52 protein-coding genes (1 of these 52 running past the window's edge) are annotated in these 57,671 nt (G+C 59.4%); 4 read left to right on the forward strand and 48 right to left on the reverse strand.

What is annotated here, in order from left to right; genetic code table 11:
- From ACLBWT_RS17455 to cymR, 14 genes are all read right to left on the reverse strand, one after another.
- The coding region (locus tag ACLBWT_RS17455) for a HAMP domain-containing protein (protein ID WP_447664415.1) at positions 1–1,501 on the reverse strand (1,501 nt) is incomplete at its 3' end.
- A gap of 482 nt (positions 1,502–1,983) precedes the next feature.
- Positions 1,984–3,237 (reverse strand): peptidase U32 family protein, encoded by a 1,254-nt coding sequence (locus tag ACLBWT_RS17460; RefSeq protein ID WP_447664416.1) that lies wholly within the window; start codon positions 3,235–3,237, stop codon positions 1,984–1,986.
- 27 nt (positions 3,238–3,264) lie between these two features.
- Complete coding sequence (locus ACLBWT_RS17465) at positions 3,265–4,203, reverse strand: peptidase U32 family protein (protein ID WP_447664417.1); 939 nt, start codon at positions 4,201–4,203, stop codon at positions 3,265–3,267.
- A 21-nt stretch (positions 4,204–4,224) separates the two neighbouring features.
- Positions 4,225–5,322 (reverse strand): endolytic transglycosylase MltG, encoded by a 1,098-nt coding sequence (gene mltG / locus ACLBWT_RS17470; protein WP_447664418.1) that lies wholly within the window; start codon positions 5,320–5,322, stop codon positions 4,225–4,227.
- 107 nt (positions 5,323–5,429) lie between these two features.
- Positions 5,430–5,738 (reverse strand): DUF1292 domain-containing protein, encoded by a 309-nt coding sequence (locus tag ACLBWT_RS17475; RefSeq protein ID WP_447664419.1) that lies wholly within the window; start codon positions 5,736–5,738, stop codon positions 5,430–5,432.
- The gene (locus ACLBWT_RS17480; RefSeq protein WP_048745156.1) at positions 5,738–6,046 is read right to left on the reverse strand and encodes a DUF1292 domain-containing protein; all 309 of its coding nucleotides are present in this window, start codon (positions 6,044–6,046) and stop codon (positions 5,738–5,740) included. The genes ACLBWT_RS17475 and ACLBWT_RS17480 overlap by 1 nt, the downstream gene beginning before the upstream one ends.
- Before the next feature lie 8 nt (positions 6,047–6,054).
- Entirely contained in the window at positions 6,055–6,468 is a 414-nt protein-coding gene (gene ruvX, locus ACLBWT_RS17485) for a Holliday junction resolvase RuvX (protein WP_021878637.1), read from the reverse strand.
- A 38-nt stretch (positions 6,469–6,506) separates the two neighbouring features.
- Positions 6,507–6,767 (reverse strand): IreB family regulatory phosphoprotein, encoded by a 261-nt coding sequence (locus tag ACLBWT_RS17490; protein ID WP_048745194.1) that lies wholly within the window; start codon positions 6,765–6,767, stop codon positions 6,507–6,509.
- 150 nt (positions 6,768–6,917) lie between these two features.
- Complete coding sequence (alaS, locus tag ACLBWT_RS17495; RefSeq protein ID WP_447664420.1) at positions 6,918–9,554, reverse strand: alanine--tRNA ligase; 2,637 nt, start codon at positions 9,552–9,554, stop codon at positions 6,918–6,920.
- A 419-nt stretch (positions 9,555–9,973) separates the two neighbouring features.
- Complete coding sequence (locus ACLBWT_RS17500; protein ID WP_447664421.1) at positions 9,974–11,044, reverse strand: AI-2E family transporter; 1,071 nt, start codon at positions 11,042–11,044, stop codon at positions 9,974–9,976.
- Between the two features lie 336 nt (positions 11,045–11,380).
- Positions 11,381–11,581 (reverse strand): hypothetical protein, encoded by a 201-nt coding sequence (locus tag ACLBWT_RS17505; RefSeq protein ID WP_076356814.1) that lies wholly within the window; start codon positions 11,579–11,581, stop codon positions 11,381–11,383.
- 19 nt (positions 11,582–11,600) lie between these two features.
- Complete coding sequence (locus ACLBWT_RS17510) at positions 11,601–12,158, reverse strand: PRC-barrel domain-containing protein (protein ID WP_447664422.1); 558 nt, start codon at positions 12,156–12,158, stop codon at positions 11,601–11,603.
- A gap of 14 nt (positions 12,159–12,172) precedes the next feature.
- Positions 12,173–13,324: a cysteine desulfurase family protein gene (locus ACLBWT_RS17515; RefSeq protein ID WP_447664423.1), complete on the reverse strand. Its 1,152-nt coding sequence runs from the start codon at positions 13,322–13,324 to the stop codon at positions 12,173–12,175.
- Between the two features lie 15 nt (positions 13,325–13,339).
- Positions 13,340–13,759, reverse strand: a complete 420-nt coding sequence (gene cymR / locus ACLBWT_RS17520) for a cysteine metabolism transcriptional regulator CymR (RefSeq protein ID WP_048745159.1) — start codon at positions 13,757–13,759, stop codon at positions 13,340–13,342.
- Positions 13,760–14,150: 391 nt separating this feature from the next.
- On the opposite strand from cymR, the gene mnmA reads away from it, so the two are divergent.
- On the forward strand, positions 14,151–15,287 hold the full coding sequence (mnmA, locus tag ACLBWT_RS17525; RefSeq protein WP_447664424.1) for a tRNA 2-thiouridine(34) synthase MnmA: 1,137 nt from the start codon (positions 14,151–14,153) through the stop codon (positions 15,285–15,287).
- Positions 15,288–15,364: 77 nt separating this feature from the next.
- Here mnmA and ACLBWT_RS17530 read toward each other — a convergent pair whose 3' ends face one another.
- The 16 genes from ACLBWT_RS17530 to ACLBWT_RS17605 form a co-directional block, all read right to left on the reverse strand.
- Positions 15,365–16,753 carry a hemolysin family protein gene (locus tag ACLBWT_RS17530; RefSeq protein ID WP_447664425.1) on the reverse strand — a complete coding sequence of 463 codons (1,389 nt, stop codon included), beginning with the start codon at positions 16,751–16,753 and terminating at the stop codon, positions 15,365–15,367.
- Between the two features lie 298 nt (positions 16,754–17,051).
- Positions 17,052–18,407: an Nramp family divalent metal transporter gene (locus ACLBWT_RS17535; protein WP_447664426.1), complete on the reverse strand. Its 1,356-nt coding sequence runs from the start codon at positions 18,405–18,407 to the stop codon at positions 17,052–17,054.
- 413 nt (positions 18,408–18,820) lie between these two features.
- Entirely contained in the window at positions 18,821–20,128 is a 1,308-nt protein-coding gene (locus tag ACLBWT_RS17540; protein ID WP_447664427.1) for a replication-associated recombination protein A, read from the reverse strand.
- A 355-nt stretch (positions 20,129–20,483) separates the two neighbouring features.
- Positions 20,484–21,527 (reverse strand): adenosine deaminase, encoded by a 1,044-nt coding sequence (gene add, locus ACLBWT_RS17545; RefSeq protein ID WP_447664428.1) that lies wholly within the window; start codon positions 21,525–21,527, stop codon positions 20,484–20,486.
- A gap of 197 nt (positions 21,528–21,724) precedes the next feature.
- Positions 21,725–22,480 carry a tRNA threonylcarbamoyladenosine dehydratase gene (locus ACLBWT_RS17550; protein ID WP_447664429.1) on the reverse strand — a complete coding sequence of 252 codons (756 nt, stop codon included), beginning with the start codon at positions 22,478–22,480 and terminating at the stop codon, positions 21,725–21,727.
- A 106-nt stretch (positions 22,481–22,586) separates the two neighbouring features.
- Positions 22,587–24,407, reverse strand: a complete 1,821-nt coding sequence (aspS, locus tag ACLBWT_RS17555) for an aspartate--tRNA ligase (protein WP_447664430.1) — start codon at positions 24,405–24,407, stop codon at positions 22,587–22,589.
- Between the two features lie 59 nt (positions 24,408–24,466).
- Complete coding sequence (hisS, locus tag ACLBWT_RS17560) at positions 24,467–25,714, reverse strand: histidine--tRNA ligase (RefSeq protein ID WP_447664431.1); 1,248 nt, start codon at positions 25,712–25,714, stop codon at positions 24,467–24,469.
- A gap of 568 nt (positions 25,715–26,282) precedes the next feature.
- Positions 26,283–26,453, reverse strand: a complete 171-nt coding sequence (locus ACLBWT_RS17565; RefSeq protein ID WP_447664432.1) for a hypothetical protein — start codon at positions 26,451–26,453, stop codon at positions 26,283–26,285.
- A gap of 105 nt (positions 26,454–26,558) precedes the next feature.
- Positions 26,559–27,002 (reverse strand): D-aminoacyl-tRNA deacylase, encoded by a 444-nt coding sequence (dtd, locus tag ACLBWT_RS17570; protein WP_447664433.1) that lies wholly within the window; start codon positions 27,000–27,002, stop codon positions 26,559–26,561.
- Positions 27,003–27,023: 21 nt separating this feature from the next.
- The gene (locus tag ACLBWT_RS17575) at positions 27,024–29,204 is read right to left on the reverse strand and encodes a RelA/SpoT family protein (protein ID WP_447664434.1); all 2,181 of its coding nucleotides are present in this window, start codon (positions 29,202–29,204) and stop codon (positions 27,024–27,026) included.
- A 284-nt stretch (positions 29,205–29,488) separates the two neighbouring features.
- A complete protein-coding gene (locus tag ACLBWT_RS17580; RefSeq protein WP_447664435.1) occupies positions 29,489–30,001 on the reverse strand; it encodes an adenine phosphoribosyltransferase in 513 nt (170 codons plus the stop codon).
- 23 nt (positions 30,002–30,024) lie between these two features.
- On the reverse strand, positions 30,025–32,445 hold the full coding sequence (recJ, locus tag ACLBWT_RS17585; RefSeq protein ID WP_447664436.1) for a single-stranded-DNA-specific exonuclease RecJ: 2,421 nt from the start codon (positions 32,443–32,445) through the stop codon (positions 30,025–30,027).
- A gap of 194 nt (positions 32,446–32,639) precedes the next feature.
- The gene (locus tag ACLBWT_RS17590) at positions 32,640–33,545 is read right to left on the reverse strand and encodes a cation diffusion facilitator family transporter (RefSeq protein ID WP_447664437.1); all 906 of its coding nucleotides are present in this window, start codon (positions 33,543–33,545) and stop codon (positions 32,640–32,642) included.
- 15 nt (positions 33,546–33,560) lie between these two features.
- Entirely contained in the window at positions 33,561–34,481 is a 921-nt protein-coding gene (secF, locus tag ACLBWT_RS17595) for a protein translocase subunit SecF (protein ID WP_447664438.1), read from the reverse strand.
- Entirely contained in the window at positions 34,471–35,745 is a 1,275-nt protein-coding gene (gene secD, locus ACLBWT_RS17600; protein ID WP_447664439.1) for a protein translocase subunit SecD, read from the reverse strand. The genes secF and secD overlap by 11 nt, the downstream gene beginning before the upstream one ends.
- A gap of 89 nt (positions 35,746–35,834) precedes the next feature.
- Positions 35,835–36,068, reverse strand: a complete 234-nt coding sequence (locus ACLBWT_RS17605) for a post-transcriptional regulator (RefSeq protein WP_447664440.1) — start codon at positions 36,066–36,068, stop codon at positions 35,835–35,837.
- A gap of 214 nt (positions 36,069–36,282) precedes the next feature.
- On the opposite strand from ACLBWT_RS17605, the gene spoVB reads away from it, so the two are divergent.
- Entirely contained in the window at positions 36,283–37,884 is a 1,602-nt protein-coding gene (spoVB, locus tag ACLBWT_RS17610; RefSeq protein WP_447664441.1) for a stage V sporulation protein B, read from the forward strand.
- A 59-nt stretch (positions 37,885–37,943) separates the two neighbouring features.
- Here spoVB and ACLBWT_RS17615 read toward each other — a convergent pair whose 3' ends face one another.
- Positions 37,944–38,774, reverse strand: coding sequence for a DUF421 domain-containing protein (locus tag ACLBWT_RS17615; protein WP_447664442.1), 831 nt, complete (start codon positions 38,772–38,774; stop codon positions 37,944–37,946).
- Between the two features lie 206 nt (positions 38,775–38,980).
- Here ACLBWT_RS17615 and ACLBWT_RS17620 point away from each other — a divergent pair, with 206 nt between their 5' ends.
- Both ACLBWT_RS17620 and ACLBWT_RS17625 read left to right on the forward strand, forming a co-directional pair.
- Complete coding sequence (locus ACLBWT_RS17620; protein ID WP_447664443.1) at positions 38,981–39,370, forward strand: TIGR04086 family membrane protein; 390 nt, start codon at positions 38,981–38,983, stop codon at positions 39,368–39,370.
- A gap of 114 nt (positions 39,371–39,484) precedes the next feature.
- Complete coding sequence (locus ACLBWT_RS17625; RefSeq protein WP_447664444.1) at positions 39,485–40,312, forward strand: phosphatase PAP2 family protein; 828 nt, start codon at positions 39,485–39,487, stop codon at positions 40,310–40,312.
- A gap of 127 nt (positions 40,313–40,439) precedes the next feature.
- Here ACLBWT_RS17625 and ACLBWT_RS17630 read toward each other — a convergent pair whose 3' ends face one another.
- From ACLBWT_RS17630 to obgE, 17 genes are all read right to left on the reverse strand, one after another.
- Positions 40,440–40,877 (reverse strand): hypothetical protein, encoded by a 438-nt coding sequence (locus ACLBWT_RS17630; protein ID WP_447664445.1) that lies wholly within the window; start codon positions 40,875–40,877, stop codon positions 40,440–40,442.
- 221 nt (positions 40,878–41,098) lie between these two features.
- Positions 41,099–41,464, reverse strand: a complete 366-nt coding sequence (gene yajC, locus ACLBWT_RS17635; RefSeq protein ID WP_076354334.1) for a preprotein translocase subunit YajC — start codon at positions 41,462–41,464, stop codon at positions 41,099–41,101.
- Positions 41,465–41,502: 38 nt separating this feature from the next.
- Positions 41,503–42,636, reverse strand: a complete 1,134-nt coding sequence (gene tgt, locus ACLBWT_RS17640; protein ID WP_447664446.1) for a tRNA guanosine(34) transglycosylase Tgt — start codon at positions 42,634–42,636, stop codon at positions 41,503–41,505.
- Between the two features lie 17 nt (positions 42,637–42,653).
- Positions 42,654–43,697 (reverse strand): tRNA preQ1(34) S-adenosylmethionine ribosyltransferase-isomerase QueA, encoded by a 1,044-nt coding sequence (queA, locus tag ACLBWT_RS17645; RefSeq protein WP_447664447.1) that lies wholly within the window; start codon positions 43,695–43,697, stop codon positions 42,654–42,656.
- A 4-nt stretch (positions 43,698–43,701) separates the two neighbouring features.
- A complete protein-coding gene (locus tag ACLBWT_RS17650; protein ID WP_447664448.1) occupies positions 43,702–45,807 on the reverse strand; it encodes a SpoIID/LytB domain-containing protein in 2,106 nt (701 codons plus the stop codon).
- 62 nt (positions 45,808–45,869) lie between these two features.
- Positions 45,870–46,331: a thiol-disulfide oxidoreductase DCC family protein gene (locus ACLBWT_RS17655; protein ID WP_447664449.1), complete on the reverse strand. Its 462-nt coding sequence runs from the start codon at positions 46,329–46,331 to the stop codon at positions 45,870–45,872.
- A 45-nt stretch (positions 46,332–46,376) separates the two neighbouring features.
- The gene (ruvB, locus tag ACLBWT_RS17660) at positions 46,377–47,378 is read right to left on the reverse strand and encodes a Holliday junction branch migration DNA helicase RuvB (protein ID WP_076354327.1); all 1,002 of its coding nucleotides are present in this window, start codon (positions 47,376–47,378) and stop codon (positions 46,377–46,379) included.
- 18 nt (positions 47,379–47,396) lie between these two features.
- Positions 47,397–48,020 (reverse strand): Holliday junction branch migration protein RuvA, encoded by a 624-nt coding sequence (gene ruvA, locus ACLBWT_RS17665; protein WP_447664450.1) that lies wholly within the window; start codon positions 48,018–48,020, stop codon positions 47,397–47,399.
- The gene (ruvC, locus tag ACLBWT_RS17670) at positions 48,017–48,520 is read right to left on the reverse strand and encodes a crossover junction endodeoxyribonuclease RuvC (RefSeq protein ID WP_076354323.1); all 504 of its coding nucleotides are present in this window, start codon (positions 48,518–48,520) and stop codon (positions 48,017–48,019) included. Before ruvC ends, ruvA begins: the two co-directional genes overlap by 4 nt.
- Before the next feature lie 228 nt (positions 48,521–48,748).
- Positions 48,749–49,390, reverse strand: coding sequence for a BofC C-terminal domain-containing protein (locus ACLBWT_RS17675; RefSeq protein WP_447664451.1), 642 nt, complete (start codon positions 49,388–49,390; stop codon positions 48,749–48,751).
- 128 nt (positions 49,391–49,518) lie between these two features.
- Positions 49,519–51,492 carry a LysM peptidoglycan-binding domain-containing protein gene (locus ACLBWT_RS17680; protein ID WP_447664452.1) on the reverse strand — a complete coding sequence of 658 codons (1,974 nt, stop codon included), beginning with the start codon at positions 51,490–51,492 and terminating at the stop codon, positions 49,519–49,521.
- Between the two features lie 303 nt (positions 51,493–51,795).
- The gene (pheA, locus tag ACLBWT_RS17685; RefSeq protein WP_447664453.1) at positions 51,796–52,662 is read right to left on the reverse strand and encodes a prephenate dehydratase; all 867 of its coding nucleotides are present in this window, start codon (positions 52,660–52,662) and stop codon (positions 51,796–51,798) included.
- Positions 52,659–53,630, reverse strand: coding sequence for a homoserine kinase (gene thrB, locus ACLBWT_RS17690; protein WP_447664454.1), 972 nt, complete (start codon positions 53,628–53,630; stop codon positions 52,659–52,661). Before thrB ends, pheA begins: the two co-directional genes overlap by 4 nt.
- On the reverse strand, positions 53,630–54,916 hold the full coding sequence (locus ACLBWT_RS17695; protein WP_447664455.1) for a homoserine dehydrogenase: 1,287 nt from the start codon (positions 54,914–54,916) through the stop codon (positions 53,630–53,632). Before ACLBWT_RS17695 ends, thrB begins: the two co-directional genes overlap by 1 nt.
- A gap of 80 nt (positions 54,917–54,996) precedes the next feature.
- A complete protein-coding gene (locus ACLBWT_RS17700) occupies positions 54,997–55,437 on the reverse strand; it encodes an ACT domain-containing protein (protein ID WP_447664456.1) in 441 nt (146 codons plus the stop codon).
- Between the two features lie 229 nt (positions 55,438–55,666).
- The gene (locus tag ACLBWT_RS17705; RefSeq protein WP_447664457.1) at positions 55,667–56,341 is read right to left on the reverse strand and encodes a class I SAM-dependent methyltransferase; all 675 of its coding nucleotides are present in this window, start codon (positions 56,339–56,341) and stop codon (positions 55,667–55,669) included.
- Positions 56,342–56,491: 150 nt separating this feature from the next.
- On the reverse strand, positions 56,492–57,671 hold the 3' portion of the coding sequence (obgE, locus tag ACLBWT_RS17710) for a GTPase ObgE (RefSeq protein WP_447664458.1). The gene runs 146 nt beyond the window's last position; only the last 1,180 of its 1,326 coding nucleotides appear in the window; the start codon falls outside the window, past its right edge — the gene reads right to left on this strand; the stop codon is at positions 56,492–56,494.

A 57,671-nucleotide genomic window follows, 5' to 3' on the forward strand; every position in this document is an offset into this window, starting at 1 on the left:
CGATCAGCGCCGCCATATGGCCGGTCCCCTGCGCCCCAGCCGCTTCCATCTCGCCTGCCGCCGCAATCATGCCGTCATTGGACAGCTTCACCCGGCGCATGCTCTCGTCCATGCCGGTCGTCAGGTCGCTGCCCTTCTCCGCTTCCATCGCCAGGCTGGTCGCTCCGCCCGCGATCTCCTCCGTGGCGGCCGCGATTTCCCGCGCCGCTCCGGCTGTCCTCCGGGACGACTGCCCGACCTCTCCCGCGGTAGACAGCACCTGCTCCGCGCTTCCTCTCGCCTGCTGCACGAGGCCTGTGATCTGCTCCATCATCTCGTTGAAGCTCGACGACAGCTGCCCGATCTCGTCCTGCGAGCGGTGGTCCGAGCGGATGGTCAGATTGCCTTTTTTCCCTTCGTTCATCAGGTTGCGGAGACGGCGGAGCGGAATTCCGACCATCCTCATCACGACGAACCCGAGCAGAATGGCCACCACAACCGCGCCGATAGAAACATATACCGTCAGAATGTAGATTTTCCGCGCGTCCTTCACCAGCTCGCCCACCGGTATCGTTCCCGCTGCCATCCATGGGTTGGCGTTGAATCGTTTATAGATCGCAAGCGACTTCGTTCCGCTCTCGTCTGTGACGAACATTCCCGAATCGCTGTCCTTGGCTTGAGCGCTGAAAGCTACCGCTGACTTCCCTCCGATCGAATCCCTGCCGGAAGCATCCAGCAGAATCCCGTCCTGGCGGTCGAGAATCGATACCGTTCCGCCGTCGCCAAGCTGTGCGCCCTGAAGCTGGTCTTGGATGGCCCGGTCCTGGATCTCGATGAGCACGACATAGATCGGATCCGTCCCGCCCGGCTCTCTAAGCGCACGCGCCAATCCCAGCGTCGGATTTCCCCCATCCTGGAATCCCTTCGGCTGCGTCGGGATCCAGACGCCTTCATTGATGTCTTTCAGCGCTTCCTGATACCAGGAAGCCTGCTGGACCTTCTCCAGCTCCAGCTTGCCTGTTCCAAGAACCCGCTTGCTCAGCTTGGAGCTGACCGGAATCAGATTGAGGTTCTCCACCCCCGATGTGCCGAGAAGCATGCTCTGAAGCTTGTTGTTGAGCTCCCGCTCCGCATTGGTCCGGGCGCTGTCATCCGAGGCGTACATCGTGGAGCCGATCATGTTCTGGAGCGTAACGTCCGCGACGAACTGCAGCGAGAAATCATTGAATTTGTCGAATACGAGATCAAGCTTGTCCGACAGCTGCTTGAGCGTTGCCTGCGAGGAATCCGACACCTTGCTCTGGATGACGCTCTTTGAAATCTGGTAGGAGAAGTAACCCATAAGCAGCACGCATGCCAAAATGCCTGCAAAAAAAGTAAGGAAGAGCTTCAATCCGACCGATCGTCCGATGTTCAAGGAGAGCTTGACGGCGCTGCCGGCCTCTGCTGCGGCCTGCTCACCGCCTGTATCGCCGCTGTTGATGTTGTTCTTGTTTTTCCGCTTTTCTATCCATTCTGTCAATCGATTCCTCATCACCGTTCACCATCCTGTTCCGACCGCCGACACGTCGATGTGCGATCGCTATCTCTTTCTTATCCTTATCGGAATGCTGGACACGGGTCTTTAGCCTCATGTCAGATAAATATTTTCTTTACCATGCTTATCGAGAGAGTCGATTCATTTATACAGCTCATGAATATTAAAAATTCGAGATCTACTAGAAGGTTTATGGAAGATAGCAGGATCGCAATGGAAAGGAATGACGTTTTGTCAAAAAAAAATAAAAAAAAACAATATGAAACTAAAATTGCCTTTTCAGTTTTCTTTAGCCTCTCCTTTATCCTTTTCATGCGCAATCTCTCATGATTCGAGCCGATTCCGTTGCCATCCGCAAGGATGTCTTGGATCAGCCTCTGCAGCTGAGCATGACCGCCCCCGTCTCCTCGATAAGCCGCGAAAAAAAGCCTTCCATGAATGCTCATGGAAGGCTTTTGCCGATTGCTTTAGCGGATGCGCTTGCGCATCATATCCATCGGATGAACAGGCTGAGCCGTCCGGATCCGTACATGCTGCAGCGGATGCCGAGCGGCATCGAGCAGCTGTCCTTCCAAGTCGCGGATCTCCTCCACGGCCTGCTTGAAGAAGGTTCCTTCCGGCCCGAAGAACTCCACCTCGGTGCCAGGCTTGAAATGATTGCGCTGCTGAATGACCGCTTCGCCTGTCGCCTCGTCATAGGAGAGGACAACGCCGGCGAAGTCATACGGAGCGGCTTTTTGCTCCGGCTCGTAAATATGGTCTTCCTTGCCCGGCGTATCGAAGAAGAAGCCCGTATTGAGCGGCCGGTTGGCGGACTTGTTGATTTCATCCACCCATTCCGGCTTCAGCTCGTACCCGTCGGGATCGGCAAAGTATGCATCGATGGCCTGGCGGTAAGCGTTGACGACGGTAGCCACGTAATGAAGGCTTTTCATTCGACCCTCGATCTTGAAGCTGTCCACTCCGACCTCGATCAGCTCCGGCAGATGCGAGATCATGCACAGATCCTTGGAGCCCATCGTGAACTGGCTGTCCTGCCCGCTGTTCACGGAATCTCCGTCCACGTACAGATCGTACTTCCAGCGGCAGGATTGGCAGCAGCCGCCGCGGTTGGAATCCCGGTCGGTGAAGTGGTTGGAGAGCACGCAGCGGCCGGAGAACGAGGAGCACATCGCGCCGTGGATGAACGCCTCGATCTCGATGTCGACATGGGCTTTCATCTCCGCGATTTCCTCGAGGCTCGTCTCCCGCGCAAGCACGACGCGCGGCAGCCCTTCATCCTTCCAGAACTTGACCGTGCGCCAGTTGAGCACCGACTGCTGGGTGCTGAGATGGACCTCCAAGCCGGGAGCAACCCGCTGGGCCGTCTCTACGATGGCGGGATCAGCCGCGATGATCGCGGCTATGCCGGCCGCTTCGAGGCCGCGCAGATAGTCCTCCAGGCCTTCGATGTCTTCGTTGTGGGCATAGATGTTGGTCGCGACGAAAACCTTCGCTCCATAACGGGCAGCGAACTCGACGCCTTCGCGCATTTCCTCGAAGCTGAAGTTGTCCGCTCCCGATCGGAGCCCGTACTTCTGCCCGCCGATATAGACGGCGTCAGCACCGTAATGGACGGCGAACTTGAGCTTCTCCAGGTTGCCGGCCGGAGCCAGCAGCTCGGGCTTGTCCAGGCGATGGCGCTTTCCTTTGAGAAGGGGTTTATTTGCAGTCATAGACATGATGTATTCACCTCTGCTAGCTTGGGATCAATAGACTTGCTCTTTGAAGAAGAAGCCGTAGCTCAGCTCCCGGCTCGGGTCCTGAAGCTCGCGGATGGCGTCCAGCCATTCTTCCTTGAACTCATAGTTTTGCGGATCGGCGGCATAAGCGTCGATTGCTGCGCGATAGGCGCGGATGACGGTCTCGTTGTACGCCGTCGTTTTCATCAAGCCTTCTACCCGCAGGCTGTCGATTCCCGCTTCCATCAGCTCATGCAGGTTCTCGATCATGCAGACGTCATCGGAGCTCATCATATAGGTCCCGTGGGCATCCTGGTAGATCGGATAGCGCTCGTCCTTGCGCTCCTCCTCCATCAGATAGAGCCCTTGGCCGAGACGGCTGTCAAGATCCGATGCTTCCTTGCCGAGATGGCCCATATAGCTGTCTACAAGAGAGCGCTTGGAATGGTAGATGTTCGTCATTCCGTGCACCTGGACCTGAACCTCCAGGCTGGTCCGCTGCTTGATCTCGATGATCTGCTCCATGTTCAGCTCGCGCGCGAGCACGATCCGCGACGCTCCCCTGCGGCCCCAGTAATCGGCTTGGGCATAGCTGGTCGAGGTCATCTCGGCGTTCCAGTGCAGCGCCACGCCCGGTGCCGCCTCACGTGCCGTCACGAGAACGGACGGATCGCCGAAGACGATCGCATCCACGCCGATTTGCGTCAGAGATCCGAGATACTCGGGCAATGAGTCTGCGGCCGCATTATCCATCAAGTTGTTGACGGCGGCATAAATCCGCACGGGACGGACGAAGCCATGCGCCGCCTCGACAGCCTCAGCCAGCTCCTGAAGTCCGAATTCGCCCGGCAGCCTGGCTCCGAATTTGGATTCTCCGATAATGAACGCATCCGCTCCGGCTTCCATGAGCTTGCGAAGCTCGCCCAAGGAAGCAGCTGTTGTCAAAAGTTCCGGTTGAGTGTTCAAGTGCGTCGTTCCTCCTTGCCTTTACTTCTCGCTCTGCTTGATGTTGTTCAGATGCTGCTCGTAGGTGACGGCGAACAGATGACGGCTGCTGCCGTCCTTCTTCGTCACATAATAGTAGTATTCGTTCTTCTCCGGATGCAGCGCAGCATCGATGGACTTCAGGCTCGGGCTGCTGATCGGTCCCGGCGGCAGGCCGTCGCTGCGGTACGTGTTGTAGGGGCTCTCGACCTCGAGATCCTTCTCGTACAGCCTTTCCTTGGGCTTGTCCAGCAAGTATTGCACGGTTGCGTCGATCTGCAGGCGCATCGGCTTGGCCAGGCGGTTATAGATGACGCCAGCGACGGCAGCCCGCTCCGCGTCGACGACGACCTCGCGCTCGACCAGAGAGGCGACGGCAAGCAGTTCATGAAGCGACATTCCCCGCTCCTGCAGCGTCTCGTCCAGGTCCGGCAGCTCGGCAAGCTTGCGGTCGGTCTCCTCTACCATGCGGGTGAGAATATCCTCCTCGGTGCTGCCCTTCTTGAGCTCGTAGGTATCCGGGAACAAATAGCCTTCCAGACGATGGCGAATCCGGGAATCATCCGGAATCGTCTTGACCGCTTCGGCGTCGCCCCAAGTTTTATTGGAATCAGCCAGTTCAAGGAAGCGGTTCTTGTCGATGATGCCTTCCTTCGACAGCTTGTCCGCGATCTGCAGCAGGGTATATCCTTCCGGAATCGTGAAACGGATGACCGCTTCCTTCACCGTCGAGCCGCTGTTCAGCTTCTGGATGATCGATTCATGCTCCATGCCCGGCGCGAGTTCATAGGTTCCAGCCTGGAAGCTCCCGCCCTGTTCCTTGAATTTAAGGTAATATTTGAAAATAAAGGCATTCCGAATAATGCCTTCCCGCTCCAGAAGGTCGGCCACCTGAAACGGCGACATGCCCCGGGCGATCTGCACTTGCTTCACATCACCCGCAGCCGCAGGCCGCAGGCCGTTCCATATATACCCTGCGATTCCTGCAGCCGTCACGAGCAGCAGGGTAAGCAGCGTCAGTACTACCCAAAGCGTAATCCGGCTTCTCGCCGGCCCGGACGGCTGCCCGGACGGCATGCCGCTCATTTCTTCATTCCGCATCTCTATCCCTGTCCCCCGCTTCGCAAGTGTCGCCGGCCCTCCGCTTCAATCGGCGCTTTCATGACACAACCAAAAAGGGGCGGTGTCAGCCGCCCCTGCGTCAACTGCTATTCCTCGTTGTCTGTCCCTTCGAAAAGCAGGGCGTCATAGGATTCGGCCGCAAGCTCCCACTCTTCGTCATCCTCGATCGTCTCCAGCTCCGGAGTTCCATCCTCGCCAACCACGATCAGGAACATCTCCACTTCGCCTTCCTTGCGCAGGGCAGGAGATTGGAGAGCTGCATACCTGCGGTCGCCGAGGCTGAATTCCGCTTGGACCGTATAAGGAATTTCCTGTCCGCTGTCGTCGACGAGCAGAACTTCCCGGCCGAATGTTTCTTTAAGGAGCTTGATGCGCTCCGGCTGCGATGTACTCATTAACCTTGTTCTTCCTCCAGTTCGCCGAGCAAGGTATTGAACGTTTCCTCTACCATGCTCCACTCTTCTTCGTCTTCGATCGTGTACAGCTTGAGATCGTCGCCATCCTCCTCGTAACGGAAGGCGTACACCTCGTCCTCTTCATCCTCTTCTCCGCCTTCGGAGTTCAGGGGAACGACCATCATATATTTCTGGTCCGAGCCGTCAACCTCGAACTTCATGATTACCTCGAATTCCTCTTCGTTGCCGTCTTCGTCCGGAATATAAATGATTTCCGGCTCTTCGTACTGCATGTCGTCATTTGCCATCGTTACCCTCACCTTTTCATCTTAGAGTCGAGATAGTTTTGCAAAATAAGCGCGGCCGCCATCTTATCCACGACCTGCTTTCGTTTCTTGCGGCTGACATCCGCCTCGATGAGCGTCCGCTCTGCGGATACCGTCGTAAGTCTTTCGTCCCATAGGTGTACAGGTAAGTTCAGTACTTGCCCCAATTCCTCGGCAAATGCGATGCAAATTTCGCCACGCGGACCGATGCTGCCGTTCATGTTCTTGGGCAGCCCGACAACGATTCCAACCACTTCATGCTCAGCCGCAAGCGCGGCGAGACGCTGCATCTCGCTGCCGTCCCTGCGCTGCACCACTTCGAGCCCCTGGGCCGTCCAGCCCATAGGGTCGCTGAGGGCAACGCCGATTCGGCGGTCGCCGTAATCCAAGCCCATCAATCTCATCTGCCGCTACCCACTCCAGTCGCCAGCCTGCCGTTCAATCAGCGGTGATTGGCCAGATAGGAGCGCACTAATTCCTCAATGAGCTCGTCACGTTCCTTCTTGCGGATCAGGCTTCTTGCATTGTTGTGCCTCGGGATGTAAGCGGGATCTCCGGACAGGAGATACCCGACGATCTGGTTGATCGGATTGTAGTCCTTATCCACCAGCGCGTCGTACACCGTCAGCAGGATATCCTTCGAGGAAGCCTCAGGACCGTCCGCAACCACGTCAAACTTCATTGTCTTGTCCATGGAGCTCACCGCCAGCACCTCGCTTTCCTCTGGCCCCCGCTCAGGAGGTCCTTCGGATTCGTATCGAATTCAATAGAATCGGCTAAATTCTCTACTTCCCTGCGCAAGCCCCGGCCGCCCTTCGAAAGTACAGCCGGCTCCGCTTGAGATACATCCTTACTATATCACATTTGACTGCGCGAGAACCAGTTCTTCGACAAGTTTGAGCGATTCCTCCAGCTTGGAAGGGTCCTTGCCGCCGGCTTGAGCCATATCGGGCCTTCCGCCGCCTCCGCCGCCGCATACAGCCGCAGCCTCCTTGATGAGCTTGCCCGCATGGAAGCCCTTTTTCACGAGGTCCTGAGACACGGATACGACCAGATTGACCTTGCCTTCGGCCGCCGCGCCGAGCGCGATGACCGCTTCCGGCAGCTTGAGCTTCAGCTCGTCGGCGATGCCGCGCAGCGCATCCATGGACGGAGCGCTGACTTGAGCGGCCAGCACGGTCACGCCGCCTACCGATACGGCTTTGCTCTCCAGCGAGCCTGCCTCGATGCGGGAGAGCTTGCTCTGCAGCGACTCGTTGTCCCGCTGCAGCTCGCGGACCTGTCCGAGCAGCGCCTCGATGCGCCGCGGCAGCTCGGATACGCCCGCCTTCACGAGCCCGGCAGCCTGCTCCAGCAGCTCGAGCCGTCCTTCCGTATACGCGTAGGCGAACCGCCCGGTGACCGCCTCGATCCGGCGCACGCCGGATCCGATGCCGGTCTCGCCGGTGATTTTGAACAGCCCGATCCGGGACGTGTTCTCCACATGGCAGCCGCCGCACAGCTCGAGGCTGTAGTCGCCGACCTGGACGACGCGCACGACGTCGCCGTACTTCTCTCCGAAGAGAGCCATCGCGCCCATCGCCTTCGCTTCGGCGATCGGCTTGCTCTCGATGACGACGGCTGTGCCTTTCCAGATCTGCTCGTTGACGCGGCGCTCGATATCGGCCAGCTCTTCCGCGGAAATGGAGCCGATGTGGGAGAAGTCGAAGCGCAGACGCTCCGGCTCGACCAGCGAGCCCGCCTGGTTGACATGTCCGCCGAGCACGTCTTTGAGCGCTTTGTGCAGAAGATGGGTCGCGGTATGGTTCTTCACCGTATCGCCTCGCGACGTTCCGGATACTTCGGCCTGCACCTTGGCGCCCTTATGGAGCGTCCCCTCCACGACGAGGGCATGATGGACCGATTGGCCGTGAGGCGCTTTGGTGACATCCTCCACCTCAAGCTTCATTCCCGGCGCGCTGATGGTTCCCTTGTCGCCGATCTGGCCGCCGCTTTCGGCATAGAACGGCGTGCGGTCGAGAACGACCAGCACGCGGCTTCCTTCGCCGGCGATGTCCGCCAGCTCCCCGTCCACGAAGATGCCCGTCACGACCGCTTCAGCCGACAGGCTGTCGTAGCCGATAAAGCTGCTTGGCTCGGTGAACTCGGACAGAGCGCCGCCCTGAACGCTCATTCCGCCGGTTTCATGGCGTGCGGCGCGAGCGCGCTGGCGCTGGGCGTCCATCGCCTGGTCGAAGCCGCCGCGATCGACCGACAGGCCGTTCTCGGCTGCGAAGTCTTCCGTAAGGTCGAACGGGAAGCCGTACGTATCGTACAGCTTGAAAGCATCCTCGCCGCCGATTTCGGCGCGTCCGTCTTTCTTCGCCGCATCCACGAGCTGCGCGAGCAGGCCGAGGCCGCTGTCGAGCGTGCGGTGGAACTGCTCTTCCTCGCCGCGAATGACCTTCTCGATGAATTCGCGCTTGGCCTCGATCTCCGGATAGTAGACGCCCATGACGTCGCCGACCGTCTCGGTCAAGCGGTACAGGAACGGCTGGTCCACGCCGAGCGACTTGCCGTAGCGCACAGCGCGGCGCAGCAGGCGGCGGATGACGTAGCCGCGTCCTTCATTGGACGGCAGCACGCCGTCTGCGGCTGCGAAGACGACGGTGCGGACATGGTCGGCGATGACCTTGAGGGCAACGTCCGTCTCCTCTTTTTCCTTGTATTTGACGCCTGCGATGGAGCAGGCCTTCTCGATGATCGGCACGAACAGGTCGGTGTCGAAGTTGGAGTCGACATCCTGAAGGATGGAGGCGAAGCGCTCCAGTCCGGCGCCGGTATCGATGTTCTTGTTCGGCAGCGGCGTGTAGCTGCCGTCCTTGTTCAGGTTGTACTGAGTGAACACGAGGTTCCACACTTCCAGGTAGCGCTCATTCTCGCCGCCGGGATAGAGCTCGGGATCGGAAGGATCGTTGCCGTACTTCTCGCCGCGGTCGTAGAAGATCTCCGTGCAAGGTCCGCATGGCCCCTCGCCGATCTCCCAGAAGTTTCCTTCCAGCTTGATGATGCGCTCGGCGGGCAGTCCGACCGTCTCGTTCCAGAGCTTGAACGCTTCCTCATCCTCCGGATGGACCGTTACCGACAGGCGCTCCGGATCGAAGCCGATCCATTCCTTGGAGGTCAGGAATTCCCATGCCCAGACGATGACTTCATCCTTGAAGTAGTCGCCGATCGAGAAGTTGCCGAGCATTTCGAAGAAAGTATGGTGGCGGCGGGTTTTGCCGACATTCTCGATATCGTTCGTACGGATGCATTTCTGCGCGTTCGTGATGCGCGGATTGTCCGGAATCTGGCGTCCGTCAAGGTAAGGCTTGAGCGGAGCGATGCCCGCGTTGATCCACAGCAGGGAAGGGTCGTTATGCGGCACGAGCGAAGCGCTCGGCTCGACTTTGTGGCCTTTGCTTTCAAAGAATTTCAGCCATTTGGAACGGATTTCTGCAGCTTTCATCGGAAATTCCAGCCTTCCACTAGGGATTTTGGTCAATTCGTCTTGCTTGCGGATAAGCCTTGAAAAACATAAAAACGCCCCTGTCAGCCGACAGGGACGATTCATATCGCGGTACCACCCTGGTTACTGCCGCTCTCCAGCCGCCGCTAGGGCTTCAGAAGGGGCAATCTCCTTGTATGCGGAAGATAACGGCGCCGCTGCCGGTGGAGTTCATCCACGCTCCGAGACCAGCTTCGGCACGCTCTTCGGCACGGGGATTCTTGCAGCCGACCGGCGTCTGGCCGGAAGGAATCCTCTCTCTGAATGCCGGGCTGCGGCTTACTTGTCGTCTCATCAACGCTGTGCGTATAGAAGCTGAAAATAGACCTATATGCCATACATTATAAGAAAAAAAGATCCTTTTGTCAAATACCCTTGAATCAGACGGTACGCCGCCTGATGTAGTAAGCGAACAGATGCTGGAGGATGACCTTCAGCGCAGCGAAGACGGGAACGACCAGAATCATGCCGACGATGCCGGCAAGCTCTCCTCCGACCAGCAGGGCGAAAATAATCGACAGCGGGTGCATATGGAGCGTCCTGCCCACGACCTGGGGAGAGATGACGTTGCCCTCCAGAATCTGGCACAGCGTGTTGACGACGACGACGAGCAGCATCATTTTGACCGATACCGTGGATGCCATCAGCAGCGCCGGCGCTGCCCCGATGAACGGGCCCAGATAAGGAATGATGTTGGTTACGGCGACAATCGAGGCCAGCAGCAGCGCATAAGGCATTCCGATGATCAGATAACCGGCATAGGCCAGCAGTCCAACGATGACGCATACGAGAAACTGCCCGCGGATATAGCTTCCAAGCGCCTCGTCGATGTCCTTGAACATCCGGACCAGATGCTTGCGATGGGCTTTGGGCATGTAGGTGACGACGGTCCGCTCCATGACGTCGAAGTCCTTCAGCATATAAAAAATGAGAAAAGGAATGATGAACGCCAGAAAAACGACATTCAGCATCGCTCCGATATTGTTCAGGAAATCGGCGATCGTTTCCGTCAGCTTCTTCTCCATCGTGACCAGCGCGCGCTCGATGCCGTTGCGCAGGCTGTCCGGCAGGAAGGAGGTGTTGTTGAAATCCTCCACCATGCCTTTGGCTCTCATCGTAAGCTCGGGAGCATGCTCTCCGAGCTCCTGCACCTGGCCGGCCACCATCGGAATGAGATTCATCAGGATGACGGCGAGGGCGGTGCAGAACACGGCGTAGATGAGCAGGACGGCGATCGTGCGCGGCACCCGCCTGGCGCTGAGCAGGCTGACGACGGGATGAAGCACGTACGAGATGACCATGGCGATGAGGAAAGGGGTCAGCACCGCGCGGACGAACCGGTACGCATCCATCAGCATCGGCTTGATGAGAAGCAGCAAAAACAGGGCCAGCAGCCCTAGAATGATGTATATAAGCGTCATCAGGACGCGGTTCTGCCTCAGCTTGTCCATGTTGCCGTCCTCCCTTGGCGCCTTGCCCGGACCGGGAGCGATGCCTAAAGGGCCTGTCTTCCCCGGCAGGTCGTTACAGTATATGTCCTTCTGGCGCCTTCCATACCTTTCCCGCTCAGCCAAGCAAGCCGAGCCGGTGACGGCGCTTGACGGCTCCCCGGCCGAGGATGGATGCATGCAAAACCTTGCCCGCGCGGCAGGAGGCAAGATTCGGGCATCCCAGGGCCAGGAGGCATCCCGCTGCAGGGTACTCCCTATAATCCAAAAAACCGCCAAAAAGCAAAAGCCCCTGCAGCGCGAAGCGCTCAGGGGCATGGATTCCGGTTGGACAGGCCGTCAGTTGGCGTGAAGCTCCGAAGAGGCGATATCCTCTTCGAAGAACAGATCGTCGAGCGAGCTCAGCGTGCCGTCTTCCTCAACCTGGTAGACGCTCATCTTGTCGCCGTTCACCGTCAGCTCGATGTAGCAGCTCCAGCAATAGAACTGATGCGAGCCGATTTTGCCGATATCTCGGGAATTGCAGTTGGGGCATTTCATTGTCATTGGTCATTTCTCCCTACATGTACGGATCGGAAGCTGCGACGCGCTCCAGGGAACTCTCATCCATCGTCGGGACGATGATCGCATCTTCGCCAAGCAAGAAGACGTCGGAATCCCGGGGCGCTCTCAGCCATCTCCGTCCATCCATGAGATCGGAGACAAATCCGTCCGTCAGTTCAAAACCTACTAACTGTGTACCCATGAACGGGTCGATATAAACATCGGACACTCGTCCAAGCTGGCTGCCGCCTGCCGTGACGACCGGAAGATCCTTCAGCCGCACGCATCCGTTCAGGAAAGAACGCTGCGCGATGGACACGCTCGCCGTGCGGACGGATTCCTTGCCTCGGATGAAGACGCAGTCTTCGCCGCAGGTAAGCACCTCGTCCCAGAGAACGGTCCGGACGGTCCGAGGCTTCCAGCACCAGCCGTCCAGGACGAATCCCTTCAGCTTCCAATGCTCGTCAAACCAGACATCCTTGATGCGTCCGGCCATCCGGCCGGTATGGGAGATCAGGACAGGCAGTCCGATGATATGCTGAAGCTTCATCACGGGATCGGCCGGAGTCGCCATGCGGCATCCGCCTCCTAAGAAGAATTACGATTACGGCGCAGAAAAGTTTCAACCTTTCGCGCGGCCCTCGCCATTTCCTCCTTAGTATTGCCCAATCCGAAGCTGAATCTAATCGCAGTCTGCAGACGCTCCTGCGGAAGCCCCATCGCCTGCAGCACATGGGAAGGCTCCAGCGCCCCCGCCGTGCAGGCGGAGCCCGCCGAAGCGGCGATTCCCGCCAGGTCGAGGTTCATGAGCAGCGCTTCGTTGTCCAATCCGGGAAAGCTCAGGTTAACGATCCCCGGCACCCGCTTCCCTTCATGTCCATTGACGACTACTCCCCCTTGGGCAGCCTCCTCCATGAGAGAAATCCATTCACGACGAAGCTCGTCGAGACGAAGAGCATCGGATTCCAGCTTGGCCGCAGCCAGCTTGGCGGCTTCGGCGAACCCGGCGATGCCGGCCAGATTCTCCGTGCCGCCGCGGCGCTTCTTCTCTTGGGAACCCCCCACGAGAAGCGGATGAAGGAAGGTTCCTTGGCGGACGAACAAGGCGCCAGTGCCATGCGGCCCGTTGATCTTGTGGGCCGTGACGGAGAGGAGCTGGACGGGAAGGACCGCCAGATCAATCGGCAGCTTGCCGTAGGCTTGCACCGCATCGGTATGGAAAGGCACGCCTGCCGTGCCGGCCAATCCGGCAAGCTCGGCGATCGGCTGCACCGTACCCGTCTCATTGTTCGCGTAAATGATGCTCACGAGTCCCGTATCCGGCCGCAGCGCTTCCTTGAGGTCCTCTGCGGATACGAGGCCGAATTCGTCAACGGGCAGGTACGTCACCTCGATGCCTGTCCGCTCCAGGCGCTCGCATTCCCTGAGCACGGCATGATGTTCCACCCGGCTTGTGATCAGATGGCGCTTGCCTGCCGCGGCCTGGGCCTCCATGACGCCGCGGACAGCCATATTGTCGGCTTCCGTCCCGCCGGAGGTGAAGACGATCTCGGCAGGCTTGCAGCCCAGCGTAGCCGCGATGGCTTCGCGGGAATCATTGACGAGGCGCCGCGCATCCCTGCCGTAGCTGTGGATGCTGGAGGCATTGCCCGGCGGCCCCTGCATGACGGCCAGCATCGCTTCAGCGGCAAGCGGATGCAGCGGGGTCGTCGCCGCATGGTCGTAATAGATGCGTTCCATTTGCACCTCTCCCGGTCAGATATAGAACATATAGCTGTCGTTCTCGCTCTTCTCCGTATACTGGATCAGATCCTGGAGCGTTGTGGAATCCAGCACCTCCGCGATGCTGTCGCGGATGCGCAGCCACAGGTTGCGCTTGGCCGGATCGTCCTCCTCGGTGAAGTCGACAGGCGAGATCGGGCCCTCCAGGATGCGGATGACGTCGCCTGCGGTGATCGTCTCGGGATCCTTGGAGAGAATATAGCCGCCGTAGGCTCCGCGGATGCTCTTGACCAGGCCGGCGTTGCGCAGCGGCGCGATCAGCTGCTCCAGATAATGCTCGGAGAGGGAGTTCTTCTCCGCGATGCTCTTCAAAGAAATAGGACCTTCGCCGAATTTGGCGGCGAGCTCCATCATAATCGTCAAGCCGTAACGGCCTTTGGTTGAAATTTTCAAGGCTGCACCTCTTTCCCTGTTTGACAGATGTTGAAGACTAACCTTCGAGGCTGGATGGCCGTTCCGATAACGGTGAAGCCCGGAAAATCCGGCCTCCAAGGCGATTTTGCCAGAAAAAAAGCTTCGATAGCATAGCCTTCTCCACGGCCTCCGGCCTCTTGATCTCTATTCTGCAGGTTCATAGCTGCGTTGATTAATTCAAGGTATTCCCATTTCCCTGCTATGTTAACATATTCCACCCCATTCGTCCGCTAAAATACGCGCAGAATGCATGATAAGCGGGCAGGAAATATGCTACAATGGGCTTTACGCTCCCCTTGCCCTGAGTGGATGGAACACAAGTTGTCAGATTAGCAGGGAAAGAGCAAGATTGTCAAGGTGGTGGAGATAAATGGCAGCTCAAACGGGAGCACGCGTCGTCGTCGGCATGTCCGGAGGAGTCGACTCCTCGGTTACGGCTCTGCTGCTCAAGCAGCAGGGATACGACGTCATCGGCATCTTCATGAAAAACTGGGACGAGACGGACGAGAACGGCGTCTGCAGCGCGGACGAGGATGCCGAGGACGTGCGGAAGGTCTGCGAGCAGATCGGAATCCCTTATTATACGGTGAACTTTGAACGCCAATATTACGACAAGGTGTTCAGCTATTTCCTGGACGAGTATCGCCGGGGCCGCACGCCCAATCCGGATGTGATGTGCAACCGCGAGATCAAGTTCGGCGAATTCCTGGCCAAGGCCAAATCGCTCGGCGCGGATTATCTCGCGACGGGCCATTACGCCCGCGTCGAGCGCGACGGCAGCGGCGTCACCCGCCTGCTGCGGGGAGTGGATTCCAACAAGGACCAGACCTACTTCCTGCATCAGCTGAGCCAGGAGCAGCTGGCATCGGCGATGTTCCCGATCGGCGACCTGCCGAAGCCGGAAGTCCGCCGCATCGCCGAGGAGCACGGCCTCGCGACCGCCCGCAAAAAGGACAGCACCGGCGTCTGCTTCATCGGCGAACGGAACTTCAAGCAGTTCCTGAGCGGCTATCTTCCGGCGCAGCCCGGACCGATGGTCGACCTGCGCAGCGGCGAAACCAAAGGACGCCACGACGGGCTCATGTACTACACGCTGGGACAGCGCCAAGGCCTCGGCATCGGCGGATCCGGCAACGGCGAGCCCTGGTTCGTCGCCGACAAGGATCTTGAATCCAATATCCTGTACGTCGTTCAGGGCGAGTCGCATCCCCGCCTCTATTCCTCCTCGCTTACCGCGAGCGGCATCAACTGGATCGCGCCCGAGCTGCCGGCCGGCGAGATCCGCTGCGCCGCCAAATTCCGCTATCGCCAGAGCGACCAAGGCGTGACGCTGAGGCTGTCGGCCGACGGAACGGCGGAGGTCGTCTTCGACCAGCCGCAGAAGGCGGTCACTCCAGGCCAAGCCGTCGTGTTCTATGACGGCGACATCTGCCTCGGCGGAGGAACGATCGACAAGGTGCATCTCGTCCGCGAGGCGGATTATCCGGAAGGCCTTGCCGTCCGCTGATCCGCCGTCTCCAAAAAAAGCCCCGCAGCGCCGATTTTTCGGCGCTGCGGGGCTTTTTCGCCTTCCTGAAGTCTCGTTCAGGAAGGCCAGGACAATCCGGCACCCGGCTCGGCGCCTGCAGCTGTCTGGCGCTTCGCGGCAACCGCCTCTTCTTCCGCTCCTGCGGGCCTCAGCAGCCGAAGAGCCACTCTTGAAATGCGCAAATGATCGGTTTCCTCGATGACGAATTCAGCCTCATCCGACATGGCGACGGTCTGTCCCCGCGTCGGCGGAATCTCGATCCGGGAATAGAGCCAGCCGCCGAGCGTATCGTAATCCTCCGAATCCAGCTCCAGCCCGAAGCGAGCGGCGACCTCGCCGAGCTGCATGAGCCCGCTGAGCGAATAGGCGGCCTCCCCCGTCTGCTCGACATCGGGCCTCTCCTCGTCGAATTCATCCTGGATCTCTCCGACGATCTCCTCCATGATGTCCTCCAGCGTCACAAGGCCGGAAGTGCCTCCATACTCGTCGATCAATATCGCGATCTGGGTTCTGCGCTTCTGCATCAGCTTCAGCAGCGAGCTGATCTGCATCGATTCCGGAACCGTCGTCATCGGCCTCAGGATCTGCCTAAGATCATGGAGGTCGGGACCCGCCTTGAGCAGGTCCTTGATATGGACGAATCCGATGATGTTGTCCTTGTCCCCGTCGCAGACGGGATACCTGGTATGCATCTGCTCCAGGGCGATGTCCCTGTTCTCGGCGAAGGGGGCTTGGATCGAGAGGCAGATCATTTCCGTGCGGGGGATCATGATCTCATGGGCATGCGTGTCCGCAAAATCGAAGATGTTGTCGACCAGAGTCAGCTCGGTGTTGTCGATCAGCCCGCTTTTGTGGCTTTCCTTCATCAGAATTCGGATCTCTTCCTCCGTATGGGCGGATTCATGCTCCGAAGCAGGCTCGATTCCGATCCACTTCAGCAGCAGGTTCGCCATGCCGTTCAGCGCCCAGATAAAGGGATACATGATCCGATGGAAAAGGACGAGCGGAGCGGCCGTCATCAGCGTCACCTGCTCCGCCTTGCGGATGGCGATCGTCTTGGGAGCCAGCTCGCCGAGGACGATATGCAGCAGCGTGATCAAGGTGAAGGCGATGATGAAGGAGACGGTGTTCAAGGCGAGGCCGTCAATTCCGAAGCGGGAAAAAAGCGGCTCCAGCAGGCGGGCGACAGCAGGCTCCCCGATCCACCCGAGACCGAGGGAGGCAAGCGTGATGCCGAGCTGGCAAGCCGAGAGGAAGGCATCGAGATTGTCCGTCAAGCGCATCGCAAATCGGGCTCTGCCGTTGCCCTCCGAGACGAGGGAGCCGATCCGGCTGCCGCGGACTTTCACCATGGCGAATTCGGCCGCCACGAAAAAACCGTTCAGGAAAACCAATATAAGAACCAGTACAATGCTTAGACTCAGCGGTAACGGGTCGTCACTCACTCATTTGCCTGTCTCCCGGCGCCGATGTTCGGCAAGCTCAAGGACAGGCGCACCTCCCCGGCATCAAATCTATTATGAAGTACTGTAGTCCATGACGGCATTCCCGGTCAAACCGCCTGCGGCTCACGATAAGTCCGTTATCGGCGGCATGAGGATGATTTGCCTGATTATTTCCATTACTATGGCTCTCAGCAGCCCCATATGACAGTTGATGCCCATTCAGGACAAGCAGGGAGGGAAAAAAAGGACTCTTCACCCGTTGCCCGGCGAAGAGTCCTGCCCATCCTTCAATCATCGGTTAAATCCAGCTGTAGACAGTTGCGCCGAGCAGATACAGATTGAGCACGGCGATCAAGCAGGCGCAAGTCCACGCCAGAGCTTTGGTCGCCGGCTTGTTGGCGAACTCGCCCATCTTCTTGCGATCTCCCGTGAACAGCACGAGCGGGAATACGGCAAAGCTCAATTGGAAGCTGAGCACCACCTGGCTGAAAATGAGCAGGTCGGTCGTCCCTTTCTCCCCGTACATGGCGGTCACGATGACGGCAGGCACGACTGCGATCAGACGGGTGATGAGCCGTCGCAGCCACGCTTTCATGCGGATGTTCAGAAATCCTTCCATGACGATCTGTCCGGCCAGCGTTCCCGTCAAGGTCGAGTTCTGCCCGGCCGCCAGCAGCGCGACGCCGAACAGGATGCTGGCGATCGCCCCGCCCATGAGAGGCGTGAGCAGATGGTACGCATCGCCGATATCCGCGATATCGGTATGGCCGGAAGTATGGAATACAGCTCCGGCTACGATCAGGATCGCCGCATTGATGAACAGCGCCAGAAAGAGGGCGATCGTCGAGTCCAAGGTAGCGAAGCGGATCGCTTCGCGCTTGCCGAGCGGAGTCTGTTCGAATTTCCTCGTCTGGACGATGGAAGAATGCAGATACAGATTATGCGGCATGACGGTAGCTCCCAGGATGCCGATCGCGATGTAGAGCATGGCCGGGTTGGAGACGATTTCCGCCCGGGGGATGAAGCCCTTCATGACATCGGCCATGACCGGCTGCGCCCAGAGCAGCTCGATCAGGAAGCAGAGGCCGATCGTGCCGATCAGCGTAATGACAAGCGCCTCCATGTAGCGGAAGCCTTTGTTCTGCAGCATCAGGACGATGATGACGTCGAATGCCGTCAGGATGACGCCCCACAGGAGCGGCATGCCGAATAGAAGATTGAGGGCGATGGCGGTGCCGATCAGCTCCGCCAGGTCGCAAGCCGCGATCGCCAGCTCGCACAGCACCCACAGCATGACGGATACAGGCTTGCTGTAATGGTCGCGGCACGCCTGCGCCAAATCCCTGCCGGTGACGATGCCGAGCTTGCCGGCCAGCGCCTGCAGCAGGATCGCGATGAGATTGGACAGCAGGACGACCGACAGCAGCGTATAGCCGAACAGCGAGCCTCCGGCCAGGTCCGTCGCCCAGTTGCCGGGATCCATATATCCGACTGCAACCAGATAACCCGGTCCCATAAAGGCGAGCAGCTTCCGGAACCATCCGCCCTTCGTCGGAACGCTCAGGGAGCCGTTCACTTCTGCGAGCGAAGGCCTGCCAGATGCGCGGTTCCAGCCTTTATCCCGGGAAGGGATCAGGGCGCTTTCCTCATTCATGATGTCTCTCCTCCTAAACTTGTATCTATCCATATATGTTGACTCAGGGAAACTTTTGAGGCAAAAAAAAGAGCCATTCGATCTTATTCCTGTTTTACTTGTATATGAACCCAACTCCGCAAATGTTCCTATGCTTAAATCTTAGCACTAACCTTTTTAATTGAATAGCCCTTTTTTTCCGTTTCGAAACACCAGGAACAAAAAAGGAAAGACCGGAATTCCCGGTCTCTCCTTTTCCGTTCCTTTCGCTCTGACTTTTCCGGCTCGGATGGCGTTCACCGAGTCCCTGCTTGCCGAAGCGTATCGACGGCCGCAGCCACTATCCTGGTCGAATGAAATCGGACCCTCGGCGGCCGCCTTTGGAGGCTGTCTGAACATGGTCCGCATGTAGGAGCCGTCCAATCGGACCGTCTCTATTTATGACGCCTTTCCTGGTTCTGGCGGATCTTGTCCTCCATGCCCTGGCGGGTCGCTTCATACACGGACGAACCGGCCAGCCGATCCGGGTAATACTGCTGCACGACGTAGTGGCCTGGGAAATCATGCGGGTATTTGTACCCTTCGTGGCCGAGCTTCTCGGCGCCCTTGTAGTGGGTATCCCTCAAGTGCATCGGCACGTCCGCCGTCCCTACCGCTTCGATCTTCTGTGTCGCTCTGGATATCGCCATGGCGGCAGCGTTGGACTTGGGGCTCTCGACGGCAAAAAGAATCGCTTGCGCCACATTGTACTTGGCTTCTGGCCAGCCGATCTTGTGATAGGCGTCCATGCTCGTCACGGCCTGCACCATCGCCTGCGGATTCGCAAGTCCGATATCCTCGCTGCAAGCGACGATCAGCCTGCGGATGAACACCATCGGGTCCATCCCGAGCTTCTCAACCGCGTACAGAAACCAGAACAAGGCCGCATCGCTCGATCCCCGGATGCTTTTGTGAAAGGCCGACAGCACGTCGTATTGTGTCGATTCATCCGCTTGGACGGCCCGGCTGCGGATCGATTCCTGGGCGACCTCCAGCGTGACCACGACCGTGCCGTCCGGCTCCGACGGGGTCGTCACGGCCGCCAGCTCAAGGGCGTTGAGCGCGCGGCGGATATCTCCTCCCGCCATGCCTGCGATATGCTCGAGAGCTTCCTGCCGCACATCCAGCTTCATGAATCCGAGCCCGCGCTCCTTGTCCGCGATCGCCCGGGACATCGCCTCCAGCGCATGCCTGCTCTCCAGCGCGTGGAGACGGAACAGCGTCGAGCGGGACAGCAAGGCGCCGTTGACGGAATGAAACGGATTTTCGGTCGTAGCCCCGATGAAGATGATGATTCCCTGCTCGACCGCCGGAAGCAGCGCATCCTGGCGGGAAGAGTTGAAGCGATGCACCTCGTCGAGAAAGAGGATCGTCTTGCGCCCGTAAAGGGACTTGGCGCTCTTCGCCCGCTCGATGACGTCCCGAACATCCTTGACCGACGCTTCGACGGCATTGAGCTTCACGAACTCCCCCTCGGTACGGTTGGAGATGATGCTCGCCAGCGTCGTTTTGCCGCTGCCCGGAGGGCCGAACAGGAGCAGCGAGCTGACCTGGTCGCCTTCGATCGCGCGCCTCAGCAGCGTTCCCGGGCCGACGACATCCTCTTGGCCGATATACTCGTCCAGCGTCCGCGGACGCATGCGGTCCGCAAGCAGCCGCGCCCGCGGCTGCTCCTTCTCTTCTTTATAATCAAATAAGTCCATCTCGCAACATCCCCTGTACTATGCTGGGCTGAGGGATATCCGGGAAGGCAGCAACCGGTTCCCGGACAGCCGGATTCCTTTAAAAAAAGTGTATCACAGCTGCCGATAGGGCACAAACGTTCGCTACGAATCCACCATGCTTGAGCCGATATGGGAGCCGGCCGTCTCCCCTCGGCATTTGCGGAGAAGCCGGGAATTTCGCTGCCCGGCCCATCTGCCGGACTTCTCTGCTCCATGAAAAAAAGGACAGACACGATGTCTGCCCCTGCCGGTCGGGAATTGCCGTCCCCCCGCCATAAGATGATCAAGCCCATTCAGTTCTTGAAGTCTTCGGATGGCTCTGTCCGGCAAATCCTCAGGCTTCCGCCGCCAGCCCAAGCTCGGACCATTCGCGCTCGAACAGCTCCCGCAGCTGGCGCTTCCGGTCCTCGTCGACGAAAGCCGCATTGATGGCATGGGCTGCGACCTTGCGGATATCCCCGGCGGAGAATCGGAACCTGCGGGTCAGATTCTCGTACTCCCGCGTCTGGTTCGTTCCCGACACCGTCGGGTTATCCGTATTGACCGTCACCAGCAGGCCGCTGTCCAGGTAGCTGCGGATCGGATGCGCCTCCATGCAGGATACCGCCTTCGTCTGCACGTTGCTGATGACGCACAGCTCGAGGGGAATTCCCTTGACACGGATGAGCTCCGTCACCTCGGCATCCTCCTGCAGCCTGACCCCGTGCCCGATCCGGCGCGCCCGCAGCTTCTCGACGGCGCAGCGGATGCTGCATGCCCCAGACGCCTCGCCGGCATGGATCGTGATCGGCAGTCTGAGCCTGTCAGCCAGCTCGAACACTTCCGCATGCAGCTCGTTCGGATAGCCGGCCTCGTCTCCCGCCAAATCGACGCCGACGACCCCGTCTCCATGATAGCGCGCTGCTGCCCTCACGATCTCCTCGTTGTCCATCTGGCCATGATGCCTCATGCAGATCAGAATCATGCGCACGCAGTGGCCGTATTTCTGCTCAGCGGCGCGGAGGCCGGAGCGTACAGACTCGATGACCTCCTCGACCGTCAGCCCCCGGCGGGTATGCAGATGCGGCGCGAAGCGCACTTCCAGATAGCGGACGTTTTCCAGAGCCGCATCCTCGGCTGCCTCGAACGCGATGCGCGACAGCGAAGATGCTGACTGCATCAGCAGCAGCGGGAGCTCGAACCGCTCCAAATATTCCATCAGGCTGCTGCAGGAAGGCGGAGCGGTCATGCGGTCCGTCAAATCCCGCAAATCGCGGCAGCTCAGCTCGATTCCTTCCTCCTCGGCGATTTCGGCGGCTGTTGCCGGTCTGACGCTTCCGTCGAGATGGCAATGCAATTCGATTTTCGGCAAACGCCTCATCAGATTCATCGTGACCATGATATGCACCATCCCGTTGATGTTAATTAGAAATGATGGTATCCAATTTGAAGCTTCATGTCAATATATATTACACAAAATAGGCTATTTCCACTAAATATATGCCCTATACATAACTTTAAATGTAAGATTTTAAATAGCTAAACCTAAAAACGGCCTCTAATCGAGAGCCGTCTTTGTCCATTGAATAGGAAAGCTTACAGCGTTATTCCGGATTTAGCGAGCAATTCCCGCACGGCGACGCTGACCATGATCAGTCCCGCTACCGGCGGCACGAATGCATTGCTTGCAGGCGGCTGCTGGGCTTTGCGGATTTCCGGAGCGTTGTCCGGCACGATCCGCTGGGTGACGTCCTCGCGCGGCTTTTTAGGCTCTTCCGACGAGAAGACGACCTGGACCCCTTTCTTCACGCCTTCGCGGCGCAGCTTCTGGCGGACGACGCGCGCGACGGGGTCTGTATGTGTTTTGGAAATATCCGTAACCTGGAACTTGGTCGGGTCGACCTTGTTCGCAGCTCCCATGCTGGAGATGATCGGAATATTCCGCTCCAGGCACTGCTTGATGAGGTGGACCTTATAGGAAATCGTGTCGGATGCGTCGAGCACATAATCGAGCGGGTATTCGAACAGCTTCTCGTACGTCTCCTCGGTATAGAACATCCTCAGGCTGATGACATCGCACTCGGGGTTGATCAGCTTGATGCGGTCCCGCATCAGATCCGCCTTTGGTTCGCCGACCGTCGTCGTCAAGGCATGGATCTGCCGGTTGATATTGGTGATGTCCACGACATCCTTGTCGATCAGGATGATCCGGCCGACGCCGGTACGGGCCAGAGCCTCGGCCGCGATCGAGCCGACGCCGCCGATGCCGAGCACGGCGACGGTGCTCCGCTTCATGGCTTCGATGCCTTCAGGCCCGAAGGCAAGCTCCGTTCGGGAAAATTGATTGAGCATGGGCATTTCCTCCTTTATCCTCTTCGTTACCCTTTCAGGCAGGGCAAAACCGCACCGGTTCCGGTGCGGCCTGCTTCCATGCCTGTAATTTGCAGAGAGCTCTCGACTACGATTGAACGGCCGGGGCCGGGGCTGGCGCTACTCCCTGAGCCGGCTTCGAGCCCGCTTTCGCAACCGTGCGGATATGCAGCTGCTGAAGCTGGGCGATATCCACCGGAGACGGAGCCGCCGTCAGCAGGTCGGTCGCGCTCGCCGTTTTCGGGAAGGCGATCGTCTCGCGCAGGTTGGTGCGGCCGGCCAGCAGCATGATCAAGCGGTCCAGGCCGAAAGCGATGCCGCCATGCGGAGGCGTGCCGTATTCAAAAGCGTCAAGCAGGAAGCCGAACTGTTCATGCGCTTGCTCCATGCTGAAGCCGAGCGCCGTGAACATCTTCTCCTGGATATCCCGCTTGTAGATCCGCATCGAGCCGCCGCCGACTTCGTATCCGTTGAGCACCAGATCGTAGGCTTGAGCGCGGATCGCTCCAGGATCCGTATCGAACAGATGCAGATCCTCATCCTTCGGACGGGTGAACGGATGATGCTCGGCGACATAACGCTTCGCTTCCTCATCCCAGCCGAGCAGCGGGAAGTCCACGACCCAGGCGAACTTGAAGACGGAATCGTCGATCAGGTTCAGCTGGCGTCCGACCTTCAGTCTCAGGTTGCCGAGAACGTCGGCAACGATCTTCTTCTTGTCGGCGGAGAACATCAGCAGATCGCCTTCTGCAACGCCGAGACGCTCGGTCAGAGCCTGGATCTCCTCCGGCTTGAGGAATTTCACGATCGGACCGCGCCATTCGCCTTCCTTCACTGTAATCCAGGCAAGCCCCTTGCCGCCGTAGCGGGCCGCGAACGGCTGCAGGTCGTCAAGCTCCTTGCGGCTCCATCCTGCGCAGCCTTTGGCGTTCAGCACTCGCACGACGCCGCCGGAAGCAGCCACGCTCGCGAATACCTTCACGTCGCTGCCCTTCACGATGTCCGTGATATCTTCGATTTCCAGACCGAAGCGCAGATCCGGCTTGTCGGAGCCGTATTTGTCCATGGCATCCGCATAGGTGATGCGCTGGAACGGCGCTGTTATGTCGGCGCCTACCGTTTCCTTGAACAAGCGCTGAGCCAGCTTCTCCATCATCGCGAGCAGCTGGTCCTGTGCCAGGAAGGAAGTCTCGATGTCGACCTGGGTGAATTCCGGCTGGCGGTCGGCGCGAAGATCCTCATCGCGGAAGCAGCGCGCGATCTGGTAGTAGCGCTCTACGCCGCCGACCATGAGCAGCTGCTTGAAGAGCTGCGGCGATTGCGGCAGAGCGTAGAACTCCTCCGGATGCACGCGGCTCGGCACGAGATAATCGCGTGCTCCCTCCGGCGTGCTCTTGGTGAGGATCGGCGTTTCCACTTCGACGAATTCCTCTCCGTCGAGGAAGTCGCGGAAGATTTTGGACGCCTTGGAACGGAGGAGCAGCGTGCGCTGCATTTCCGGACGGCGCAGGTCCAGGTAACGGTACTTCAGGCGGAGAGGCTCGTCGACCTCGATGCCGTCCTCGATCGGAAACGGCGGCGTTTTGGCGGTATTGAGAATCTCGATCTCGGTGATGCGGACCTCGATCTCGCCGGTGGCCAGATTCGGATTGCGAGTTTCCGCGTCGCGCTCAACGACGGTTCCTTTCACAGCGAGCACGTACTCGCTGCGCGCGCGGTCGGCGATGCCGAGCGCGTCGCCCGAATAAGCCGGATTGAAGACGATCTGCACGATGCCCGTGCGGTCGCGCAGGTCGATGAACAGCACGCCGCCGAGGTCGCGACGGCGCTGCACCCATCCTTTCAGTTCAACGGTTTTGCCTACGTCGGCTTTGGTCAGCCGTCCGCATTGATAAGCTTGTTCGCTCATTTCTGTCACTCCTTCGGATGGTTGGCACGGGTGGTCAATACTTGGATTCCGAATGCGGATCAGCCTTTGATTTCGGAAGCCAGGCTTGCGAGAGGAACCATGCGCTGCTCGCCGGTATCCATCTCCTTGAGGGAAATCTGGCCGGCTGCCAGCTCGTCGTCGCCCAGGATCGCCGTATAACGCGCGGCGTAACGGTCGGCCGACTTCATCTGCGCCTTCATCTTGCGTCCCTGATAATCGCGCTCCGCGGACAAGCCGGCTTTGCGAAGCAGCTGAAGCTGCTTGGCCGTCTCGCGCTCCGCCGCTTCGCCGAGAGCGACCAGATACACGTCGATGCGCGGCTTGGCCGCCTCGCCTCCCTGCTGGTGCTCCAGAATCATGACGGTGCGCTCGATGCCGAGGCCGAATCCGACGCCGGGCTGGTCCGGCCCGCCGATTTCGCCGACGAGGCCGTTGTAGCGGCCTCCGCCGCCGATCGTGTCGATGGCGCCGATTCCCTCCGCCTTGAACTCGAAGGCGGTATTCGTGTAATAATCAAGTCCGCGGACGAGCCGGGAGTTGATGTCATACGGGATGTCCATATCGCTCAGATGCTGCTTCACCTTCTCGAAATGCTGACTGCTGGCTTCGTCCAGGCTGTCCAGAATCGACGGTGCGCCTTCGAAGTGATGCTGGTCATGCTTGCAGTCCAGCACCCGCAGCGGATTGCGGTCCATGCGGGACTGGCAGTCCTTGCACAGAACGCTGCGCTTGGGCTCCAGGAACTCCAGCAGCTTGCCGCGGAACGCCGCGCGCACCTCGGGCGTCCCGACCGAGTTGATCTCCACGCGCACGTCTCTCAGGCCGACCTCCGTATAGAAGGTATATCCGAGCGCGATGATCTCCGCATCGAGCGCCGGATCGACCGACCCGAGCGCTTCCACGCCGAATTGGTGGAACTGGCGGTAGCGTCCGGCCTGCTGGCGCTCATAGCGGAACATCGGTCCGACGTAATACAGCTTCGTCAGATCAGGCTCGCCGTAGAGCTTGTTTTCGACATAGGCGCGCACGACGCCGGCGGTTCCTTCCGGACGCAGCGTCAGGCTGCGCCCGCCGCGGTCCTCGAACGTGTACATTTCCTTCTCGACAATGTCCGTCGTCTCCCCGACGCCGCGCCGGAACAAGTCCGTCGACTCGAACATCGGCGTGCGGATTTCACGGAAGTTGAATCTGCGGCATATTTCCCTCGCCTTGCTTTCGACGAACTGCCATCTCTCGACTTGTCCGGGCAGCAGATCCTGCGTGCCCGGCATTTTTTGAAATCCCATAACCGCCCCTCCTTGCTTTGGCTCAGCATCATCGCATCCCAACCTATCTTCATCGACAAAAAAAGCTCTCGTCCGCTGACGACCCCATAAGGTCGTCAGGGACGAGAGCTCGATCTCCCGTGGTGCCACCCTGATTCCGGATATAAGGCCCAAGGCCGGTCCATCCGCTTCAAAGAACGGTTAACGCCCGTCACACGCATGCCGTCTACGCAAAGGCTGCGCCGTCATGCGCTCAAAAGCCTTCTTCGCCGGATGTTCTCCGGGATGTCATTCCTCCCGCCACCATAAGGACGCTTGCAGCCGTAACGGCGTCCCTCTCTGAATACGTGCGCGCAGAGTACTTCTTCCCATCATCAAAGGTTGGTTTCAATTGAGATTCATTCTAACGCTGTAAAGGGATCAAGTCAAGCCGCTCTCTCCGTCGGAACAAAAAAAAGAGCCCGGCAAGCGGGCTCTGAAGTCTTGCCATATTAAAAAGGGGGTCGAGATCAAGTATAGCCCGGCTGTGTTAAGCGATGATGTTGCCCAGATTACAATTGGATGACAAATGCTCTGCCGGCATGAAAGGTCAGCTTTCCTCCCGATCATCCTTTTTGGGCGCCGCTCCGCCCCCTGCCCAATCTTCCGCGAACTCCAGGTCTTCCTCCAGATCATCCAGCAGCAGCGCTTCCCGCCTGTCCGCTTGCAGGATCCGGCTGGAAGCGCGGCTTAGCATCTGCATTTTGCGTCCCTGCCGCATGGCGGCCACTTCCTTTCTCTCCGTCAAATCGCTTATGAAGCGTCTGTCGAGGTGTCCGGTAAGTAGTGTTGCCCCATAACGGCTTCGTTAGTCCGGAATCAGGGATTATTCCCGGCTGTCCAATAGGAGCGTGACCGGTCCGTCGTTGACGAGGGATACATCCATCATAGCCCCGAAACGGCCCGTCTCCACCTGGAGCCCGAGCGCTTGCAGCGCTCCATTGAACGCTTCGTAGAGCGGCTCCGCATGCTCCGGCCGGGCTGCGGACATGAAGTTGGGACGCCGTCCCTTGCGGCAATCGCCGTATAGGGTGAACTGGGACACCGAAAGCAAGGCGCCGCCCGCGTCGAGCACGCTCAGGTTCATCTTCCCGTCCCCGTCCTCGAAAATGCGCAGGTTCGCGATTTTATCGGCCATCCAGGAAATGTCCGCCTCGCTGTCCTCATGGGCAAATCCGACAAGCAGCATGAGTCCCTGCCCGATGCTGCCGACGACAGCTCCCCCGACGGAGACCGATGCGCTGGAGCAGCGCTGAACTACGACTTTCACGATGAGCCACCGTCCTCTATCCTATTGCATGATGCGCTGCACCGAGTAGATGTCCTTGACGCGCTTGATCTTGTCCACGACGGACTGCAGATGCTCGATGTTGCGGATCAGAATGGTCATATGGATGATGACCATCTTGTTCTTGCCCGTGCGTCCGGTAACCGCGGATATATTCGTCTTGCTCTCCGCTACGGCTTGCAGCACCTCGTTGAGCAGGCCGCGATGGTCGTAGCCGGTAATCTCGATATCGACGCTGTAGTTCGACTCCGTCGACTCTTCCCATTCGACCTCGATGACGCGCTCCGCGTCGTCCTCCTGGCCTTCGACAGGAAGATTCGGACAATCCTGCCGGTGAACGGACACTCCGCGTCCGCGTGTAATATAGCCCACGATTTCATCGCCGGGAACCGGATTGCAGCAGCGGGCGAAGCGGACGAGCAGGTTGTCGATGCCTTTGACGGTCACGCCGCCGGTCGCCGCCTTCTTGCGGGTCCCCGGAGACTTCACCTCGGTCGGCTCGTTCGTAAGCTCGATCAGCTGCGCGGCTTCGGCTTCCCGCCGCATCTTCTCGGTCAGCTTGGTGCAGATCTGCGCGGCGGTGATGCCGCCGAAGCCGATCGCGGACATCATGTCCTCGACATCATGGAAGCTGAACTTGGACGCGGCCTCCATAAGCTTGTCCTCGGCCATCCAGGCGGATGGCTCAAGGCCGAGCCGCTTCAGCTCGCGCTCCAGCATATCGCGGCCTTTGATGACGTTCTCCTCGCGCCGCTCTTTTTTGAACCAGGCTTTGATCTTCGTCCGGGCATGCGAGGATTTCGCGATCTTGATCCAGTCCTGGCTCGGGCCGTAGGAATGCTTCGAGGTCAGAATCTCCACGATGTCGCCGGTCTTGAGCTTATAATCAAGCGGCACGATCCGGCTGTTCACCTTGGCCCCGATCGTCCGGTTGCCGACCTCCGTATGGATCCGGTAGGCAAAATCAAGCGGAACAGAACCGGCCGGCAGCTCGATCACTTCGCCTTTTGGCGTGAACACGAACACCAGGTCCGAGAAGAAGTCCATCTTGAGCGACTCCATGAACTCGGAGGCGTCCTCGGCGTCGTTCTGCAGTTCCAGGATTTCGCGGAACCATCCCATCTTGTCCTCGATATTGCCGCTCGGTCCCGCGGAGCCTTCCTTGTAGGCCCAGTGGGCCGCGACGCCGTACTCGCTCGTGCGGTGCATCTCCCAGGTACGGATCTGGACCTCGGTCGGCTCGCCGTTCGGTCCCACGACGGTCGTATGCAAGGACTGGTACATGTTGGCCTTGGGCATCGCGACATAGTCCTTGAAACGTCCGGGCATCGGCTTCCACAGCGTATGGATGATGCCGAGCGTCGCGTAGCAGTCCTTGATGTTGTCCACGATGATGCGGATCGCCATCAGATCATAGATTTCGTTGAACTGCTTGTTGCGCATCGTCATCTTGCGGTAAATGCTGTAAATATGCTTGGGGCGCCCAGAAATATCGCCGTCGATGCCCATTTCCTCCAGCTTTTCCGTAATCCGGCCGATGACGACAGCGATGTACTGCTCCCGCTCCGCACGCTTTTTCTTCATCAGATTGGCGATCCGGTAATATTGCTGCGGATTGAGATAGCGCAGGGCGATATCCTCCATCTCCCACTTGATCGCGGAGATGCCGAGCCTGTGGGCGATCGGACAGAAAATCTCCAGCGTCTCGTAGGCGATGCGGCGCTGCGCTTCCTCCGACTGGAATTTCAGCGTGCGCATATTATGAAGCCGGTCCGCTAGCTTGATGAGAATGACGCGGATGTCCTGAGCCATCGCCACGAACATCTTGCGGTAGTTCTCGTTCTGTTGTTCTTCCTTGGACCGGAATTTGATCTTTTCCAGCTTGGTGAGGCCGTCGACAAGCATGGCGCAGGTATCACCGAATATCGCTCGGACCTGTTCCACCTCGACGGTCGTATCCTCCACAACGTCATGCAGCAGCGCCGCTATGATGGAAGTCACGTCCATCTCCATATTGACCAGGATTTCCGCCACGGCCACCGGATGGAGAATATAGGGCTCTCCCGATTTGCGCACCTGCCCGTGATGGGCTTGATCGGCAAATTCATAGGCCTCCCGGATCCTGTTCAGATCCTGGTCCCTCATATAAGTCGACGCCTTAGCGAGTAATTGCTCTATGCCCATGAAACGTCCCTTTCCATCCAAATGTCATCGTTCGACTTTTACCGTGTCCCAGTACCTATGAAAATAAGTTTAACTCCTATTATGCCCCTACAATACGGGCGGCGTCAACTGAACTTGAAGCGATAAGGCCATCCCTCTACCCGCGGCCTGGAGCGCCGTCATAAACATTGGTTCAAATTCCTTATTCTGCTATTAAAGGGGTCGAAAACTGTCTATATCGATAAAAAAAGACGGCCGTTTGCCGGCCGCCATTATTTCCTGAGAAATAATTAATAATGAAGCGTTTAGTATTTTATCAGAGAGAAGACGTCCAGGCCGCCAAGCTTGGCGCGTCCGTTCAAATAGCCGAGCTCGATCAGGAACGAAGCTCCTACGACCTCGCCACCCAGCTGCTCGATCAGGTTGATCGTCGTCGCGATCGTGCCGCCGGTAGCGAGCAGATCGTCGGCGATGAGCACGCGCTGTCCCGGCTTGATGGCATCCTTGTGGACGGCGAGTGTGTCTTTGCCGTATTCAAGATCATAGCCGGCCTCGACGGTCTCTCCCGGAAGCTTGCCGCTTTTGCGGATCGGCACGAAGCCGACTCCGAGAGCGATCGCTAGCGGAGCTCCGACGACGAAGCCGCGCGCCTCCGGACCGGCGATCAGGTCGATCTCTTTGCCGTGGGCCGCTTTTTTGAGCTCATCGATCGCAGCACGGTAGACTTCGCCGTTGTTCAGCAGCGTCGTGATGTCCTTGAAGCGGATGCCAGGCTGAGGAAAATCTTCGATAACGCGGATATATTCTTTGAAATTCATGTTTGTCGAGCTCCTTTTATTCCCTATGCGGGTAGTTCGGTATGATAGCTTGATGCCGGCAAGCCGGCTATCCAGGATTTGATGTCTTCTGTTGCCGAGAAAAGCTTGGACATGATCTTCTCTTCTTCCAGCGCCTCCAGGTAAAGCGCGGATTCCGAGAGGTCCCTGCGGGCCGGGGCTTCGGCGGCCGTCCAGCCCTCGTCGCGCCGTTCGATGAAGCCCAGCTGATGAAATACTTCCAATGCCAGAGAGGCTCTCTCCGGCGGGCAGCCCGCAGCCTCGGCCAGCCTCCGTCCCGCCTGCCCGGCTGGCAGGGGAGACAGCTTGCGGATCCAGGCGTACAGCCTGCCCATGCCCGCGCGCTCCAGCCAGTCCGCGGAGCCTTTCGGATCAGCCGGGTAGAGCAGATGCAGCGCCTCAAGCCCATTGCTGAGCCGAAGAGCTTTCTCCAGCCTGGCGCAGGATGACGGACTTCCATAAAGGATGACTTCCTGGCAGGAGAAGCCTCCCTCCGGAACTTCTTCGGGAAGGCAATGGATCCATCCGGAATTGCCGCTTCCTTCGCTGCCGGATGCGATCTCGCGAGCGCTGGCCGAATGGAGCCTTTCCCTCGTCACGATGACGGCCGTTCTCTTTTCCCGCCGGAGCCTCTCGATGATCGAAGCAAGGCGGCCGCCAGGATCCCTTGTCCCTCTGAAGTCGTACACCCTCGGCTCTCTGACCCTCAGATCGCGGATCATCAGCTGCGGCTTGCGCTTCCCGTTCCATTCGTTCACCGTCAACTCCCCGACGATGTCCGCCCTCAAGGAAGCGGCAAGCGGATCGGCGAATTCTCCCATGCCGAATCCGATCGCATCCAGCTTCGCCGGGGTGAGGCCGCTGCTTAGAGCGAGCTTGAGATGCGTCTTCTCCTTGCCGAGCAGGCGGACATCGCCGATGCCCGCCACGCTGATCAGCAGCTTCGGCACCGGATTGCCGCTGCCGTAAGGCTCAAGCAGCGCCAGCTCGCCGGCGGTCTCGATCGACGCCTCCTCGATGGGACAGACCAGATCGATGTCGCAGACCGGAATGTAATCCTCCGGACGCAGCTGAAGCTCCGCTTGCGCGCAAAGGGCTTCTTCCAGCTCGTCCAGCCTGGTGCGATGAAGCGTCATGCCCGCAGCGGCCGCATGGCCGCCGTAATGCTCCATCAGTTCCTTGCAGGAGCTCAGCGCCTCGAACAGATCATAACCCGGAATCGACCTTGCCGATCCTTTGCACATTCCCGATTGCTCGTCAAGGCCGAGCAGCACGGTCGGACGGTAATGCTTCTCCAGCAGCTTGGAAGCCACGATGCCGACAACGCCGGGATTCCAGCCCGCTCCGGCGAGCACGATCACTCCGGGATGGGGAGCGCCTTGCTCGTCGGCCCGGCGGCAGCGTTCCTGCCACATGGCTTCCACTTCCTTCGCGATTTCGGCGACAACCTCGCGGCGCTTGATATTGAGCTCGTCCAGGCTCGAGGCGATTTCCTCGGCTTCCTCCCGATCATCCGTGACAAGAAGGACGACGGCCGGAGCCGCATGATCAAGCCGGCCGGCGGCGTTGACTCTCGGACCCATCTGGAAGCCGATATCCGATGCCGTGACCGCCTCCGTCTTGATGCCGCCCGCTTCGGCCAAAGCCGCGAATCCGGGGCGAGGCGAAGTTCGGATGACATGAAGGCCGGATCGAACGATAATGCGGTTCTCATCGGCCAGTGGCATCAAGTCCGCAATCGTTCCCAGAGCGGCAATATCGCTCCATTCCAGGGGAATGCGGCCAAGCAGGCACTGGGCGAGCTTGAATGCGACTCCGGCGCCGCACAGTCCCTTGAACGGATAAGCGCAGCCGGGCTGCTTGGGATTCACGATGGCATCGGCAGCGGGAAGAACGTCGGGAGGTTCATGATGATCCGTGACGACGACCGACAAGCCCAGCTTGCGGGCATGCGCGATCGGCTCGACGGCGCTGATTCCGTTGTCGACCGTGACGATAAGCGTGAATCCTTCTTCCGCAGCCTTGTCCACGGCCGGGATGTTCATGCCATATCCTTCCCTGGTGCGATGCGGAATATAATAGTCATGGCGAATGCCCAGCTCGCGCAGCAGAAGGATCATCAATGCGGTGGAAGAAACCCCGTCCGCGTCATAATCCCCGTACACAAGCACTTTCTCCCCGTCTGCCGCGGCCTTCCGGATGCGGGCGACCGCTTCCTCCATTCCCTTGAGCAGATAGGGATCGTGCATCGACTCGATTCCCGCTCCCATGAAGTCATGAGCCGTTTCCGGCGACATGCACCCTCTTTGCACGAGCAGTCTCGCCGCCAGCGGATTCAGGCCAAGAGCAGCCTGAATCGATTGCGCAGCCTGGTTTTCCTGTTCATTCAGCTTTCTTATGTTCCAGCGGGTTTTGGAACCGATCACGTTGTTCCCGCCTCCATCCTTGCATTTCGGTATAAGCTTGCGTCCCTATCTGCCGCTTGCCGTCACCGGCTGATTCCCAAACGCGATCCAAGCAGAGAAACGCTGCCCTCTGCGGCTGCGGGCCGTTCCGGAAGATCCGGATCAGCCCGCAGCAGGCGGCGGCAGCGTTATGCCCAAGACGGGCCAGCCGGCTCTTACTGAAGCAGCGTCGGCATATGCTCCTGATTGGGGTCATGATTGGATTTGTACGGGTAGCCGGGATTATAAGGCTCTACGCAGATTTTAACGTCATGGATATGCATGAACCGCTTGAGGACAAGCTGCTTGACCCGCCGCCCGATATCCGCTCCTTCGAGCACGGAAATCCGGGGATTGACGCTGATGACGATCTCGGCGGATATCCTGCCCCCGCTCATATGCGGCTGGACTGCTTCCACCGTCACGACGCCGTCGACTCTCTGGATGATCTCCGTCATGTCCTCGGCCAGACCGGAATGGTCTGCGGGAGCTGTCTCCTTCTTTTTGCCGGTTCCAAGAAACAGAAGATAGCCCTTGTAGACGATGAAAGCCCCGATGAGGACCGATGCGGCAGGATCCAGATAAGTCATCCAGATCAATCCGCTCTCGCCTCCGGCCCAAGCGCCTGCAGCTCCGGCGGCCGCCGTCAGCGAGACTGCCCATTCCCATCCGGGAATGGGACCTCTTACGAACAGAAGGCGCAAGGCAAGGCAGATCGGAATGACGAAGGCAGCCGGAAGCTGCGGATAGCCGTCAAGCGGCTCCATCATGCGGTTGAGAGCGAGCACGGCCATCTGCAGGCCGATGACGATGAGAAAAATGGAGAACACATAAACGAATGTATGCTCCCTGCCCAAGTGCTGCGCGTTGTCCCCGCTGCGGCGGCTGTCCTTCTTGCCGGATACTTGCGCCGCATAGGAGGAGCATGCGTCCGAAGCGGAGCGGAAAGCATCGGACAGCAGAACGGAGCTGCCGAAAAGGGAGCCGGTCGTTCCCTTGATGACGGCGAGCCCGATATGGACCCCGGTCTCCCTCCACCGGCCGGCCGCAGCTAGGCCGGATTGCGGTTGCTTGTCGGCCATGGCTTCAGCCTCCCGTTATGAAGCTGCCGGATTGCCTGCGGAAGCCGGCTTCGACTTGGAATTCTTCTTCATGAGCAGCCACAACGGACTCGCGATGAAGATCGAGGAGTACGCTCCGCTTAACAAGCCTACAAGCATCGCCAGCGAGAACAGGCGGATCGACTCGCTCCCGAAAATGAACAGCGCCAAGGCGGCGAACAGAACGGTAAGCGCCGTGTTGATGGAGCGCGTCATCGTCTGCCAGACGCTGTCGTTGACGACCTTGATGTAGTCCTTGAACGTCTTGATCTTCGCGAAGCGCAAATTCTCGCGGATCCGGTCGAAGATGACGATCGTATCGTTGATGGAATAGCCGATGATCGTCAGGATCGCGACGATGAACGGAAGGTTGACCTCCAGACGGAAGATCGAGAAGACGCTGATGACGATGAAGGCATCGTGGACGAGAGCCACGACGGCCGCAAGGCCGAAGCGCCATTCAAAGCGGATGGCGACATAGATGATGATGCCGATGCAAGCCAGCAGCATCGCCTTGAGCGCGTTCCACTGCAGCTCGCGGGCGATCTCGACATCGACCGTGTTGACCTCGACCGAAGAGCCGGGATCGAACTTCGCTTTAAGATCCGACTTGAGCTGCTCTTCCTTGCTCTGGCTGAGCACTTCGTCGAATCGGATCGTCATCCGGTTGTCGCCGAAGGTCGGGGCGTTGTGCTTGCCGAATTCTCCGGCTTGGAGATAGGATTCGATCTCCTGGCGCTGGGCGGACAAGTCCTTGGTCGACTTGACGTCCACGCTGGAGCCCGACTTGAAATCGACGCCGTAGTTCAGTCCCAGAGCCGCGAGCGCCACGATGCCGGCGATCGTGATGACGATCGAGAAGATGTAGAAATACTTGCTGTAATGGACAAAATCGATCCGGGATTCCTTAGAGCGCACGGATTTCACTCTCCTTCACGCCGTAATAGCCCGGCTTGTTGAATTTGCCGCTTTTGATCATCAGCCAGAGCAGGTAGCGGGAAACGACTACGTTGGAGATCAGGCTGATGATGATGCTCAGAAGCAGCGTGATGGCGAATCCTTTGACGGATCCGACACCGATGAAGAACAGCACGCCGGCGGCGATGATCGTCGTGACGTGGGAGTCGATGATCGTGCGCAGGGAAGTTTTGGAGCCGGCGCGGAAAGCGCTCAGCAGGCTCTTGCCGGAACGAATCTCTTCCTTGATCCGCTCCGCCGTCAGGATGTTGGCGTCGACGGCGATGCCGATGCCGAGAATGAAGGCCGCGATGCCGGGAAGCGTAAGCGTCGCGTTGAGCGCGATATGCGCCGCAAGCAGCAGCCAGGTATAGATGATCAGGGATACGCTGGCCGCAATGCCCGGCACCCGGTAGAAAACGAGCATGAAGAGCACGATGAAGACTGTGCCGACCAGGCCGGCGAAAATCGTGTCGTCGAGCGACTGCTTGCCGAGCGAGGCGCCGACGGATTGCGTGTATTTCACTTCGAGCTTCAGCGGCAGGGCGCCGAGGTTGATCGTGTCGCGGATATTCATTGCTTCTTCACGAGTGTAGTTGCCGGAAATCTCGGCGTCGCTGCTGTTGATCTCGGATGACACATTCGGAGCGGAAAGCTGGTTCTCGTCCAGATAAATGGCGAGTTGGTTGTTGCCGGTCACGGCCAGCTTGGCTACCTCGGAAGTCACCTTGGCGAACTGGGCGGCATCCTTGAGCTTGATGTTGATCTTGTATTGGCCGAAATCGCCTTGCTGGATCGACGCTCCGCCTTCCTTGAAGTCGCTGCCTGTCAGTTCCACCTTGCAGTAGCCGGCGTCCTTGGCGCAGCCGATGGCGCTGCGGAAGGTCAGGTTCGCAGGCTTGACGAGGTCCTCGCGCAGCTTGGCTTCCTTGGCTTCGTCCATGCCCGCGATGCGGATGCGGATGCGGTCCGTGCCTTCCGTCGTGACTTCAGGCTCGGACACGCCGTCTTTGTTGACGCGCTTCTCGAGGCTTTTTGCCGTCTCCGTCAACGATTCGCGCGTCACTTTGCTGCCTTCGTTCAAAGGCTTGGCCTGGTAGAGGATTTCGAATCCGCCCTTGAGGTCCAGACCTAACCGGGTCTTATCCAAGAGGGCGGGGCTTGTCCAACCAATGACGCCGAAACTGACGACGACAATGATCAGGAATGCTAGCATCCGTTTCATAATTCCTGATGTTCCTCCTTAAGTTCACAATCGTTTCTATTATAACGATGCGGGAAATTTGAGTCAAAAAAAAGAAACCCTTGTCAAAATCAGGTTTCTTTCCACGCGCTCATCGTCAGATGGTTCATGAGCTGGGTCGCCTTAAGGGACAAGATGTCATTCACGAGCTTGTGCAGCAGCGGCTCACCCGACTTGATATACCGGGCTTGAACGCACTCCCATACATCGGTCCCCGTCACCTGCTCGTAGCCGATCCAGCGGAGCTCCTCCGCCTTGCTCTCGCACAGGGCGAAGATTTCCTCGCTCATTTCCTTTTCCGTCATGCGGCCACTCGCCTCCCCTGTTGACTATCCGCCTCAAGCCGTCGAACTGATTCCATTCGACGCAGAGGCCCGCATTCCTGCCTCGTTCCGGCTTCTTCCCAAAAAAACATAGACATGCCGGGTGCCGGATGCCGCATAAACATGCTGTACGGACGTGCCCGCCCCCCTTGCCGGGCCGGCACAATGAACACCGTTAGGGAAGAGGAAGGAACCTATGACGAAGCCGAACAAACAAACCAGTCAAACCTTTATCAAGGGAGCCATGATCCTGCTTGCGGCGGGCGTCATCAACCGGATTCTCGGTTTCGTCCCCCGCATCGCCCTTCCTCGAGTCATCGGAGCCGAAGGGGTCGGCATCTACCAGCTCAGCTACCCGTTCCTGGGCGTGCTGCTGACTCTCATTACAGGCGGCATCCCGCTGGCCGTAGCCAAATGGATCGCGGAGGCCGACTCCAAGGGGGAGGGCCACCGCGTCAAGCAGATTTTCCGCACCGCCATGCTGCTGACGATCGTCCTTGCCCTTGCGATGACGGCTCTGATGCTGCTCGGCGCCGAATGGATCACGACCCGCGTCCTGACCGACAGCCGCGTGTACCGGCCGTTCGTAATGATGGCGCCGATGCTGCTCATCATCGGGGTATCGTCCGTATACAGAGGTTATTTCCAAGGCAAGCAGAACATGATCCCGACCGCCCAGTCCCAGGTGGTGGAGACGGTGCTGCGGATCGCCGGGCAATTGCTGCTGGCTTTCCTTCTGCTCCCTTACGGACTCGAATGGGCAGCCGCTGGCGCGATGATGGGAACCGTCATCGGCGAGATCGCAGGCCTGCTGATCTTGTTCTGGCATGCCGCGAAAGACAAGGGCAATTCCGCTGCGGCTGTCCCCGCCACCCCTGTCGGCGCTCCGCCCCTTTCCCAAGACACCAAATACGAAGAGCGCGTTCCCGTGCTGAAAAGGCTGCTGCGCCTTTCCATACCGGTCACGGGCAGCCGGCTTGTCGGCTCCCTGTCCTACCTGCTGGAATCGATCCTGACCGCCCGCAGCCTCGCCGCCGCGGGCATCGCAACCGGTGCCGCCACCGCGCAATACGGCGCCCTGCAAGGGATGATCATTCCGCTGCTTCTGCTGCCGACGGCTCTTACCTACTCCCTGTCGGTGTCTCTGATTCCATCCCTGTCGGCCGCAGCGGCCAGAGGAGATATGGCCTCGATCCATAAGCGTCTCCATCAGTCTCTCCGCCTGGCTCTCGTCAGCGGAGCTCCCTTTGTCGTCGTCATGGGCCTGCTCGCGGAGCCGCTGTGCCGGCTGATGTACAATCATGGGGAAATCGCCCCGCTGCTTGCCCTGCTCGCTCCCGCCGGAATCTTCATCTACTTGCAAGGGCCGCTTCAGGCCGCCCTGCAGGCGCTGGACAAACCAGGAACCGCTCTGTTCAATACGACCGTCGGCGCCTGCGTGAAGCTGTATCTCATCGTCGAGCTCGCGTCTCGTCCCGAGCTCGGAATCTATGGCGCGGTGATCGCAATCGTCGTCAACATCATCCTCGTCACCGCCTTGCACGGCATCAGCATCATGCGCTGCGCCGGATACCGCATGAAGCTGCCAGACTTCATCAAGGTCGGAAGCGCCATGATCATCATGGGAGCCTCCTGCAGATGGCTGATGAGCAGAGGTCCTCTGCCCGCCGAATGGCTCAATCTGATCATTTCGTGCGCAGCCGGCGCTGCGGTCTATTTATTCCTGATGGGAGCCATGGGAATTATCGACAGGCACGATTTGTCCCGCATACCGGGCATCCGGCGCTGGTTCGGCTGAAGGGCGGCAGGAATGGAGACAAAGCGAACAGGCAGCTGCGTCAACTCAGCTGCCCGTTTTTATTTGTTTCGGCGGTTCTCATCGACGAACAGCTCGCCTTTGTGGTCGATCGTGCAGAAGAACACCTGATTCCACTCCGTGAGCCCTTTCTTGCGAAGCTGCTGCTTCAGCCAGAGACGGTTTTTCTCCAGCTTCTCCAGATTATGATCCATGACTCTGCCATCCATAATGAGTGGAACCGGCAGCGTTTCGAACCGATAAGCAGAAGGAAACGTAATCGCGCTTGACGATGAATCCTGCTGCTCATTGTTCTTTTCTTGCTTTCCTTGTTTTTGTCCTCCGCCGGATGAGCTTCCCTGCCAGCTTTGTTGGTTCTTCTGACCCTGTTGGCTCTGCTGGCCTTGTTGTCCTTGCTGGCTCTGGCCGGAAGACTGGGACTGTTTTTCCTTCGGGATGACGGACAGCTTGCCGCTCGTCTCGAGAATCGCGAATTCCACGTCCGCCACCCTCGCCACCTGGTTTTCCCTCAGCTGAAGCATGAGATCGTCCAGATTGTAGCGCTGTTTCTTCATTTCCTTCTGATTGAGCTTGCCATCCGCGATAATAACGCTGGGCTTGCCGTCGAACAGCAGCCGGAGCTTGCGGTTTTTCATGCCGATATAAGCGATCAGCACCTGGATGATCATCAGCACGGCCATCGGAACGATGCCCTCGATAAGCGGTTTTTTCGTATCCTCGATGACAAGGACCGCGATTTCGGCGATCATGAACGAGATGACGAGGTCGAACACGCTCAATTTGCCGATTTCACGCTTTCCCATCAATCTCATGATCAGGAACACGACAAAATAAATAAGGACGGTCCGCAGCAGCAGCGACCCATATTCCATGCTTTCGCCCCCTTGGCCCAATCATAAGCGTCAGATGGTATTGTCGCCCCCCCTGTCCACAGCCATGCACAGCAAGGCGCAATGAAATGTTGGCAATAAAGGCGAAACGAGGATTTGTCCTTCCAGGCGGCAGGGCTGTACTAATTCCGGCGGCTTGACCATATGGTGAACTGAATACCAAACCATCACTGGAGGGTGATTGCCGCATGAATCCGATTAAAAATGTGCAAAAAGTGCGTTTCGGCTCCCCCATGCTAGGAGGGCTGGCTTACTCCGGCTTATGGCTCGCTCTGGGAGCCTTGCTTCTGTCGCTCATGCTGTACGCGGGAAATCTCAGCGAGGATTCGCTTCCCGCCTGGGCGCTTGGCATTCACGGCACCGCGTCATTATGCGGAGGCTTCACGTCCGGCAAGCGCAGCGGTGCCAAAGGCTGGTACCATGGCGGCCTGCTTGGCCTCGTCTACGGCCTTCTGGTGCTCGTTATCGGCTTTCTGGCAGCCGATGCAGGCATGTCGTCCAAAACCGGCATCCTTTTCCTCATCGTCGCTCTGGCAGGCGCATTCGGTGGCATGATCGGCGTCAATCTGCGGAAATGACCCCCTGTGTAAACTTGTCTCGGGTATGCTATACTTGTTCTCGGTAATCGAACTGGTAATCATCTGGAACAGTCATCTTCCGGTGTATCAGGGGCAAGCTTAGGGGGAACCATAGTGGCAATCTTGACATCGATGAATCAAATTACGCTGTACACGGTGCTGACGTCCGCCGTATTGATCAGTTTCGGAACCGGCCGCAATCCGCTGCGCGCCGCAGGCGTCTTCGCTCGCAATCTAGCCGTCAATCCCAGATACTTGCTGCTGTTCGGCTCGCTGCTCGCCATCCTCTTCATGAACAAGCTCGAGCTGATCATCGAAAGCAAGATGAAGCAACAGACCGACTTCACGCCATTCGTCCAGCGGCTCGAAGGCGGCTTCGTGGAAGGATTCCAGCAGCTGTTCCATGCCGCATGGCTGACGCCGGTGCTGGCCTTTTTCTACGTTGTCGTCTTCCAGTCGCTGCTGGTCGCCTCGCTCGGCGTCTATATGTACCGCGACAAAACCGGACGGCAGTTCTCCGCGACCTGCTACGCGATCATGCTCAATTACCTGATAGCGATCCCGTTTTACCTGTTCATGCCCGTCAAGGAAGTTTGGGCCTTCAATCCAAACGTTCATTTCTATATGCTGGAGGCTTTTCCCGCTTTCGAAACGGTGTACCGCGGCTTGTCCGGCCTGGACAACTGTTTCCCGAGCCTTCATACTTCCATTTCCGTGACGCTTGCCTTGCTGGGAGCCCGTTCCGGCATCAAGCGCTGGGCTTGGCTGACCGGCGTGACGGCAGCAATCATTATTTTCACCATCTTCTATATGGGCATTCATTGGCTGACCGACATGCTCGGAGGCCTCTGCCTGGCGACCTTCGCCGTGTACATGGGCTACAAGCTGGCGGATTTGAAATCGCTGGCCAAACCGGTCCCGTCCGTCCATCCTTCGCGCTGACCCCCTTTCCGGCGTTGAATCCAGCTTCCTGCAAAGCGCAAAAAAGGAGCCCTCGCGGCTCCTTTTTTGCACTTACGGCTGATTCAGCAGCTTTTGTGCGTGCCGGCCCCAATGAGGCCGCGTTCCGTCATCCAGGAATTCGTATCGTTCCGACAGCTCCCATGAGCTTGGATGCCTTCCTGCCAAGCTTCCCTTCTCGGGGTCGGCCGCCAGACAGGCCAATGCCCTGCCTACATAGAGCGGGGTTTCCGACTGAAGAAAATTCCTTCTCGCCGGCGTCTCTCCAGTTCGTTTCCGTCACGCCGAAAGGCGCCAGCATCTCCTCCGAACGCAAAATACCAGGAGTCAACGAAACCGCGCATATTCCATAAGGCTTGAATTCCTCGGCCAGTCCTGCCGCCATAAGGATTCCCCAAATCTTGGACAAGCTATAGGGCAGATTGCCCCGATACTTGTAATCGACGCCGTCGGTTATTTCCGCGATGAGGCCCGATTCGCTGCGGAGCAGCAGCCGCATCGCGAGATGTTCCGTAATATAATGGGTGTCGTGCACTCCGTGCTGCATGGCCAGCCCATCCTTCAGCGGAGATGCCCAGAGAGGCTTGCTCCAATGAGTCAGCCTTTCACCTCCCCAAATATCGTTCACGAGGATATCCAGGCGTCCATGGGCCATTTCGGCATCGGGTATGCCAGCTGGCCGCGGCAGCCCTGAAGAAGCATCGAAACGCATAAAAAACCCTTCGGAGAGCAGCTCTCCGAAGGGTTTTTGGAACGTCGGGCTGCTGCTTAGAGCGTGCCTTCAGGATCCACTTTGTCGCTTTTGACTTCAAGCTTTTCTTCCGTCTTGGCTTCGACAGGAGCCGGAGCGCTGTTCAGGACGGATGCGATGGCGCTGCGTTCGAACGTCACTCGCGTCGTATCGTTGACCCGCAGAACGACCGTGTCGTCCGTCAGCTCCACGATCGTGCCGTGCATGCCGCCGATGGTGGCGATTTTGTCGCCTTTCTTGAGCGAGCCGAGCAGGGCGTTGCGCTGCTTTTGCTTCTTCTGCTGAGGACGGATCAGAAGGAAGTAGAAGACGACGAACATGAGGCCGAACATGAGCAGCATGGACATGCCGCCACCGCCGGCGCTACCGGAAGCCAGATACATATGTGTATACCCCTTTCAATATCGGAACGAGATTCTGGTTAAAACCCTTTGTCGTTGTCATGCAGGCCGTATTGGGTGAAGAATTCGTCCCGGAAATCAAGCAGCCTGTCCTCCATGATCGCCTGGCGCACACCGCGCATCATCTCCAGCAGGAAATGCAGGTTATGGTAGGTCGTCAGCCTGATGCCGAACGTCTCGTCGGCCTTGATGAGATGCCGCAGATAAGCGCGGGAATAATTGCGGCAGGTGTAGCAGCCGCACTCCGGATCAAGCGGTCCGAGATCCTCCGCGTACTTGGCGTTGCGGATGTTCACCCGCCCGCCGCTCGTCATCGTCGTGCCGTTGCGGGCAATGCGGGTCGGAAGCACGCAGTCGAACATGTCGACTCCGCGGATCGCACCTTCGAGAAGCGCGTCGGGAGATCCGACGCCCATCAAATAACGCGGCTTGCCTGTCGGCAGGAGCGGAATGGTCTCCTCCAGCACCTCATACATGAGATGCTTCGGTTCCCCGACGCTCAAACCACCAATAGCATACCCCGGGAAATCCATGGAAGTCAAATCAGCCGCGCTCTGCTTGCGCAGATCGGCATGCATGCCTCCCTGGATGATAGCGAACAGCCCTTGGTCCTGCGGACGGGCATGGGCTTTGAGGCAGCGCTCCGCCCAGCGGGATGTCCTCTCCAGCGAGTTTTTGATGTACTCGTATTCGGCCGGATACGGAGGGCACTCGTCGAATGCCATCATAATGTCGGAGCCGAGCGAGTTCTGGATCTCCATCGCCTTCTCCGGCGACAGGAACAAGCGGTCGCCGTTAAGATGGGAGCGGAATTCGACGCCTTCCTCGGTGATCTTGCGCATATTGCTCAGCGAGAACACCTGGAAGCCTCCGCTGTCCGTCAGAATCGGGCGGTCCCAATTCATGAACTTATGCAGGCCGCCGGCATTGCGGATCAGATCGTGGCCAGGACGGAGCCACAGGTGATAGGTGTTGCTGAGAATGATATGGGCGTCCATCTCCTTCAGCTCTTCCGGGCTCATCGTCTTGACGGTAGCCTGGGTGCCGACGGGCATGAACGCCGGCGTCTCAATGACGCCGTGAGGGGTATGGACGCGGCCGAGCCGCGCCCCGGATTGCTTGCATACTTTGATCAGTTCGTAAGTTACAGCCACAGTTCACTCTTCCATTCCTAGTAGATAAACATCGCGTCGCCGAAGCTGAAAAACCGGTACTTCTCGTTGACTGCCTCTGCATAGGCGCGCAGGACATGCTCGCGCCCGGCAAGCGCGCTCACCAGCATGACCAGCGTCGACTTGGGCAGATGGAAATTCGTCAGCAGGGCATCGACTGCCCGGAACTCATAACCGGGATAAATGAAAATATCCGTCCAGCCGCTGCAAGCCTGAAGCCCGTCCGGATACCGCTGCGCCGCTGTCTCCAGCGTGCGGGCCGACGTGGTGCCGACGGCCACGATCCGGCCGCCGCGTTCCTTGGCGGCGCGGATCATCGCGGCAGATTCCTCGCTGAGCTCGTAATACTCGGAGTGCATCACATGCTCCTCGATCGTGTCCGTGGACATCGGCCGGAACGTGCCGAGACCGACATGAAGCGTCAGCGGAGCGATCCCGACCCCCATCTCCCGCAGCTCCTGGAGGAACTGCTTCGTGAAATGAAGCCCCGCAGTCGGAGCGGCTGCGGATCCCGCTTGGCGGGAATAGACGGTCTGATACCGCTCACGGTCGTCCAGGCGCTCCTTGATATACGGCGGCAGCGGCATCTCGCCCAGTCTGTCCAGCAGCTCCTGAAATATTCCGCTGTATTTGAAGCGGACGATGCGTCCGCCCATATCGCCTTCGCTTTCCACGACCGCGCGCAGCAGCGGCTCGCCGCCTTCGCCGGCGCCGAAAGCGATGACCGTGCCGGCCTTCAGCTTCTTGGCCGGCTTCGCCAGCGTCTCCCAGGCATCGCCTTCCAGCTGGCGGAGCAGCAGCAGCTCCGCCTTCGCTCCGGTATCCTCCTTGACGCCGAGCAGGCGGGCGGGAAGCACGCGGCTATCGTTGATGACCAGCGTGTCTCCCTCGCGCAAATACTGCTTGAGATCCGTGAACCGATGATGGGCGATCTCTCCCGAGCGCTTGTCCAGAGTAAGCAGGCGCGAGGAGGTCCGGTCCGTCAAAGGGGTCTGGGCGATCAGCTCGTCCGGCAGGTGAAAATCATAATCTTCTACGTTCATGGCTTCAGCTTCCGTCCTTAGCGAGTTCAATCTCTTTGTAGTAGTATTTCAGAATGCGTTGGTAATCATACCCGGAATCAGCCAGGCTCTTGGCGCCGTATTGCGACATTCCGAGGCCGTGCCCGTTGCCGGTGCCCCGGATGAGCCACGTCTGCGACGCGGAGACGGGCCGGATGGCGCCGGAGGCGCTCATGACCGTCAGACCCGCTCCGTCCGAGGGCGATGCTTTGGCTCCGCCGGCTCCGAGCACTTGGACAGCCGCTCCCGTTTCCTTGACCGCCGAGGCGCCGCCGGCGCCGAGAAGCGACACCTGCCCGGCCGGCTCGATGGCGAACCTCGTGCTCGGCAAGCTGCCCATCACGGTCCGCAGGGAGTCCGGATACTTGACCGGAACGGCTCTGCCGTTCACGTTCACCTGCATGACCCGTCCGGAAGGTCCGCGCGAGGCGACCTCCAGCGACTGAATCGGTCCGGATACGGCCGAGGTCGTCTTGCCCTTCATGGAATCCAGCAGCTGGGCCGAGGTGAACGGGCCGCGCATCCAGTTGAATTCATTGGACTGCGCGACCGTCTCCAGCACCGTCACCTTCGCCCCGGCGTCCAGCTTGTCCACCGGACTCACGCCGTCCTGGATTAGGGGCAGCGGCCTCACATTGGTAGCGGCGGACTTGATGCGCGCGATGACAGCCCCGGCAGCGTTCTTCTCTCCGGTCAGATCAGCCGTGTCGGACCGGATGAAACCGGTGCCGCCGCTCGGAGCCATGACCCGGTACCATTTATAAAGGCCGTTCTCGGAAGCATCGTCCGGGCTTTGGACCGGAGCCAGATACGGCACCTGGCTTCCCCATACTTCGGATGGATCCGCTGTATAACCTCCGGCGCTGGACGAGAATACCGCCTCGACAGGCTTGCCCCCGCTGAGCATGACCAGCCCCTTCGTATCGTCGACCGCCTTGATGGTAGCGGCCTTCTCGGAGGCGACGCCGTTGTACGCCTGGCTGAGCGTCGTGTCGACGACCTGGGCGATGCCGAAGCCGGTCCCCTGATAGACGGCGTAGGAGCGGGCGGCCACGGCTTGCGCCTTGAGCGCCTCGATCGGCCAGGAGCCGGGCATTTCCCCGCCGACGACGGAATACAGATACTGCTCGAACGGAAGCTCGTTGATGACGGCAAGAGCGTTGTTGTAGCTGCTTAACTCGAACTGGCCTCTGTATGTACGGGCGTAGCGCTCGGCAAGTTTCACTCCTTGGGTCGAGGACGGCTGCACGACAGCCTTCGTGCCCGCCGGGAAGGTCAGCAGCATGCTCGATGCCCCTTCCTTCTGGCTGACGGACAAATCCCTCCGCTGCAGCAGATAATCGCCCGCCGCAGCCTGCTTCAGCCCGGCCGCCTCCGCGATTCCGGCCAGCTTGAGCTTCACGGCTTCCAGCGAAGCGCTGTCCGCCGCAGCTCCCACCATGACGGAATAACGGGCTCCGGAATCCGATGGGCGCAAGGCAAGGAAAGTATCCGTTCCGGAAGCGCTGAACGAAGCCATCGCGAGCCGCGCCTCCTGCTCGGTCGCATACGCGGCCGTCTCCAGGTGAAGCGGTCCGCGCACGGAAGCGCCGCCGCCGAATGCCTTCACCGTCGCGTTCGCGTTCCATTTGGCAAGAGCGGTCCCAGCCGCAGCTGCAGAAGAGTAGGAGCCTTCCGACACTTGGTAGGAAGTGCTTCCTCCGCGGTCTACCGCCTCCAGCACGGCGTTTCCTCCGGCTGCCTGCACGGCTTTGAATACGGCAAGCGCGGCCGTGAAGGAGCTGTTCTCTCCCAGAAGGACGGAGTAGCTCTCTACGGCTACCCTGGCGGTCGCGCCGCCGACAACGGCAGTCAGCGGCTTGGGAGCGCCCCCCTGGCTGACTCCGACGGCGAGCCCGCCGTCGGAGCTGAATGTCGCCGCAGGAATCGAGAGCGTATATTTGTTCGGCACGGTGATGAACAAGCCGACGCGGATCGTGTCCATGATCTCGATCCCGTCCGCTTCCGCCTTGGGAGGCAAGTAGAGGCAGCCGCCCAGAACGGCGGCTGCCAGCAGTCCTTTGGGGAGAATTCGGGCTATCGGTCTGTCCATGGTTCTCTCCTTCCGTGTGCTCCGCAAGCTCTCGGCGATGGGCCGGCGCGCAGGCGGGCACCTTACAGGGTTTTGTCGGTCATGTCTCCAGGGGGAACTCGGCATTCGTCCGGGGAACAGGCTTCATCCGCCTTGCCGAACCAGTCATAGCGGCGCTCGGCGATATAGCGGTAGATCCAATCTCCAAGGCGGCTCATGCCCGGCAGCCGGTACAGCCATCCTGCCGGCCCGAAGCCTGGAACCGTGCGCAGGATGCGCACGACGGCGTCGCTGCCCGCATACAAGCGCCCTGCGCCGTCAACGACATGCATCCTGTCCCTCAGCGCTTCCTCGCCGACGTCCAGAACCCGCTCGGCGGCCCGGCCCTGGAGCCGGTCCAGATTCTGCAGCGGCACAAACGTCAGCTCCGCCCTCGAACCCAGGCGGCCCAGCCTGTCGACCGAGGCGAGGCAGAGGTTGCATTGGCCGTCGTAGATGACGGTCAATGCGCTGTCTTCAGCGGCGCCGGACCGTTGCTCCTTCATCGGCGGATCCTCCCATTGGCCATGCGGGCATGTATGCCGCAGCCTTTATTCCGGAACGGGCAAGCCCAGATGGCGATAGGCAAGCGGAGTGACGATGCGGCCCCGCGGGGTGCGCTGCAGGAAGCCGATCTGCATGAGATACGGCTCGTACACATCCTCGATCGTCTGGCTTTCCTCGCCGATCGTCGCTGCGATCGTATCGAGGCCGACAGGACCGCCGCGGTAGTTGGCGATCATCGCCTGCAGCATCTTGTGGTCGATCCGGTCGAGTCCGAGCGGATCGACGGCGATCAGCGACAGCGCCTGCTTGGCGAGCTCGTCGGTAATGATGCCGTTTCCGCGCACCTGCGCGAAATCGCGAACCCGCTTGAGCAGCCGGTTGGCGATCCGCGGCGTCCCCCGCGAGCGGAGGGCGATCTCGGATGCCGCATCGCCGACCATGCCGACTTCCAGAATCTCGGCGGAGCGGGAAATGATGAACGCCAGCTCGTCCGTCCCATAAAACTCCAGCCTGCTGACGACTCCGAAGCGGTCGCGCAGAGGGGCGCTGAGCAGCCCGGCGCGGGTCGTGGCTCCAATCAGCGTGAACGGAGGCAGGTCAAGCCGCACGGAGCGCGCGCTCGGACCTTTGCCGATCATGATGTCCAGGCAGAAATCCTCCATCGCCGGGTACAGCACTTCCTCCACGGAGCGGTTCAAGCGGTGGATCTCGTCGATGAACAGCACGTCGCCCTCCTGAAGGTTCGTGAGCAGGGCGGCCAGATCTCCCGGCCGCTCGATCGCCGGGCCGGAAGTCGTACGCAGGTTGACGCCGAGCTCGTTGGCGATGATGTTCGAGAGAGTCGTCTTGCCGAGTCCCGGCGGGCCGTACAGCAGCACATGGTCGAGAGCTTCCTTGCGTAGCTTCGCCGCCTCGATGAATACCTTGAGGTTGTCCTTCACCTGGGACTGGCCGATGTATTCGGACAGATACCTCGGACGGAGGCTGTATTCGACTGCCTGGTCTTCCATCATCAGATTGGCGGAAATGATGCGATCGTCTTCCATGCAAAACCTCCCTTTCCGCTATCCCTTGAACAGCTGCTGCAGCGCCCGCTTCATGAGCGCGTCCACGGTCTCTCCGGGCTGCTGCGAGCCGCCCATGCCCGCCCAGGCGCGATCCAGCTCCGACGCCGTGTAACCGAGGGCTCCAAGGGCTTCCCTCGCTTCGCCCCAGCTGTCCTCGCCTGCGGCGGCGACTGCCGCCCCGCCCGCGGCCTCCGCTTCCCATGCGAGCTCGATGGAAGCCGAGGTGATCTGCAGCTTGTCCTTGAGATCAAGGATCATCCGCTGGGCCGTCTTCTTGCCGATGCCGGGGAGCCTGATGAGGAAGCTCAAGTCCTCGCGATGGATGGCCGAGATGACCGCCTCCGGGCGGCCCCCGGCCAGAATCCCGACCGCGACCCTAGGCCCGATGCCGGACACCTCGAGCAGCTTGCGGAACAGAGCCTGCTCCTCCCTCGTCTGGAATCCGAACAGCTGCGCCGCGTCCTCGCGCACATGGTGGTGGCAGTAAACGGTGACAGGCTCCTCCCCGCGGGCGAACGCGTAAGGGTTGGGCGTATAAACCTGGTAGCCGACATCCCGAACGTCGACGACGATATAATCCGTATCCACATAGGCCACACGGCCTTTTACAAAATCGATCATCTGCGGCGCACCTCGTTTATCTTGGACATCATGCCGGAAGCATGGGCATGGCAGACGGCAACCGCAAGCGCATCGGCGACGTCGTCGGGCTTGGGCACCTTGGCCAGCTTAAGGAACATCCGCACCATCTCCTGCACTTGGCGCTTCTCGGCCTTGCCGTAGCCGACGACGGCCTGCTTGACCTGCATCGGCGTGTACTCCGATATGGGAAGCCCCCGCTGGGCGGCGGCAAGAATGATGACGCCCCGGGCTTCGCCGACCGTGAAGGCCGTCGTCACGTTGCGGTTGAAGAACAGCTTCTCGACAGCAACGGAGTCCGGCTTGTATTTGTCCATCAGAGCCGAAGCAGACTCGTAGACTTGCTTGAGCCGCACCTCGTGAGGCGTGCCGGCTTCCGTCTCGATGGAGCCGTATTGGACCGGCGTAAGCTTCATGCCGTCCTTGTCGATGAACCCGAATCCCGCGATGGCGATGCCGGGGTCGATCCCTAAAATCCGCATCGCGCACTCTCCTTGTATGAAAGCTGTACAATGAAATCTATCTCTATGTAGAGAAAAACAGACTCTATCTATTATAACAGGAAGTGGATGACATGAGAACAAGCGTTTCAGACCGCAGCCGAAAAGCAAAAAAACGCCTTTTCGCAAAGGCGCTCGGAGAATGGGCATGCCGACTGGAAGCATGCCTTGTTATCGGCGGAAGCGCAGCATCCCGATGACCGAACGGAATCAGTAGGCGCGCTTCATCGCTCCTCTGGATCCCTCCAGGGCAAAATCGTTGTACGTCGACAAAACGCTGTTGAACTCGTCCCTGTCCTGGACGCGGATGCCGCTCAGCAGCTTGTCCCGTTCCTGCTTGGGCAGCGTGCTTTCCATGTACTGCAGATCGAGCTGAAAGAACGTCTTCATGACTTTCTCATCGCTCGGAGGACCTTCGAACAACGTCAGGCTTCCCCCGTCATCCACCCCGAAAGTCGCGCTTTGCTTGCAGGCCTCGGACAGATCGTCGATTCGCTCGGTCACGACTACGCCGCCTTTTTCATCGAATCCGGCTTCCCAGCCGGGGTGGCTGCCGAGCAGCTTCAGCACGGAAGGCGGATCCATGACGCCGAGCGGACGGATTTCCTCTCCGCATAGATAGACCCTTTTCATCGTGACCGCGGCAGATGCGCTTCCCTCCAGAAAGGAAGAGATTCCCTCTTGAGGAAAGTCCGGCCCGCTCCGATCGGCAGCCTCGGCTCCGGCAGAGCCCAGCAGAAGCGCTGCAGGCAGCAGAAGCGCGCAAGCCAGGCCAAGCGGCGAACGGCTGCGCCTGCGCCTCAAATATTTCCGTTTCAGATGGTTCCAGATGCTGATTGACAACATGGTCATCCATAGCCCCTTCTTGGCATTTTAAGCTAGTCTGCCTTCCGGCTGGATGAATTATGCAAGCATAAGAAGAACCGGGCTGCGAGTTCAGCCCGGTTCGGCTCTATGGCCATTCCCCATCCTCGGCCCCGTCAGCGGTTGATCCAGGGCTTGCTGCCCTTGGAGGCGCGGGGAGCCGGCCGGGAAGCGCTGCGTACAACCGCTTTTTTGGGCTGCTTGCGCGCGGCCGCCGTGCCCGTTTTCGCCGGCTTGGCGTCAGCCTTAGATTTGGCCTCCGGCTTGGCGTCAGCCTTAGATTCGGCCTCCGGCTTGCCTGCCTGATCAGCCCCCTGCGCCTCCTCCTCCTCCCTGTCTCCGCAGCAGGAAGCCTGGACCGCTACCGGCGCAGCTTCCTTCAGCGGCGCTCCTCCATACTCCGGATTCACGCCGTAGCCCTGCACGGCGGCCGTCTGCGGCCAGCCTCCCGGAGAGGCGGGATACCCTTGAGCTTCCGCGCCCCAGCCTTGGTATCCAGGCCACTGGGCAGGACTGGCGGCGCCGGCGCTTGCTCCCGCAGCATTCCACGTGCCGCCGCCGTCGTAACTGTATTGACCGGGAGCAGCGGCTTCTGCGGCCGGCATGATGCCTTGAGGATAACCTCCCCCGCCATAAACATGCGCCCCGTTGTTCTGAGCGCCATACCCTTGATGGCCGTATCCGCCATACCCCTGCGCTTCTGCTGCATAGCCCGGATGGCCGTATCCGCCATACCCCTGCGCTTCTGCTGCATAGCCCGGATGGCCGTATCCGCCATACCCCTGCACTTCTGCTGCATATCCCGGATGGCCGTATCCGCCATACCCCTGCGCTTCTGCTGCATAGCCCGGATGGCTGTATCCGCCATGTCCGTGAGTTTCTGCTGCATAGCCCGGATGGCTGTATCCGCCATGTCCGTGAGCTTCTGCTGCATAGCCCGGATGGCTGTATCCGCCATGTCCGTAGGCGCCGTATCCGTGCGGGTAAAAATCCTGCAAGCCTGCTGCGGCAGCTCCATAGCCGCCATAACCTGCGCTTCCCGCCTGGGGACCATAGCCGTCTCCCGGCATCTGCGCGGCTCCCTGCACCATGCCTCCCGGGTACCCATAGCCTTGCTGTTGCCCCGCGATTCCATAACCGGCCGGATAGCCGGCCATCCACGGGGAGGCGGCTGCATACGGCTGTTCGACTGAAGCTCCAGCTGCCGGACCGGATGCCGCCGGCCAGGCGTTGTGCACGCCGTAGCCATCCATCTGGCCTCCTAATCCAGGAAGCTCCTGTCCATATCCCGCGCCATGATCGCCCTGCGAGTAGGCGTCCCCGTAACCGGAGCCCTTGACGCCGTAAGACCCGGCACCAGGCTTCGTGTACCCGCTTCCGTAGGATGGGGCCGGGGCATATTCGGGCATTTTGGGAAGCTCAAACAGCGGAGCGACCGCTTCGACGGCCGGAAGCTTCTCCTGGGCGAAAGGATGGATCGCCTTCTCCGTATAATGGGATTGATAAGGCTTCGCGCATGCCTTCTCCTCCACCGGAAGAGCCGGCGGTACAGGAGGTGCGGGCGGCGGCACAGGAACCGGCTCGGGCGGCTTCACCGCCGTCGGCGGCTTCACAGCCGTTGGAGGCTTCACCGCCGTAGGTGGCTTCTCCTCGATGGGCGCCGTGTTCTTTTTGCCGTCGACGATCGGTCCCGTGAACGCTTTTCCTCCCGTGTGGCCGTGATGCTCGGCCTTATGCTCGGGGGATAATGCCGTCGATTCCTTTTGCTTTGGAATGTTGACCGTATCCCCGACATTCAGCGCATCCGGGTTCGTCAGCTGCGAGTTGGCCTTGATGAGCTCGTTCAGGGGCACTCCCCAAGCCTTCGACAGCTTCCAGAGCGTATCCCCCGCTTGCACCGTGTACTTGTGGATCAAGCCGCCGCTCCAATGCTTTTCCTCTTCCGAAGGAACCTTGATTTTGGCGCCGATCTGCAAGTTCTTGTCATCGGTCACGGATGGGTTGAGCTTCTTCAGCTCCTCCACCGTCACCCCGTATTTCTGGCCGATGAGGTAGAATGATTCTCCCTCTTTGACAATATGGATTTTCACTAGCCGACTCCCTCCTCTTCGCATGCTGTGCGCAGCGGCAGGACTGCAGCCTATCTGCCCGTCGTTACATCGTATGCAGCGATTAGGCGTCTGTCTCCCTTTTCATGAAAAAAATACAAGCCCTGCCTGGAATCGTACCGAATATCCGTACGAATCGCAGCTGGCTCGTATTCCCGCGGCTTGGCCCTTAACGCAAAGAAGGGCTGTCCCACTAGTCGCGAAAATGACTTAGGGCAGACCCTTCACTTATACGCGCATCCGGCAGCAGCCGAAAAGATGGATGCTCAGCACTTCGTTAACTACTCAATCAGCCGTGCTGCCGAAGCTCGGGTAGGTGCCGAGCACTCTCACCTGGCAGCCGATCGCTTCGATCTCCTGCAGCGCCGCCGGCAGGAGGACGGTGTCCAGAGCCATCTCGATGTCGATGACGAAATGGTACGTGCCGAGACGCTTTTTGGTCGGACGGGATTCGATCCTCCCGAGGTTGATCCTTCGCCAGGCGAAGGCGGACAGCACCTGATGGAGCGCGCCCGGATAATCTTCCGGCAGCGTCACGAGAATGGATGTCTTGCGGACGGGGGACTGGCGCAGCTCGAACGGCTTCGGACCGGCCAGCAGGAAGCGGGTGTAGTTGTTTTCGTGATCCGTCACCCGTTCGCGCAGCACGTCAAGGCCGTAGTGGGCCGCCGCCAGCGTAAGCCCGATCGCAGCCCAGCCCTGGCCTGGATTTTCGGATACGATCCGAACCGCCTCCGCGGTGCTGCTGACCGGCTCCCACTGGGCATGCTGGAGATGGCCGCGCAGGAAGCTCTGGCACTGGGCCAGCGCGACGGGATGGCTGAACACCTTGACGATGCGGCCGTACTCCGGCTCTCCTCCGGCTCCGAGCAGCTCGTCCTTGCGGCCGATGAGCTGCTGGCGGGACGGATAGATCCATTCCGCCTGGATCGGCAGGTCCACTTCGTGCAGCAGCCAGTCCATATGCAGGTTGACGGAGCCCTCGATCGTATTCTCGATCGGGATGACGCTGTAATCGGTCTTTCCTTCCGCCGTGGCCAGGAAAACATCGGATATCATCGGGTAATAGACTCTCTCGGCGTTCTCTCCGCACAGGCTGCGGGCAGCCTCGTCGGAGGTGGAGACGACCGGAAGCAATGCGACTTTGATCATGAATGAACTTCTCCTTTGATACGCTCTGCGAAAGGCAGGGCGGGATCGCCGCCCTCAAGGACGGCAGCGCCGGCGGAATCGGGCTGCAGCAGCATCAATTCCGCCTCGACTCCTGCAGCGGACAAGGTCGAGAGAAGGAACGCCTCCAGCTCTCTCCTTCGCGGGCTTCCGTTGTCGATCAGGGCGAGCAGCGTCGGGCCGGCGCCGCTCAGCGCAGCTCCGAGCGCCCCGTGATCCGCCGCGCCTTCAAGAACTTCAGCCATGCCGGGAATGAGCGCCGCCCGGTAAGGCTGATGCAGCTTGTCCTTCATCGCATGGCGGATCATGTCGAGCCGGCCGCCGGCAAGAGCGGCCACGAGCAGGGAGCTGCGGCCGATGTTATGCACGGCGTCGCTCATCGTCAGCTGCTCCGGCAACGCATGCCGGGCTTTCTCGGTCGAGAGCTGGAAGCGCGGAACCGCCACGAGAGCGGCAAGTCCGGCCGGCGGCTCGATGCGCAGACAGTCTGCCCGCGTGCCGTCCCAGGCCGCCGCGATAATGCCGCCGAACAGCGATGCGCCGACATTGTCCGGATGCCCTTCCAGACGGGTGGCGATCTGGAGCAAGGCGTCGCGGTCGAGGCCGCCGCCGGCCAGCTCGTTCGCCGCTGCCAGAGCGCCGACAATGGCGCTTGCGCTGCTGCCGAGACCGCGAGTCAGCGGAATATCGCTGTACATATCGATTTCCAGCTCCGGCAGATCGGTTCCCGTTTCCTGGAAGACAAGCTGGGCTGTCTTGTAGATCAAGTTGCTTTTGTCCAGCGGGATGCCTTCAAGCCCTTCTCCATGAAGCCGGATGACCGCAGCCTTCTCCGCCGGCTTCATCTCGATCCACGTATAGAGCGACAGCGCCATGCCGAGGCAGTCGAAGCCCGGTCCCAGGTTCGCCGTGCTGGCCGGGACTCGCACCAGCACGCTTCGCATGCCCATCAGCCTTCCACCCGGTAGACGCTTTGCACGTTCTGGATGACGTCCAGCGTCTGGAAGGCGTCCAGCACTTTATTCATCGCGGCTTTGCTGGCGTTATGGGTGATGACGATGATCTCCGCTTCCTTCAGCTCCGCGTTCGGCTGCTGGATGACGGATTCGAGGCTGACTTCGTATTCGGCGAACACTTGCGTAATCCGGGCGAGAACGCCGGCTTTGTCCGCGACATGGAGCCGGAGGAAGTTTTTGGACGTAATCTGCTCGTCGGTCTTGAGGCGCTTCTCGTTGTAGGAAATGACGCCCTGCTGGCCGTTGACGCCGATCTTCAGGTTTTTCACCACGGACACGAGATCCGCCACGATCGAGGTCGCCGTCGGCAGCTCTCCGGCGCCCGCGCCGTAGAACATCGTTTCCCCGACAGCCTCGCCATGGACGTACACGGCGTTGAATACCCCGTTGACCGAGGCGATCGGATGAGTCGTCTTCACCATCGTGGGCTGCACGCTGACGCTGATCGACTCGTCCTGGCGCTCGGCGATGCCGAGCAGCTTGACCTCGTAGCCGAGCCGCTTCGCGTAGGCGATGTCTTCCTTGGAGACGGAGGAGATGCCCTTGACCGACACGTCTTCCAGATTGACTTCCGAGCGGAAGCCGAGCCGGGAGAGGATTGTCATTTTGCGGGCGGCATCCAGCCCTTCCACATCGGAGGTCGGGTCGGATTCGGCATAGCCGAGATCCTGGGCCTCCTTCAGCACGTCGGCGTAGGACGCTCCCTCCTGGCTCATTTTCGTCAGGATGTAATTGGTCGTGCCGTTGACGATGCCCATGATTTTGGTGATGCGGTCCGAGGAGAAGCCTTCGTTCAGCGTGCGGATGATCGGAATGCCGCCAGCCACGCTGGCTTCGTACAGAACGTCGCAGCGCTGCTGGCTGGCTCTGGCAAGAATCTCGCGGCCATGCAGCGCCATCAGATCCTTGTTGGCCGTGACGATATGCTTGCCGCGCGAGAGCGCTTCGAGAATATATTCCTTCGTGTTCTCGATGCCGCCCATAACCTCTACGATGACATCGATCTCCGGATTGCGGATGATCTCCCATGGATCGGTCGTCAGCTTTGCCGCGTCGATGCCGATCGCCCTCGTCTTCTCGACATTCTGCACGAGCACCTTCTCAATCTCGATCGGAGATCCGACCTGGCTGCGCAGATCCGCCTGATGGCCCTCCACGATCCGCACGACTCCCGTGCCCACCGTTCCTAGTCCGAGCAATCCTACCTTAACCGGCTTCATCGCCATTCCCCCGTTTCCTGATCCTTAGTTGCAGTACTTATGTCCGATCCGGCATCGATAGAGCCGGACGCAGCGCTTTCCTATCCTTGGCCGATGACCGAAGCCCGCTTAACGCCTGGCACCAAGCGAAGTTCGTCCACGAATGCGAATACTTCGTCCTTCATCGGAGCCGTATCTACCGAGAGCATCACATTGGCCGATCCTTGCAGCGGGATGCTCTGATGGATCGTCAGCACGTTGCCGCCGCGGGCCGCGAACATGCTGAGCACTTGGGAAAGAATGCCGGCCCGGTGCTCCAAATCAATGGACACCGTAATGATCGATCCCCGCTCCAGCTCTCCCAGCGTCAACACGCCTTCCCGATACTTATAGAACGCGCTGCGCGACAGATCCGCCTTCTCCACCGCCTCATGGATGGTGGCCGCCTCGCCGCGCGCCAGCATCTCCTTGACCGCGATCGTCTTGATGATGGCTTCGGGCAGCAAATCCTCGCGGACGACATAATATCGCTCCGTCAACATTTCGTCCTCCCAGCGTAGACATATGTGCTTCCATAGAGGACATTATACGGAAAACCGATTCTTTCGGCAACCGTTGATTTCATGTCCTGTGTTCGTTTTAACGAATTTATGTTCATTATAACGCATAAACATCAATCAGAAAAGCTGCCGGACCGACGATCATCCGGCAGCTTTGTTGCTCTCCTTATCTATTCTCATGTTTCTTAGCGGAACAAAGATGTGCGGTCATTTATTTCACGGCGCAGAACACCGCAAAATCCCTATATTTATATACGCAGTCGACGCTGGAGAAGCCTGCTTCCGCCAGCCAGAGAAGCTGCTCGGATACTTTCGCGTTGATGTCGACTTCCCGTCGAAGCACGGAGGCGTCCGCCTCCTCTGCGGCCAAGCGGCCGTCATAGATATCCTTCAGCCACTGCTCCCGGTTCAGCTGGTCGAATAATGCGGACTCTGCCGCGGCTTGATCGGCATTGACGAAGCGGCCTCCTTCTTCAAGCCGCGCCTTCACGCTGCCGAACAACAACCGCTTATCCTCATGCCGCAAATGATGGATGGCCAGCGAGGAAACGATCAGGTCGTAAGGCCCTTCGGGCAGCTCGCCCGTCATGTCCGCTTGCACGAAATCGACTCGGCCGTCGCCCGCGAATCGTTCTCTCGCCTTGTCCAGCATGCTTGCCGTGAAATCCGTAAGCGTGATATGCGCTTTCGGGTAACGCTGTCTCATGAAGGAGGACATCAGACCCGTTCCCGCGCCTAAATCCAGTATTCTCGGCTCCGCTGCGTCGCTGTCGGCGGCCCAGGCCGCCATCCCGTAAAAATCGTCGAAGCAAGGAATCAGCATTCTCCGCTGTGCGTCGTATCGAGACGATACCGCATCGAATTGCTGCTTAACCCGATCTCCCATCGCTGCCACCCCGTTTCTTTTCTTAGTCCCATCATAAGGGAATCAATTATTGTTTTGAAATATAAAATAAACATGATTTTATAGGAACTATCTATAAATGAGCAAAGAAAAAGGCCCGGATTTCTCCCGGCCCGATTTCCTGCTTGCCTCTTATTCCGGGGAGTACTCGCTTCCCTCGAAAAATTCGAACACGAATTCGCCGAGATGCACCGTATCTCCATCCTTGGCTCCGATTTTCCGCAGCGCGGAATCGACGCCCATCTTGCGCAGCATGCGGCCGAAGCGGTTCACGGCGTCAAACGAGTTGAGGTGAATCCGCTTGAGCTGACGCTCGAACGATTCGCTCTCCACGACGTAGTAGTCGTTCTCGCGGTAAACGCGGAACGGCTCTTCCTTCTTCTCGGTATGACGGTAAATTTTCCGCTCCTCGACTTCCTTGACCTCCTCGAGTTCAGGCGCTTCCGGAATTTCATCCAGCGTTGCGGCTGCCTTGTACAGCAGCTCCTGAATGCCTTCCTTCGTCAGCGAGGAGATGGGAACGATGTCGTAGGTGTGGCCTTCCTCTTCGCGTTCTGCCAGCTTCTGGCGGAACAGCTCCAGATTCGCGGCGGAATCGGGCATGTCCATCTTGTTGGCTGCGATGATCTGCGGACGCTCGGCGAGCTTGGCGTTGTAGAGCACGAGTTCTTCGTTGATCTTCAGCCAGTCCTCGAACGGATCGCGTCCCTCGGTGCCCGACATGTCGACGACATGGATGATGACTCGGGTACGCTCGACATGGCGCAGGAATTCATGGCCGAGGCCAATGCCTTCATGCGCGCCTTCAATCAAGCCCGGCAAGTCGGCCATGACGAAGCTGCGGCCCTCTTCGACATCGACAACGCCGAGATTGGGCGTAATCGTCGTGAAGTGGTAGGCGCCGATCTTCGGCCTGGCGGCGGATACGATCGACAGCAGCGTCGATTTGCCCACGCTCGGGAAACCGACGAGCCCGACATCGGCCATGACCTTGAGCTCCAGCACGAGCCAGCGCTCCTGGCCCTCCTCGCCCTTCTCCGCGATTTCGGGAGCGGGATTGCTGATCGTCGCGAAGCGCGGGTTGCCCCGTCCGCCCCGTCCGCCTTTGCCGACGATGACCTGTTGTCCGTGGCGAGTCATATCCCCGACAATTTCGCCGGTGTCGTCATCGATGATGATCGTTCCCGGGGGGATGCGTACGATCGTATCCTCGGCTCCCGCGCCATGCATGCTCTTCGGCCGGCCCCGCTCGCCGCGTTCGCCCTTGAAGTGCTTCTGATAGCGGAAGTCCATCAGCGTGCGCAAGCCCTCG

The sequence above is a fragment of the Paenibacillus sp. D51F genome (assembly GCF_053345695.1).

Coding starts and splice junctions, on each gene's coding strand:
- ACLBWT_RS17460 (WP_447664416.1), bottom strand. CDS start 3,237: ATGTCTATGACTGCAAATAAACCCCTTCTCAAAGGAAAGCGCCATCGC.
- mltG (WP_447664418.1), bottom strand. CDS start 5,322: ATGCGGAATGAAGAAATGAGCGGCATGCCGTCCGGGCAGCCGTCCGGG.
- ACLBWT_RS17475 (WP_447664419.1), bottom strand. CDS start 5,738: ATGAGTACATCGCAGCCGGAGCGCATCAAGCTCCTTAAAGAAACATTC.
- ACLBWT_RS17480 (WP_048745156.1), bottom strand. CDS start 6,046: ATGGCAAATGACGACATGCAGTACGAAGAGCCGGAAATCATTTATATT.
- ruvX (WP_021878637.1), bottom strand. CDS start 6,468: ATGAGATTGATGGGCTTGGATTACGGCGACCGCCGAATCGGCGTTGCC.
- alaS (WP_447664420.1), bottom strand. CDS start 9,554: ATGAAAGCTGCAGAAATCCGTTCCAAATGGCTGAAATTCTTTGAAAGC.
- ACLBWT_RS17500 (WP_447664421.1), bottom strand. CDS start 11,044: ATGGACAAGCTGAGGCAGAACCGCGTCCTGATGACGCTTATATACATC.
- ACLBWT_RS17505 (WP_076356814.1), bottom strand. CDS start 11,581: ATGAAATGCCCCAACTGCAATTCCCGAGATATCGGCAAAATCGGCTCG.
- ACLBWT_RS17510 (WP_447664422.1), bottom strand. CDS start 12,158: ATGGCGACTCCGGCCGATCCCGTGATGAAGCTTCAGCATATCATCGGA.
- ACLBWT_RS17515 (WP_447664423.1), bottom strand. CDS start 13,324: ATGGAACGCATCTATTACGACCATGCGGCGACGACCCCGCTGCATCCG.
- mnmA (WP_447664424.1), top strand. CDS start 14,151: ATGGCAGCTCAAACGGGAGCACGCGTCGTCGTCGGCATGTCCGGAGGA.
- ACLBWT_RS17535 (WP_447664426.1), bottom strand. CDS start 18,407: ATGAATGAGGAAAGCGCCCTGATCCCTTCCCGGGATAAAGGCTGGAAC.
- ACLBWT_RS17540 (WP_447664427.1), bottom strand. CDS start 20,128: ATGGACTTATTTGATTATAAAGAAGAGAAGGAGCAGCCGCGGGCGCGG.
- add (WP_447664428.1), bottom strand. CDS start 21,527: ATGGTCACGATGAATCTGATGAGGCGTTTGCCGAAAATCGAATTGCAT.
- ACLBWT_RS17550 (WP_447664429.1), bottom strand. CDS start 22,480: ATGCTCAATCAATTTTCCCGAACGGAGCTTGCCTTCGGGCCTGAAGGC.
- aspS (WP_447664430.1), bottom strand. CDS start 24,407: ATGAGCGAACAAGCTTATCAATGCGGACGGCTGACCAAAGCCGACGTA.
- hisS (WP_447664431.1), bottom strand. CDS start 25,714: ATGGGATTTCAAAAAATGCCGGGCACGCAGGATCTGCTGCCCGGACAA.
- ACLBWT_RS17565 (WP_447664432.1), bottom strand. CDS start 26,453: ATGCGGCAGGGACGCAAAATGCAGATGCTAAGCCGCGCTTCCAGCCGG.
- ACLBWT_RS17575 (WP_447664434.1), bottom strand. CDS start 29,204: ATGGGCATAGAGCAATTACTCGCTAAGGCGTCGACTTATATGAGGGAC.
- ACLBWT_RS17580 (WP_447664435.1), bottom strand. CDS start 30,001: ATGAATTTCAAAGAATATATCCGCGTTATCGAAGATTTTCCTCAGCCT.
- ACLBWT_RS17590 (WP_447664437.1), bottom strand. CDS start 33,545: ATGGCCGACAAGCAACCGCAATCCGGCCTAGCTGCGGCCGGCCGGTGG.
- secD (WP_447664439.1), bottom strand. CDS start 35,745: ATGAAACGGATGCTAGCATTCCTGATCATTGTCGTCGTCAGTTTCGGC.
- ACLBWT_RS17605 (WP_447664440.1), bottom strand. CDS start 36,068: ATGACGGAAAAGGAAATGAGCGAGGAAATCTTCGCCCTGTGCGAGAGC.
- spoVB (WP_447664441.1), top strand. CDS start 36,283: ATGACGAAGCCGAACAAACAAACCAGTCAAACCTTTATCAAGGGAGCC.
- ACLBWT_RS17615 (WP_447664442.1), bottom strand. CDS start 38,774: ATGGAATATGGGTCGCTGCTGCTGCGGACCGTCCTTATTTATTTTGTC.
- ACLBWT_RS17620 (WP_447664443.1), top strand. CDS start 38,981: ATGAATCCGATTAAAAATGTGCAAAAAGTGCGTTTCGGCTCCCCCATG.
- ACLBWT_RS17630 (WP_447664445.1), bottom strand. CDS start 40,877: ATGCAGCACGGAGTGCACGACACCCATTATATTACGGAACATCTCGCG.
- yajC (WP_076354334.1), bottom strand. CDS start 41,464: ATGTATCTGGCTTCCGGTAGCGCCGGCGGTGGCGGCATGTCCATGCTG.
- queA (WP_447664447.1), bottom strand. CDS start 43,697: ATGAACGTAGAAGATTATGATTTTCACCTGCCGGACGAGCTGATCGCC.
- ACLBWT_RS17650 (WP_447664448.1), bottom strand. CDS start 45,807: ATGGACAGACCGATAGCCCGAATTCTCCCCAAAGGACTGCTGGCAGCC.
- ACLBWT_RS17655 (WP_447664449.1), bottom strand. CDS start 46,331: ATGAAGGAGCAACGGTCCGGCGCCGCTGAAGACAGCGCATTGACCGTC.
- ruvB (WP_076354327.1), bottom strand. CDS start 47,378: ATGGAAGACGATCGCATCATTTCCGCCAATCTGATGATGGAAGACCAG.
- ruvA (WP_447664450.1), bottom strand. CDS start 48,020: ATGATCGATTTTGTAAAAGGCCGTGTGGCCTATGTGGATACGGATTAT.
- ruvC (WP_076354323.1), bottom strand. CDS start 48,520: ATGCGGATTTTAGGGATCGACCCCGGCATCGCCATCGCGGGATTCGGG.
- ACLBWT_RS17675 (WP_447664451.1), bottom strand. CDS start 49,390: ATGACCATGTTGTCAATCAGCATCTGGAACCATCTGAAACGGAAATAT.
- pheA (WP_447664453.1), bottom strand. CDS start 52,662: ATGATCAAAGTCGCATTGCTTCCGGTCGTCTCCACCTCCGACGAGGCT.
- thrB (WP_447664454.1), bottom strand. CDS start 53,630: ATGGGCATGCGAAGCGTGCTGGTGCGAGTCCCGGCCAGCACGGCGAAC.
- ACLBWT_RS17695 (WP_447664455.1), bottom strand. CDS start 54,916: ATGAAGCCGGTTAAGGTAGGATTGCTCGGACTAGGAACGGTGGGCACG.
- ACLBWT_RS17700 (WP_447664456.1), bottom strand. CDS start 55,437: ATGTTGACGGAGCGATATTATGTCGTCCGCGAGGATTTGCTGCCCGAA.
- ACLBWT_RS17705 (WP_447664457.1), bottom strand. CDS start 56,341: ATGGGAGATCGGGTTAAGCAGCAATTCGATGCGGTATCGTCTCGATAC.